This window comes from Flavobacterium sp. W21_SRS_FM3 (genome assembly GCF_052113625.1).
Classification (GTDB): domain Bacteria; phylum Bacteroidota; class Bacteroidia; order Flavobacteriales; family Flavobacteriaceae; genus Flavobacterium.
The window spans coordinates 1-57,671 of record NZ_JBGQOD010000009.1 but is presented as its reverse complement, the minus strand read 5'-3'; the positions used below and the strand labels follow the sequence as shown (position 1 = coordinate 57,671).

At 34.2% G+C, this 57,671-nt stretch carries 50 protein-coding genes and 1 riboswitch (1 of these 51 running past the window's edge); of the genes, 40 read left to right on the top strand and 10 right to left on the bottom strand.

Annotated features, from left to right (window positions below):
• The 3 genes from ACEN2K_RS12995 to ACEN2K_RS12985 all read left to right on the top strand — a co-directional run.
• A protein-coding gene (locus tag ACEN2K_RS12995) for an OsmC family protein (protein WP_441759764.1) crosses the window boundary here: on the top strand, window positions 1–108 show its end. The gene continues 327 nt to the left of window position 1, outside the view; 108 of the gene's 435 nt are visible here — the last part of the coding sequence; the start codon falls outside the window, past its left edge; its stop codon occupies window positions 106–108.
• Window positions 109–192: 84 nt separating this feature from the next.
• Window positions 193–1,365 carry a trans-sulfuration enzyme family protein gene (locus ACEN2K_RS12990; protein ID WP_441759763.1) on the top strand — a complete coding sequence of 391 codons (1,173 nt, stop codon included), beginning with the start codon at window positions 193–195 and terminating at the stop codon, window positions 1,363–1,365.
• Between the two features lie 67 nt (window positions 1,366–1,432).
• A complete protein-coding gene (locus ACEN2K_RS12985; protein WP_441759762.1) occupies window positions 1,433–1,843 on the top strand; it encodes an RrF2 family transcriptional regulator in 411 nt (136 codons plus the stop codon).
• 82 nt (window positions 1,844–1,925) lie between these two features.
• On the opposite strand, the gene ACEN2K_RS12980 is transcribed toward ACEN2K_RS12985, so the two are convergent.
• Window positions 1,926–2,714: a sulfite exporter TauE/SafE family protein gene (locus ACEN2K_RS12980; protein ID WP_441759761.1), complete on the bottom strand. Its 789-nt coding sequence runs from the start codon at window positions 2,712–2,714 to the stop codon at window positions 1,926–1,928.
• Window positions 2,715–3,043: 329 nt separating this feature from the next.
• On the opposite strand from ACEN2K_RS12980, the gene ACEN2K_RS12975 reads away from it, so the two are divergent.
• From ACEN2K_RS12975 to metF, 10 genes are all read left to right on the top strand, one after another.
• Window positions 3,044–3,745: a phosphoadenylyl-sulfate reductase gene (locus ACEN2K_RS12975; protein ID WP_441759760.1), complete on the top strand. Its 702-nt coding sequence runs from the start codon at window positions 3,044–3,046 to the stop codon at window positions 3,743–3,745.
• A 69-nt stretch (window positions 3,746–3,814) separates the two neighbouring features.
• Window positions 3,815–4,714, top strand: coding sequence for a sulfate adenylyltransferase subunit CysD (gene cysD / locus ACEN2K_RS12970; protein WP_441759759.1), 900 nt, complete (start codon window positions 3,815–3,817; stop codon window positions 4,712–4,714).
• A 96-nt stretch (window positions 4,715–4,810) separates the two neighbouring features.
• Window positions 4,811–6,055: a sulfate adenylyltransferase subunit 1 gene (locus tag ACEN2K_RS12965; RefSeq protein ID WP_441759758.1), complete on the top strand. Its 1,245-nt coding sequence runs from the start codon at window positions 4,811–4,813 to the stop codon at window positions 6,053–6,055.
• Window positions 6,056–6,221: 166 nt separating this feature from the next.
• Window positions 6,222–8,312, top strand: coding sequence for a nitrite reductase (locus tag ACEN2K_RS12960; protein ID WP_441759757.1), 2,091 nt, complete (start codon window positions 6,222–6,224; stop codon window positions 8,310–8,312).
• Window positions 8,305–9,099 (top strand): uroporphyrinogen-III C-methyltransferase, encoded by a 795-nt coding sequence (cobA, locus tag ACEN2K_RS12955; RefSeq protein ID WP_441759756.1) that lies wholly within the window; start codon window positions 8,305–8,307, stop codon window positions 9,097–9,099. Before ACEN2K_RS12960 ends, cobA begins: the two co-directional genes overlap by 8 nt.
• On the top strand, window positions 9,086–9,676 hold the full coding sequence (locus ACEN2K_RS12950) for a precorrin-2 dehydrogenase/sirohydrochlorin ferrochelatase family protein (RefSeq protein WP_441759755.1): 591 nt from the start codon (window positions 9,086–9,088) through the stop codon (window positions 9,674–9,676). Before cobA ends, ACEN2K_RS12950 begins: the two co-directional genes overlap by 14 nt.
• Before the next feature lie 183 nt (window positions 9,677–9,859).
• Window positions 9,860–10,912 (top strand): NAD(P)/FAD-dependent oxidoreductase, encoded by a 1,053-nt coding sequence (locus ACEN2K_RS12945; RefSeq protein ID WP_441759754.1) that lies wholly within the window; start codon window positions 9,860–9,862, stop codon window positions 10,910–10,912.
• Window positions 10,913–11,004: 92 nt separating this feature from the next.
• Window positions 11,005–11,124, top strand: a riboswitch (SAM riboswitch).
• Between the two features lie 245 nt (window positions 11,125–11,369).
• Window positions 11,370–12,419 (top strand): homocysteine S-methyltransferase family protein, encoded by a 1,050-nt coding sequence (locus tag ACEN2K_RS12940; RefSeq protein WP_441759753.1) that lies wholly within the window; start codon window positions 11,370–11,372, stop codon window positions 12,417–12,419.
• 425 nt (window positions 12,420–12,844) lie between these two features.
• Window positions 12,845–15,931 carry a vitamin B12 dependent-methionine synthase activation domain-containing protein gene (locus ACEN2K_RS12935; protein ID WP_441759752.1) on the top strand — a complete coding sequence of 1,029 codons (3,087 nt, stop codon included), beginning with the start codon at window positions 12,845–12,847 and terminating at the stop codon, window positions 15,929–15,931.
• A gap of 171 nt (window positions 15,932–16,102) precedes the next feature.
• The gene (metF, locus tag ACEN2K_RS12930) at window positions 16,103–17,059 is read left to right on the top strand and encodes a methylenetetrahydrofolate reductase [NAD(P)H] (protein ID WP_441759751.1); all 957 of its coding nucleotides are present in this window, start codon (window positions 16,103–16,105) and stop codon (window positions 17,057–17,059) included.
• Between the two features lie 216 nt (window positions 17,060–17,275).
• Here the strand turns inward: metF and gldA are convergent, their stop codons facing one another.
• Window positions 17,276–18,172, bottom strand: a complete 897-nt coding sequence (gene gldA / locus ACEN2K_RS12925) for a gliding motility-associated ABC transporter ATP-binding subunit GldA (RefSeq protein ID WP_441759750.1) — start codon at window positions 18,170–18,172, stop codon at window positions 17,276–17,278.
• A gap of 153 nt (window positions 18,173–18,325) precedes the next feature.
• Between gldA and ACEN2K_RS12920 the strand changes: the two genes are divergently transcribed.
• The 14 genes from ACEN2K_RS12920 (at window position 18,326) to queA (ending at window position 34,575) form a co-directional block, all read left to right on the top strand.
• Window positions 18,326–19,579 (top strand): dicarboxylate/amino acid:cation symporter, encoded by a 1,254-nt coding sequence (locus ACEN2K_RS12920; RefSeq protein ID WP_441759749.1) that lies wholly within the window; start codon window positions 18,326–18,328, stop codon window positions 19,577–19,579.
• A 337-nt stretch (window positions 19,580–19,916) separates the two neighbouring features.
• Window positions 19,917–20,744 (top strand): prephenate dehydratase, encoded by an 828-nt coding sequence (locus ACEN2K_RS12915; protein ID WP_441759748.1) that lies wholly within the window; start codon window positions 19,917–19,919, stop codon window positions 20,742–20,744.
• A gap of 51 nt (window positions 20,745–20,795) precedes the next feature.
• Window positions 20,796–21,944, top strand: coding sequence for a pyridoxal phosphate-dependent aminotransferase (locus ACEN2K_RS12910; RefSeq protein WP_441759747.1), 1,149 nt, complete (start codon window positions 20,796–20,798; stop codon window positions 21,942–21,944).
• A gap of 149 nt (window positions 21,945–22,093) precedes the next feature.
• The gene (locus tag ACEN2K_RS12905; RefSeq protein WP_441759746.1) at window positions 22,094–22,951 is read left to right on the top strand and encodes a prephenate dehydrogenase; all 858 of its coding nucleotides are present in this window, start codon (window positions 22,094–22,096) and stop codon (window positions 22,949–22,951) included.
• A gap of 74 nt (window positions 22,952–23,025) precedes the next feature.
• Entirely contained in the window at window positions 23,026–24,108 is a 1,083-nt protein-coding gene (locus tag ACEN2K_RS12900) for a chorismate mutase (RefSeq protein WP_441759745.1), read from the top strand.
• A 97-nt stretch (window positions 24,109–24,205) separates the two neighbouring features.
• Complete coding sequence (locus ACEN2K_RS12895; RefSeq protein ID WP_441759744.1) at window positions 24,206–24,850, top strand: hypothetical protein; 645 nt, start codon at window positions 24,206–24,208, stop codon at window positions 24,848–24,850.
• Between the two features lie 182 nt (window positions 24,851–25,032).
• Entirely contained in the window at window positions 25,033–26,010 is a 978-nt protein-coding gene (gene rsgA, locus ACEN2K_RS12890) for a ribosome small subunit-dependent GTPase A (protein WP_441759743.1), read from the top strand.
• 66 nt (window positions 26,011–26,076) lie between these two features.
• Window positions 26,077–26,529 carry a D-aminoacyl-tRNA deacylase gene (gene dtd / locus ACEN2K_RS12885; RefSeq protein WP_441759742.1) on the top strand — a complete coding sequence of 151 codons (453 nt, stop codon included), beginning with the start codon at window positions 26,077–26,079 and terminating at the stop codon, window positions 26,527–26,529.
• A gap of 235 nt (window positions 26,530–26,764) precedes the next feature.
• The gene (locus ACEN2K_RS12880) at window positions 26,765–29,167 is read left to right on the top strand and encodes an aminotransferase class I/II-fold pyridoxal phosphate-dependent enzyme (protein ID WP_441759741.1); all 2,403 of its coding nucleotides are present in this window, start codon (window positions 26,765–26,767) and stop codon (window positions 29,165–29,167) included.
• 13 nt (window positions 29,168–29,180) lie between these two features.
• Entirely contained in the window at window positions 29,181–29,576 is a 396-nt protein-coding gene (locus ACEN2K_RS12875; protein ID WP_441759740.1) for a DUF7793 family protein, read from the top strand.
• 390 nt (window positions 29,577–29,966) lie between these two features.
• Window positions 29,967–31,481, top strand: a complete 1,515-nt coding sequence (locus tag ACEN2K_RS12870; protein WP_441759739.1) for an ATP-binding protein — start codon at window positions 29,967–29,969, stop codon at window positions 31,479–31,481.
• 212 nt (window positions 31,482–31,693) lie between these two features.
• Complete coding sequence (locus tag ACEN2K_RS12865) at window positions 31,694–32,020, top strand: nucleotide pyrophosphohydrolase (RefSeq protein WP_441759738.1); 327 nt, start codon at window positions 31,694–31,696, stop codon at window positions 32,018–32,020.
• Window positions 32,021–32,104: 84 nt separating this feature from the next.
• Window positions 32,105–33,328: a 3-phosphoshikimate 1-carboxyvinyltransferase gene (gene aroA / locus ACEN2K_RS12860; RefSeq protein WP_441759737.1), complete on the top strand. Its 1,224-nt coding sequence runs from the start codon at window positions 32,105–32,107 to the stop codon at window positions 33,326–33,328.
• Window positions 33,329–33,525: 197 nt separating this feature from the next.
• Window positions 33,526–34,575, top strand: coding sequence for a tRNA preQ1(34) S-adenosylmethionine ribosyltransferase-isomerase QueA (queA, locus tag ACEN2K_RS12855; protein WP_441759736.1), 1,050 nt, complete (start codon window positions 33,526–33,528; stop codon window positions 34,573–34,575).
• Between the two features lie 185 nt (window positions 34,576–34,760).
• On the opposite strand, the gene ACEN2K_RS12850 is transcribed toward queA, so the two are convergent.
• Window positions 34,761–35,495 carry an SIMPL domain-containing protein gene (locus ACEN2K_RS12850; protein WP_441759735.1) on the bottom strand — a complete coding sequence of 245 codons (735 nt, stop codon included), beginning with the start codon at window positions 35,493–35,495 and terminating at the stop codon, window positions 34,761–34,763.
• Window positions 35,496–35,687: 192 nt separating this feature from the next.
• Between ACEN2K_RS12850 and kynU the strand changes: the two genes are divergently transcribed.
• Entirely contained in the window at window positions 35,688–36,959 is a 1,272-nt protein-coding gene (kynU, locus tag ACEN2K_RS12845; RefSeq protein ID WP_441759734.1) for a kynureninase, read from the top strand.
• Window positions 36,960–37,012: 53 nt separating this feature from the next.
• Here kynU and ACEN2K_RS12840 read toward each other — a convergent pair whose 3' ends face one another.
• A complete protein-coding gene (locus ACEN2K_RS12840) occupies window positions 37,013–38,575 on the bottom strand; it encodes a hypothetical protein (RefSeq protein WP_441759733.1) in 1,563 nt (520 codons plus the stop codon).
• A gap of 232 nt (window positions 38,576–38,807) precedes the next feature.
• On the opposite strand from ACEN2K_RS12840, the gene ACEN2K_RS12835 reads away from it, so the two are divergent.
• Window positions 38,808–39,236: a YMGG-like glycine zipper-containing protein gene (locus ACEN2K_RS12835; protein WP_441759732.1), complete on the top strand. Its 429-nt coding sequence runs from the start codon at window positions 38,808–38,810 to the stop codon at window positions 39,234–39,236.
• Window positions 39,237–39,312: 76 nt separating this feature from the next.
• Here the strand turns inward: ACEN2K_RS12835 and ACEN2K_RS12830 are convergent, their stop codons facing one another.
• Complete coding sequence (locus ACEN2K_RS12830) at window positions 39,313–39,957, bottom strand: flavin reductase family protein (RefSeq protein WP_441759731.1); 645 nt, start codon at window positions 39,955–39,957, stop codon at window positions 39,313–39,315.
• Window positions 39,958–40,119: 162 nt separating this feature from the next.
• Here ACEN2K_RS12830 and ACEN2K_RS12825 point away from each other — a divergent pair, with 162 nt between their 5' ends.
• Both ACEN2K_RS12825 and ACEN2K_RS12820 read left to right on the top strand, forming a co-directional pair.
• Window positions 40,120–42,504: a penicillin acylase family protein gene (locus ACEN2K_RS12825; protein WP_441759730.1), complete on the top strand. Its 2,385-nt coding sequence runs from the start codon at window positions 40,120–40,122 to the stop codon at window positions 42,502–42,504.
• A gap of 250 nt (window positions 42,505–42,754) precedes the next feature.
• Complete coding sequence (locus ACEN2K_RS12820) at window positions 42,755–44,092, top strand: FAD-dependent oxidoreductase (RefSeq protein ID WP_441759729.1); 1,338 nt, start codon at window positions 42,755–42,757, stop codon at window positions 44,090–44,092.
• Window positions 44,093–44,178: 86 nt separating this feature from the next.
• Here the strand turns inward: ACEN2K_RS12820 and ACEN2K_RS12815 are convergent, their stop codons facing one another.
• Together ACEN2K_RS12815 and ACEN2K_RS12810 are read right to left on the bottom strand one after the other, a co-directional pair.
• Window positions 44,179–44,541, bottom strand: coding sequence for a cupin domain-containing protein (locus tag ACEN2K_RS12815; protein WP_441759728.1), 363 nt, complete (start codon window positions 44,539–44,541; stop codon window positions 44,179–44,181).
• 42 nt (window positions 44,542–44,583) lie between these two features.
• Window positions 44,584–46,116 (bottom strand): helicase HerA-like domain-containing protein, encoded by a 1,533-nt coding sequence (locus tag ACEN2K_RS12810; RefSeq protein WP_441759727.1) that lies wholly within the window; start codon window positions 46,114–46,116, stop codon window positions 44,584–44,586.
• Window positions 46,117–46,493: 377 nt separating this feature from the next.
• On the opposite strand from ACEN2K_RS12810, the gene ACEN2K_RS12805 reads away from it, so the two are divergent.
• From ACEN2K_RS12805 to ACEN2K_RS12775, 7 genes are all read left to right on the top strand, one after another.
• Window positions 46,494–47,315, top strand: coding sequence for a MotA/TolQ/ExbB proton channel family protein (locus tag ACEN2K_RS12805; RefSeq protein WP_441759726.1), 822 nt, complete (start codon window positions 46,494–46,496; stop codon window positions 47,313–47,315).
• A gap of 45 nt (window positions 47,316–47,360) precedes the next feature.
• A complete protein-coding gene (locus ACEN2K_RS12800; protein WP_441759725.1) occupies window positions 47,361–47,972 on the top strand; it encodes an ExbD/TolR family protein in 612 nt (203 codons plus the stop codon).
• A gap of 19 nt (window positions 47,973–47,991) precedes the next feature.
• Window positions 47,992–48,537: an ExbD/TolR family protein gene (locus ACEN2K_RS12795; protein WP_441759724.1), complete on the top strand. Its 546-nt coding sequence runs from the start codon at window positions 47,992–47,994 to the stop codon at window positions 48,535–48,537.
• 40 nt (window positions 48,538–48,577) lie between these two features.
• Window positions 48,578–49,375, top strand: a complete 798-nt coding sequence (locus ACEN2K_RS12790) for an energy transducer TonB (protein WP_441759723.1) — start codon at window positions 48,578–48,580, stop codon at window positions 49,373–49,375.
• A 233-nt stretch (window positions 49,376–49,608) separates the two neighbouring features.
• Window positions 49,609–50,532, top strand: coding sequence for a PstS family phosphate ABC transporter substrate-binding protein (locus tag ACEN2K_RS12785; RefSeq protein ID WP_441759722.1), 924 nt, complete (start codon window positions 49,609–49,611; stop codon window positions 50,530–50,532).
• 22 nt (window positions 50,533–50,554) lie between these two features.
• Entirely contained in the window at window positions 50,555–52,222 is a 1,668-nt protein-coding gene (locus tag ACEN2K_RS12780; RefSeq protein ID WP_441759721.1) for a tetratricopeptide repeat protein, read from the top strand.
• 158 nt (window positions 52,223–52,380) lie between these two features.
• Window positions 52,381–53,013: a 7-carboxy-7-deazaguanine synthase QueE gene (locus ACEN2K_RS12775; RefSeq protein WP_441759720.1), complete on the top strand. Its 633-nt coding sequence runs from the start codon at window positions 52,381–52,383 to the stop codon at window positions 53,011–53,013.
• A gap of 76 nt (window positions 53,014–53,089) precedes the next feature.
• Here ACEN2K_RS12775 and ACEN2K_RS12770 read toward each other — a convergent pair whose 3' ends face one another.
• On the bottom strand, window positions 53,090–53,635 hold the full coding sequence (locus tag ACEN2K_RS12770; RefSeq protein WP_441759719.1) for a YfiT family bacillithiol transferase: 546 nt from the start codon (window positions 53,633–53,635) through the stop codon (window positions 53,090–53,092).
• Window positions 53,636–53,657: 22 nt separating this feature from the next.
• The gene (locus ACEN2K_RS12765; protein WP_441759718.1) at window positions 53,658–54,368 is read right to left on the bottom strand and encodes a class I SAM-dependent methyltransferase; all 711 of its coding nucleotides are present in this window, start codon (window positions 54,366–54,368) and stop codon (window positions 53,658–53,660) included.
• An 80-nt stretch (window positions 54,369–54,448) separates the two neighbouring features.
• On the opposite strand from ACEN2K_RS12765, the gene ACEN2K_RS12760 reads away from it, so the two are divergent.
• Entirely contained in the window at window positions 54,449–54,943 is a 495-nt protein-coding gene (locus ACEN2K_RS12760) for a YkgJ family cysteine cluster protein (protein WP_441759717.1), read from the top strand.
• A 32-nt stretch (window positions 54,944–54,975) separates the two neighbouring features.
• Here the strand turns inward: ACEN2K_RS12760 and ACEN2K_RS12755 are convergent, their stop codons facing one another.
• Entirely contained in the window at window positions 54,976–56,226 is a 1,251-nt protein-coding gene (locus ACEN2K_RS12755; protein WP_441759716.1) for an exo-beta-N-acetylmuramidase NamZ family protein, read from the bottom strand.
• A 132-nt stretch (window positions 56,227–56,358) separates the two neighbouring features.
• On the opposite strand from ACEN2K_RS12755, the gene ACEN2K_RS12750 reads away from it, so the two are divergent.
• Entirely contained in the window at window positions 56,359–57,594 is a 1,236-nt protein-coding gene (locus ACEN2K_RS12750) for an ABC transporter permease (RefSeq protein ID WP_441759715.1), read from the top strand.
• The last annotated feature ends 77 nt before the right edge of the window (window positions 57,595–57,671 follow it).

The window sequence follows — 57,671 nt, the reverse complement described above, 5'->3', positions numbered from 1 at the left end:
GCGCAGTTGTCTTTTGATAAATACTGTTCGGTTTCTAAAACATTAGAACCTACAGCAACAATACATTACAAAGTGGTTCTCAATGATGTTGAATTAGCTACAATTTAAAAATAAAAATTATTGGTTTAAGGGAATGAGCTTAGGATTTATAAATTGCAACAACTTGAAACCTTAAACTTTAAACAAAATAAGATGAACGAACAAGAATACGGTTTCGAAACCCAAGCCATACGCAACCAATTAGAAAGAACACAATTCTTAGAACATTCGGTTCCTTTGTACTTAACGTCAAGTTTTGTATTTGAAGATGCCGAAGATATGCGGGCTTCCTTTGCAGAAGAGAAAGATAGAAATATTTATAGCCGATATAGCAATCCAAATACCAACGAATTTATAAACAAAGTTTGTAAAATGGAAGGTGCTGAAGCTGGTTTTGCCTTCGCATCTGGTATGGCAGCAGTATACTCTACTTTTGCTGCTTTGTTGCAATCAGGAGATCATATTGTTTCTTCTAGCAGTGTTTTTGGTGCAACTCACTCTTTGTTTGTTAAATATTTTCCAAAATGGAATATTGAAACAACTTATTTTGATATTAATAAGCCAGAGACAATTGAAAGCTTCATAAAGCCAAATACCAAAATTCTATTTGCTGAATCACCTACGAATCCAGCGGTTGATATTATCGATTTGGAATTACTAGGGGATATTGCCAAAAAGCATAATTTGATTTTAATTATAGACAATTGTTTTGCTACTCCTTACATTCAACAACCTATAAAATGGGGAGCACACTTGGTAGTACATTCGGCGACAAAATTAATTGACGGACAAGGAAGAGTTTTAGGAGGAGTTACCGTAGGTAACGAAGATTTGATCAAAGAAATTTATCTTTTCTCCCGACTTACAGGTCCTTCTTTATCACCATTTAATGCTTGGGTACTATCGAAAAGTTTAGAAACTTTGGCTATTCGTGTTGATAGACACTGCGAAAATGCAATGAAAGTTGCTGAGTTTTTGGAAAGTCACCCTCAAGTTAATACTGTCAAATATCCTTTCTTGAAATCACATCCACAACATGACATCGCCAAAAAACAAATGAAGTTAGGTGGTAACATTGTGGCTTTTGAAATAAAAGGAGGAATTGAAGCAGGTAGAGCATTTTTAGACAAGATACGATTGTGTTCGTTGTCACCAAATCTAGGAGATACCAGAACTATCGTTACACATCCTGCATCTACAACGCATAGTAAATTATCGGTTGAAGAGAGGTTAGCAGTTAGTATTACAGATGGTTTAGTTCGCGTTTCAGTAGGATTAGAAACCGTAAATGATGTTATTGGCGATTTAGAGCAAGCTTTATCTTAAAAAATTACGATATTTGATGTTGGATTTTAAGTATTCATTTATCTGACTCAACTATTCAATTTAAAATATGCTTTCAAAGAAAACAAAATACGGAATAAAGGCCTTGACATTTTTGGCTCGCCAAGAAGATCAAACTCCAGTTGCTATTGCTGATATTGCAAAAAGCGAAAATATTTCGATTAAGTTTTTAGAAAGTATTTTATTGCTTTTGCGTAATTCTGGTTTTTTAGGTGCAAAAAAAGGAAAAGGCGGCGGTTATTATTTGATCAAAGACCCGAAGGAAATCAATATGGCTAAGGTATACCGAATTCTAGAAGGGCCTATTGCTCTTCTGCCTTGTGCTAGTCATAACTTTTATGAAAAATGTGACGACTGTCAAGATGAGGTTTCTTGTGCTGTACGTAAACTTATGACTGAAGTGCGTGATAATACTTTAATTATATTGGAAAACAATACACTGGCAGATATCGCTTTTTAAGTATTAATATTTCATAAAAAATACCCTTTCAATGTACAAATCAGTGAAAGGGTATTTTTTATGGAATTAATGAGAGACTAAACTATATCATAAAAACGAGTTTATATCCTACGAAAAACAACATTCCTGCGATAGCATTTCGAAGGAACAGGTCCGGAACTTTTCCGCTAAGCATACTTCCTATAAAAATACCAGGTAGAGAGCCAATAAGTAATTGGCTCAGTAAGCCTAAATCTAAATTTCCCATAGTAGCATGTCCTAGCCCAGCAACAAGTGTTAATGGAACCGCATGAGCAATTTCTGTACCTACTAATCTAGGTGTCGCTAATAATGGATATAAAAAGAATAAGGTTACCGTACCCAAAGCGCCAGCACCAATTGATGTTAAAGTGACTGTTGCGCCCAGAAGAACACCTATAGCAACCGTTAGTAAGTTTTGCGTTTTGCTCTCGCTGTGAAATTTATCCCCAGAATGTTTTTGTGACAAAATTAAAAGCTTCTTTTTGAATAGTACGGCAATTGAAGTTAACAGTAATGCCCAGCCTAAACTGTATTTAATAACGGCATTGAGTGCAGTGATGTCCGTTTTTATACTGTGTAAAATCCATAGAGTTAATAATGCTGCAGGAACACTTCCTAGAGAAAGCCATCCAGTTATAGACCAGTCAATATTCTTTTTTTTGTGATGCACATAAACGCCACCCATCTTGGTAAATGCAGCATATAATAAGTCTGTACCTACCGCAGTTGTAGGCGGGATTCCAAACCATAACAAAATAGGTGTCATTAAAGATCCACCTCCTACGCCAGTCAAGCCTACTATAAAACCTACGGTTAAACCTGCAACTATTAGTCCTATTTGAAAATCCATACAAGAAATATTTTGAGCAAAAATAACAACTATTTATTTATTAACCTATAGGATAAGTAGACTAATATAAAATATAATTTAAAATTAAAGTTTTGACAAAACGAAGGGTCATATTTTAAGAATATGAAGATAGGGGCTGAGATTTTAAGTGGATTTAATAACATTGTGCTAAAATAGCGGTATAACATGCTTTTTGTGAGCGTATAAGCAATTCATTTTTTTCAATAAAAAGTATTTTTTTATTTTGTGGTTTGTAAATTAATACTACTTTTGCGTAGTAATCTACTAAATCTATAGGGTAATAGATTTTTAACAAAGAAAAATAAGAAATGAGCATAGCGACAGTTCACACTTTAATAGAAAAAACAAAAGAATTTTCAATTGAGGAGACTTTTGCTTTTTTGGCAGATCAATACGAAGATAAAGTGGTTTTTTCAACTTCTTTCGGACAAGAAGATCAGGTGATAACGGCATTGATAGCAACTAGTAATGCTACTATCAATATTTTTACTTTAGATACTGGGCGCCTGTTTCAAGAAACATACGAAGTTTTTCATAAAACATTGAAAAAGTATAATAAACATATTGAAGTATATTTTCCTGAAGCTACGGATGTTCAAAATCTTCTAAATGCAAAAGGGCCAAATAGCTTTTACCAATCTGTGGAGAATAGAAAAGAGTGTTGTTTTATCAGGAAAGTAGTACCACTGACTAAAGCTTTAAAAGGAAATGCGGTCTGGATTACTGGTTTAAGAGCGGAACAATCCGAAAATAGAAATGATTTAGACCTTTTCGAGTACGATGCAAAATTCGAAATAATCAAATTCAATCCATTATTAAAATGGACTTTGAATGAAGTTGAAGAGTATTTGGAACTAAACAATGTCCCTCAAAATACTTTACATAAAAAAGGATTTATAAGCATCGGCTGTGCGCCTTGTACCAGAGCAATCGCCGAGGGAGAAGACATCAGAGCCGGAAGATGGTGGTGGGAATCAAGTCACAAAGAATGTGGTTTACACCAGAAATAATTTCAATTAAAAGAATACATCAATCTTTCAATATTTGAATCTTTCAATTTTTGAATTAAAATAAAAACAATGAGTACGATATTAAAAACAAACGCATTAGAAAGCGAAGCGATATACATTTTCAGAGAAGTTATTTCTCAATTTGACAAACCAGTATTGCTTTTTTCTGGTGGAAAAGATTCTATTACATTAGTGAGATTAGCGCAAAAAGCATTTTTCCCAGCTAAAATTCCTTTTCCGTTATTGCATGTAGATACAGGACATAATTTTCCTGAAACAATTGAATTTAGAGATAGATTAGTTAAAGAATTAGGTCTAGAATTAATAGTTCGTAATGTACAAGATGCTATCGACGAAGGTAAAGTAGTGGAAGAAACTGGAAAATATTCTAGTAGAAACAGCTTGCAAACTACAACACTTCTAGATGCGATTGATGAATTTAAATTTGATGCTTGTATAGGTGGTGCGCGTAGAGATGAAGAAAAAGCGAGAGCTAAAGAACGTATTTTTTCGGTTCGTGATGATTTTGGTCAGTGGGATGAAAAAAACCAACGTCCGGAATTGTTTGATTTATTAAACGGTAAAATTGAAAACGGACAAAACGTACGTGTTTTTCCTATTTCAAACTGGACAGAATTAGATGTTTGGAGTTATATCGAACAAGAACAAATCGAGATCCCTTCAATTTACTTCTCTCACAAACGTAAAGTGTTCTTGAGGGATGGAATGATTTGGTCACACTCTCCTTTTGTTTACCAAGAAGAAAACGAAGAAATCCAGGAGCGAATTGTCCGTTTTAGAACTGTTGGAGATATGAGCTGTACAGCAGCTGTTGATTCTTATGCAGCAACAATTTCTGAGGTCGTAGGCGAAATTAGGGCTTCTACAATTTCTGAACGTGGCGCTAGAATAGATGATAAACGTTCGGAGGCAGCAATGGAGAAAAGAAAACAACAAGGATACTTTTAGAATACCAATTGAAAGATTCAAGGATTTAAAAATTAAAAGATTTAAGGTAAGGAGTTTTATAACTTGAAACTTTAAACCTGAAATAAAATATATAAAATGGAAGTTTTAAAAATAGCAACAGCAGGAAGTGTAGATGACGGAAAGAGTACTTTAATCGGGAGATTATTATACGATACGCAATCTTTGACTACAGACAAACTGGAAGCAATAGAGAAAAGTAGCAGGCAAAAAGGATATGATTATTTGGATTTTTCTTTGGCTACTGACGGTTTAGTTGCCGAGAGAGAACAAGGAATTACGATTGATGTAGCTCACATTTATTTTTCTACAGCAAAGAAAAGTTACATTATTGCTGATACTCCAGGTCACGTAGAATATACACGAAACATGGTTACTGGAGCTTCAACTTCACAAGTATCGATTATTTTGATTGATGCTCGTAAAGGAGTTATAGAGCAAACGTACCGTCACTTTTTTATCAATAATTTATTGAGAGTAAAAGAGGTAATTGTTGCGGTAAACAAAATGGATTTGGTTGATTATTCTGAAGAAGTTTACAATAAAATTAAAGCCGACTTTGAAGCATTGAATGCTAAAAGTACTTTCAAAGAACAAAACGTAAGTTATATTCCTTTGAGTGCTTTGACTGGTGATAATGTGGTGGAATCTTTAGGTGGAATGCCGTGGTACGAAGGACAAACAATTTTAGAACACCTTGAAGCTTTAGAGCCTGCAGATGTATATGAAAAAGGAAAAGCTCGTTTTCCAGTGCAAACAGTTATCAGACCAAAAACAGAAGAGTATCACGATTTTAGAGGATATGCTGGAAAATTATACGGAAATAATATAAAAGTTGGAGATGCTGTAACGGTTTTGCCTTCTTTAACAGAATCGAAAGTGTCAAACATTCACTTTTTTGATAAGCAATATGATGAAGCTTCAGTAGGTTCTTCGATTACAATCGAATTAGAAAATGATATCAATGTGACTAGAGGAGATATGATTGTAAAATCATCTGAATTGCCTAAAGTGGAGAAGGATATCAATACAACAGTTTGTTGGATGGACAGTAAAAAATTAGTTCCTGGAGCAAAATATTTTGTACAACACAACACGAACCGAGTTTTGGCTAAAATTGACAGCGTCAAAAACGTAATTGCAACTGATTTTTCAGGAACTACAGAAGCGTCTCATTTAGCAATTAACGAAATTGGAGAAGTAAATATTAAGTTGAGCAAAGCCTTATATTTTGATGCTTACAATGATAACAAATCAAATGGTGCTTTTATCTTAATCGATGCAGCAAGTAATACAACTGCGGGAGTAGGATTTATTCGATAGGAATCCCCACCCCAGCCCTCCCCAAAGGGGAGGGAGAGATTGTAGAAAATGTTTGTAGATAAACTTTGTGGTTAAGTATTTTACAACCAGAATATAACACAATAAAGCTCCTCAATGGCTCCCCCTCCTTCGGAGGGGGCTGGGGGGAGGATAATAGTAAAGATGTATGGAAAGTTTTAGAACCGAAATAGAAAATCCGATTGTTCAAAAAGAGATCATCGATTTAGAAAGAAAAATTGCACTATTCAAAGACGGTAAGATTGATGATGAACGTTTTCGTAGTCTGCGTTTAGCACGTGGTGTTTACGGGCAACGTCAAGAAGGCGTGCAAATGATTCGTATCAAATTGCCATATGGTAAAGTGACTAGCGAACAATTAGTGCGTATTACTAAAGTTTCTGATGAGTATTCAACAGGACGTTTGCATATCACTACGCGTCAGGATATTCAGATTCACTACGTGAGTTTAGATAGAACACCAGAACTTTGGGCAAACCTTGCAAAAGATGATATTACATTGCGTGAAGCATGTGGTAACACGGTTAGAAATATTACAGCAAGTGAATTAGCAGGAGTTGATGTTGACGAACCTTTTGATGTGTCGCCTTATGCACACGCTATGTTTCAGTTTTTCTTGAGAAATCCTATTTGTCAAGAAATGGGACGTAAATTCAAAATGTCGTTTTCATCTTCTGATAAAGATACGGCCTTGAGTTATTTGCATGATTTAGGATTTATTCCAAAAATTGTTAATGGCGAACGCGGTTTCAAAGTAATGCTAGGTGGAGGATTAGGTTCGCAACCACATCACGCTGAATTACTATCAGAATTTATTCCAGTAAACCAAATCATTCCAACAACAGAAGGGGTTTTAAGAGTTTTTGATCGTCATGGTGAAAGAGCCAAACGTTTAAAAGCACGTATGAAATTCTTAATCAAAGATATTGGTAGAGACGAATTTTTACGTTTAGTTGACGAAGAGAAAAAAGCATTGTCTTACCAAACAGTTGAAATTGATACTACTGCTTTTGACCGTGAAATTCCAGCAACTTTGTTAGATGTACCAACAGTAACTATCGAGGATATTGCTGCTTTTGAAGCGTGGAAAAAATCAAATGTAATCGCTCAAAAACAAGCCGGTTATGTAGCTATTGGTATCAAAGTGCTTTTAGGAGATTTTTATACGGACAAAGCAAGAGCTTTGGCCGAATTAATTAAAAATTACGGAGCCAATGAATTGCGTTTTTCATTAAAGCAAAACATTGTTCTAAGAAATATAAAAGAAGAAAATTTACCTTTCTTCTACCAAGAATTAGCCAAATTAGACTTTGTAACTTTAGGGTACGATACAATTGGCGATATTACAGCTTGCCCGGGTACAGATACTTGTAATTTGGGTATTGCAAGCAGCACTGGAATTGCCGAAGAATTAGAAAGAGTATTGAAATTAGAATTCCCGCAATACAAAGAGAATCGCGAAATCACCATTAAAATAAGTGGTTGTATGAATGCTTGTGGGCAACACAACATGTCTTCAATTGGTTTTCAAGGAATGTCTATCAACTCAGGTAAATTAGTAGCTCCTGCTTTACAAGTATTACTTGGTGGTGGAATTCTAGGAGATGGAAAAGGACGTTTTTCTGATAAAGTAATTAAGATTCCAAGCCGTAGAGGACCAGATGCCTTGCGTTTTATTTTAAATGATTTTGAAGCTAATGCTAATGGATTAGCATTCTTAGATTATTATGATGCGAAAGGACAAAAGTATTTTTACGAATTCTTGAAACCGTTAGCGGATGTAACCAATCTTACAGACGAAGATTTTATCGACTGGGGAAATGCTGATAATTATGTAAAAGCAGTTGGAGTAGGGGAATGTGCTGGTGTTGTAATTGACTTGGTTGCGACTTTACTTTTAGAAGCCAAAGACAAGCTGACTTTCGCTCAAGAAGCATTCGAGGATAAAAAATGGGCTGATGCGATTTACTTGGCGTATGCAGGATTTGTAAACGGGGCAAAAGCGTTGTTATTGGCTGAAAACCAAAAAACAAATCACCATGCAGGCATCATTAATTTATTTGATACTGTTTTTGTTGAGACAAATAAAATCGGGCTGAATGGCACTTTTAAAGATTTGGTATACCAAATCAATCAAAATGAACCTTCTGAAGCTTTCGCCAAAAAATACATACAAGAAGCAATTGATTTCTTTCAAAATATAGAAACATATAGAACTAAAGATTTAGCAAATGCATAGTTTAATAGAACCAAAAGTAACTTTAGTAGGAGCAGGTCCGGGTGATCCAGATTTGTTGACGATCAAAGGTGCGAAAGCATTGGCAGAAGCTAATGTGGTTTTATATGATGCTTTAGCAAATGACGAATTACTAAGTTACGCTCCTAAAAAAGCGCTAAAACTATTTGTTGGAAAAAGAAAAGGATGTCATGCCTACACGCAGGACCAAATCAACCAACTAATTGTAGATAACGCCTTGACTTATGGTCACGTTGTACGTCTTAAGGGTGGAGATCCTTTTATTTTTGGTCGAGGAAGTGAAGAAATAGACTATGTAGAAAGCTTTGGAATTCCTACATTTGTTGTTCCTGGAATTTCATCGGCTATAGCGGTTCCAGCTTATCAAGGAATTCCGTTGACAAAAAGAGGTGTTTCGGAAAGTTTTTGGGTAATAACAGGAACAACTTCGTCTCGTCAATTATCAACAGATATTGCCTTGGCAGCTCAATCTTCAGCTACTGTAGTAGTGTTAATGGGGATGAGTAAGTTGGATCAAATTGTAGCCATTTTCCAAAAAGAATCTAAGGGAGAGACAGCCGTTGCGATCATACAAAACGGAACCACTCCTGAAGAAAAAGTTGGGATTGGAACAATAAATACCATCCAAAAGGTTGTTGCGGAGCAGCAGTTAAGTTCGCCTGCCATAATTATAATTGGAGCTGTAGTAGGCGATAGTAAGAAGAGGAAAGGGTTTTACAAAGAGTTAAAATCCAATCATAACAAACTATTAGTTTATGGAAAGGAATGAATTGTATCCTGTGTTTTTAAAACTGCACAATATGAACGTATTGATTGTGGGTGGAGGAAATGTAGGACTGGAAAAATTAAGTTTTTTATTGAAGTCCAGTCCAAATGCTAATGTCGAGGTTGTAGCACCGTGGTTTCTACCAGAACTAGTAACACTGGTCAATAAACATCAGTCCGTGAAGTTGACTATGAAGAAGTTCAAGAAAAAAATGCTCAAAAAACGGCATATGGTTATTGCGTGCACCGATGATCTTGAAGTCAATAAAAGAATTTATGATCTGTCAGGAGAAAGATACTTGATTTGCAATATTGCCGATACACCGGATTTATGTGATTATTATTTAGGAGGAATTGTAACCAAAGGAAATGTAAAAATAGCTATTTCAACCAATGGAAAATCACCTACAACGGCCAAAAGACTAAGAGAGTTTTTTGAAGAAGTAATTCCGGAGGATATTAATAAGATGGTCGAAAATCTAAACGAATATCGCAAAACCTTAAAAGGAGATTTTGAAGATAAAGTTCAGAAGATGAATGCCATTACGGAGTCGTTGAAAAATAAAGAGCATAGAGAATAGAATAAAGAGAAAAGAACAAAGAATCCGAATGATATTTATCATTTAATTAAGGAAGAATCATTCGTTCATTTGTAAAAATAATAATTAGTAAGAACAAATATAACATAAGTAACTCCGCCTAGTCTCCCCTTCCCGATAGCTATCGGGATTGGAGGGGGCGGGGGGAGGTAAAATTGAAACAATATGATTGAAACAGATATCCTTATAATAGGAGCCGGACCAACTGGTTTATTTGCCGTTTTTGAAGCAGGATTATTAAAATTAAAATGTCATATACTAGATGCTTTACCACAAGCTGGTGGGCAACTTTCAGAATTATATCCTAAAAAACCAATTTACGATATTCCAGGATTTCCTGAAGTATTAGCAGGAGATTTAGTAGATAATCTAATGGAACAAATCAAGCAGTTCGAACCTGGCTTTACCCTTGGAGAGCGTGCTGAAACAATAGAAAAACAAGAAGATGGTAGTTTTATTGTGACTTCAAATGAAGGAACGCAATTCCACGCTAAAGTCATTGCCATTGCGGGTGGTTTAGGAAGTTTTGAACCAAGAAAACCATTAATTGACGGAATCAATTTCTATGAAAATAAAGGTATCAAGTACTTCATTAAAGATCCTGAAGAGTTTAGAGACAAAAGAGTAGTAATAGCAGGTGGAGGAGACTCAGCGCTAGACTGGAGTATTTTCTTGACAGATGTCGCGTCAGAAGTGACATTAATTCACCGTCGTAATGAATTCCGTGGGGCATTAGATTCTGTAGAAAAAGTACAAGAATTAAAAGATTCAGGAAAAATACGCATGATTACACCGGCTGAGGTAGTTGGAATCAACGGAGCAGAACATATTGAATCGATTGATATCGATGAGAACGGGGCGCACCGTAAAATTGAAACTGATTATTTCATTCCGCTTTTTGGTCTGACACCAAAGTTAGGTCCGATAGGAAATTGGGGACTTGAAATCGAGAAAAACGCGATCAAAGTAAACAATGCCTTAGATTATCAAACAAATATTCCAGGTATTTTCGCCATAGGTGATGTGAATACCTATCCTGGTAAATTAAAATTAATCCTTTGTGGTTTCCACGAAGCGACATTAATGTGTCAGGCAGCTTATCAAATAATCAATCCAGGAAAACGTTATGTGTTGAAATATACTACAGTTTCAGGTGTTGACGGATTTGATGGAACTCGTAAAGAAGCTCCAAAAGCTGTTGTTAAAGCAATAGTTTAACAAAATCACACATACAAGTTAAAAAATATAGCGCTAATACTTGCGAGTATTAGCGCTATGTCTTTTCTTTGCATTGTTCCTATATTTATTGAAAGTTATCACGAAAGGCGGAGGGAAAGACCCAATGAAACCTTAGCAACCCTTTATCTTTAAAGAAGGTGCTACATTCTACTTTATGTTGAACTTGTTTCAATATCTAAGATAGATAACACAAGAATACTTCCACAGTATTTCTCAAACCTTTTCTTGACAACATATCGATATTATTTTTTTAGAGCAGATGATTGGTGCATTTCAGCCATGATCCTTCCCGCTGTACGCTATATCTATTGCGCCGAACACCGGCACAATAGGATGCCGCTACCATCAGGGCTAAAGAGAAACAATAGTGAACTTTTGGAATTAATAATCAAATGTCAGATTTAGAATATTTTCTAGATTTCAATTATCATACGTTATGTCAAAAGAGATTAAAGACAGTTTAGGAATTCCCCCTTCGGGGGTTAGGGGGAGCATTCACGAAGCCATCAAAAAAAACATACTCGTTCTGGATGGAGCCATGGGAACCATGTTGCAACGTTATAATTTCTCTGAAGAAGATTTCCGTGGGGAACGTTTCAAAGATTTCCCACATTCTTTAAAAGGAAACAACGATTTATTATCACTCACACAGCCCCAAGCAATAAAAGCAGTTCACGCCGCTTATTTTGAAGCTGGTGCTGATATTGTTGAAACCAATACTTTCTCGGGAACAACTATAGGTATGGCCGATTATCACTTGGAAGATTTTGTATATGAATTAAACTACGAATCGGCAAAATTAGCGCGTGAAGTAGCGGATGAATTTACAGCCAAAAATCCAGACAAACCTCGTTTTGTAGCGGGTTCAATAGGACCAACAAACAGAACAGCAAGTATGTCACCAGATGTAAACGATCCAGGTTATCGAGCGGTGACTTTTGATGATTTGCGCATTGCCTACAAGCAACAAGTAGAAGCGTTAATTGATGGAGGAAGTGATATTTTATTAGTAGAAACTATTTTCGACACACTAAATGCCAAAGCGGCGCTTTTTGCTATCGAAGAAGTAAAGGAAGAACGCAATATCGATATTCCAATTATGGTTTCAGGAACCATTACCGATGCGTCTGGAAGAACACTTTCTGGGCAAACAGTTGAAGCATTTTTGGTTTCTGTTTCACATATTCCATTATTGAGCGTTGGTTTCAATTGTGCTCTTGGAGCCGATTTGTTGAAACCGTATTTACAGACTTTATCCCAAAATACTTCATTTAATGTTTCGGCACATCCTAATGCAGGATTGCCAAACGCTTTTGGAGAATACGATGAAACGCCACAGGAAATGCAAGCGCAAATTAAAGCTTACCTAGACGATAATTTAGTAAACATCATAGGTGGATGTTGCGGTACAACGCCAGAACACATCAAGTTAATTGCTGATATCGCTAAAGATTATAAACCAAGAGTTTCAACGGCTACGATGTAACGTAGAGACGCGATTTATCACGTCTAACATAAAATTCATGTATTGTTTTTCTCTATGTTTCCTGCAAGGTTTTTTTGAACCTTGTAGGTATGAATTGAGAAGTTGAATTAATAAACAAACCTACAAGGTTTTGAAAACCTTGCAGGATTCCAGAATGAAGATAATAGGGGGTGAGATAGCTTCTTTACTCACAATAACAATTGGAATGTTGCGTGAGGGATTGCTTCGCCAGTTCGCTTCGCTCGTGTGTAGTGAAAAGCCCACAGCCTGAATTGTACTGAATTTATTTCAGGACGAAGGAAGATCGAGGACTTGCAGCGCATAGCCCGACCCGCAGTTTTTACGGAGGGACACTCCCAAAAAAGAAGAATATAACAAAACTTAGACTCAAAGGTTTTTAGAGACTAAGTAAATGAAAAATAAAAATGGCACAAGCAGAAACTAGAAAAAACCTTGTATTATCGGGATTAGAGCCTTTAATCATTACGCCAGATAGCGTATTTGTGAATATTGGAGAACGTACCAATGTTACAGGTTCTAGAAAATTCCTTCGGTTAATCAAGGAAGAAAAATACGAAGAAGCCTTGAGCATTGCAAAAGAGCAAGTGGAAGGTGGCGCACAAATCATCGATATTAATATGGATGAAGGAATGCTGGATGGCGAATATGCCATGACAAAATTCCTAAATTTAATTGCTGCCGAACCCGATATTTCGCGCGTGCCTATCATGATTGATAGTTCGAAATGGGATATTATCGAAGCAGGTTTAAAAGTAGTGCAAGGGAAATGTGTGGTGAACTCAATTTCGTTAAAAGAAGGAGAAGAGCAATTCATTCATCATGCTAAATTGATTAAGCGCTATGGTGCTGCGGCAATTATCATGGCTTTTGATGAAACGGGACAGGCGGATAATTACGATCGTAGAGTAGAAATTTGCCAACGATCGTATGATATATTAGTGAATAAAGTGGGTTTTCCTCCGCAGGATATTATTTTCGATTTGAATATATTCCCCGTAGCAACAGGAATGGAAGAACACCGCCTGAATGCGTTGGATTTCTTCAGAGGGACTAAATGGGTTCGCGAAAATTTACCGCATGCACACATTAGTGGAGGGGTGAGTAATGTGTCGTTTTCTTTTAGAGGGAATGATACGGTTCGTGAAGCGATGCACTCGGTTTTCTTGTATCATGCCATTCAAAACGGAATGACGATGGGAATCGTAAATCCAGAAATGCTTTCTATTTACGATGAGATTCCAAAAGATTTATTAGAACATGTTGAAGATGTAATCTTGAATAGACGGGATGATGCTACAGAACGTTTATTAGATTTTGCCGAAAATGTAAAAGGAGATGTAAAAAGTAATGAAAAGGCAGTTCAAGAATGGCGTTCAGGAACCGTTCAAGAAAGAATTACGCACTCGCTGGTAAAAGGAGTAGATCAATTTATTGAAGAAGATGTTGAGGAAGCTCGTTTAGCAGCTCCAAAACCAATCGAAGTTATCGAAATCAATTTGATGACGGGAATGAATGTGGTGGGAGATTTATTTGGTTCGGGTAAAATGTTTTTACCACAAGTGGTTAAATCAGCCCGTGTAATGAAAAAAGCAGTGGCTTATTTATTACCATTTATTGAAGCAAGTAAACGCCCCCCGGCCCCCAAAGGGGGAGTTAAGGACTCGAAACATTGGGAAACTGCTAATAGAGCAAATTATAGTTTGTTAAAAGAGCATGCTAAAAAAATGCGCAATCAACCAACAGATGCTGAAAAGAGGTTATGGCAGGAATTGAGTGGTAAACAATTAGAAAATTATAAATTTAGAAGGCAACATATTATTGGAGATTATATAGCTGATTTTGTATGCTTAAAAGAAAATGTAATTGTTGAAGTTGATGGATTAACTCATCAGTTGCCAGAAAATCAATCAAGTGATGCTCAAAGGACAGCTTGGTTGAATTCAGAAGGATATCAAGTGATTCGTTTTTCAAACGACGAAGTCTTGTTTGATATGGATAAAGTTTTAAGTAAAATAAATTCCGCTCTAACTGCTCCCCCTCCGGGGGCTAGGGGGGCGGGCAAAATTCTTATGGCAACCGTAAAGGGAGATGTGCATGATATTGGTAAAAATATTGTTTCAGTAGTACTGGCATGTAACAATTATGAGATTGTAGATCTTGGTGTTATGGTTGCACCCGAAAAAATTATTGCAGCAGCAATAGAACACGAAGTAGATATTATTGGACTAAGTGGCTTGATTACACCTTCTCTTGACGAAATGGTTTATTTGGCAAAAGAGTTAGATAAGAAAGGGATGAAAATACCAGTAATGATTGGTGGAGCAACAACTTCTCGAGCACATACTGCGGTAAAAATTGCACCTCAATATAGAGAAACGGTAATTCATGTTAATGATGCATCAAGAGCCGTGACAGTCGCTGGAAATTTATTGAATAGTGAAAAGAAAGTATATGCAAGCGACATAAGAGCAGAATATGATGCCTTTAGAGAAACATTTTTGAATCGTTCGCGTGACAAGAATTTCTTGACTATTGAACAAGCGCGTAAAAATAAATTACAACTGGATTGGGATAATTTTACTCCTGTGAAACCAAATTTAATTGGTGAACAAGTAATCGAAGTCGATTTGGAAGTATTAGTTCCTTATATCGACTGGACTCCGTTTTTTAGAACTTGGGAATTGTTTGGTAAATACCCAGCAATTTTAACTGACAATGTTGTTGGCGAACAAGCGACTTCGGTTTTTGCAGATGCTCAGGAAATGTTAGCGGTGATTTTGAAAGAAAAGAAATTGACTGCCAAAGGAATCTACGGAATTTTCCCTGCGAATCAAATTAACGATGATGACATTGAACTAACGGACGAAAACGGAAAACCATTACAAACGTTCTTAACGCTACGCCAACAATCTCAAAAAACAAAAGGAGCGCCAAATATCGCTTTAGCTGATTTTATTGCTCCAAAAGATAATGGAAAAGTGGATTACATGGGTGCGTTTTGTGTTACTACTGGTTTTGGTGTTGACGAATGGGCAGCGGAATTCGAAAAAGATTTAGACGATTACAATTCGATAATGGTTAAAGCTTTGGCAGACCGTTTTGCAGAGGCTTTTGCTGAATACTTGCACGAAAAAGTACGTAAAGAAATTTGGGGATACGCATCAGATGAGAACATGAGTACTGAGGCTATGATTGCCGAAGAGTATAAAGGAATTCGTCCGGCACCAGGTTATCCTGCTTGTCCAGACCATTTAGAAAAACCGACGATCTGGAAATTATTAAATGTTGAAAAGGAAATAGGAGTAACCTTGACGGAGAGCATGGCGATGTGGCCGGCCTCATCAGTTTCTGGATATTATTTTGGAAATCCACAAAGTAAGTATTTTGGACTCGGAAAGATAAAAGAAGACCAAGTAATAGATTATGCTAAACGTAGAAGCATTTCTACAGATATGGCTATGAAATGGCTGAACCCAAATATCGCAGATTAATGCCCCCTATCCCCCGAAGGGGGAACTCTATTCTTTGTAAATAAAAGAGGGGGGGTGGAAGACACGATTAATTTATACACGTAAGAAAATGAAAAAATATATAATTATTAACCAAGTCGAGTCGTATTTTTTAAGCTCGATTATAATTCCCCCTTCGGGGGTTAGGGGGCTATGAAAGTAACACAACATATAGAAGCAGCAAAAGAGAAAACATTATTCTCTTTCGAAATTATACCGCCTCAAAAAGGAAAAGGAATTCAGGAATTATACGATAATATTGATCCTTTAATGGAGTTTAAACCGCCATTTATAGATGTAACCACTTCTCGTGAGGAGTTTATTTATGTGGATAAAGGCAATGGGTTATTGGACAAAAAACTAACCAGAATGCGTCCTGGTACTTTGGGTATTTGTGCTTCGATTAAACATAAATACAATGTTGATACGGTTCCACACGTGCTTTGTGGTGGTTTTACCAAAGAAGAAACAGAATATTTATTAGTGGATTGTCATTATTTAGGAATTAATAATGTGATGGCACTGCGCGGAGATGCAATGAAGGATGAACAGTCATTTGTACCAAAACCGGGTGGAAATAATTTTGCAGTAGACTTGGTACAACAAATCAAGTTACTGAACGAAGGGAAATATTTACACGATGTAATGCATGTTGACAATAAAGCTGATTTTTGCATAGGAGTAGCAGGTTATCCTGAGAAGCATTTAGAATCTCCTTCATTGATTTCTGATTTAAAAAGATTGAAAGAAAAAGTAGATTCGGGTGCAGATTATGTGGTTACCCAAATGTTTTTTGACAATGCCAAGTATTTTGAGTTTGTCACTAAAGCACGTGAAATGGGAATCACGGTTCCTATAATTCCAGGAATTAAACCACTTGCAGTACAAAGGCATTTGCAAATTTTACCTCAAATTTTTCGTATTGATTTGCCAGAAGACTTAATTGATGCAGTCGATAAATGCAAAACAAATGCTGACGTGAGACAAGTAGGGATTGAGTGGGCTATTCAGCAATCCTTAGAATTAAAAGCAGCGGGAGTTCCAGTATTGCATTATTATTCGATGGGAAAATCAGAAAATATCAGGCAAATAGCGGCCAAGGTTTTTTAAAAACACATCCTAATTGTAAAGTTTATTAGGAGCCATTTCCAGCTATTTGTTGCAATCTTTTACTTTTTAAAGAAAAAAGTAAAAGGATTTCCACTGCTATCTGGGCTAAGGAATTCACGATTACAAGAATATTGTAAAAAGTCAAAAGCTCGTTTGAAATTATTCAAACGAGCTTTTGACTTTTTGATTAATGATTAGTAATTCACTTCAGCTAAGCTATTTTGTGATTTCTCTAAAGACAGCTTCAAGATTCTTATTTTTTTGATTCAGCTGTAATGTTTTCAAACCATTGGCGGTTGCAAAATCAAAAACTGCTGGACGCATGTCTTTATCCGTTTTAAAAGTTAATTCCCAGATCATATCATGGGTGTTTTTATAAGAGGTTAGATTCTCAATTTTGGCAATGGCTTGTTCTTCTATTTGATAATCAAATTCGACTTCAATAACTTGTTCTTTGTTTTCAGAAATCAGACTATCTAGTTTTTTATCGGCTACAATTTTACCATTATTGATAATGATCACACGATCGCAAATCGCTTCAACCTCTTGCATGATATGTGTAGAAAGGAAAACTGTTTTGTCTTTCCCTACGTTTTTAATAACATTTCTAATTTCGATTAACTGATTTGGGTCTAACCCTGTTGTTGGTTCATCTAGAATTAGTACATCAGGATTGTGGAGTAACGCATTTGCTAAGCCCACACGCTGGCGGTAGCCCTTAGATAATTGACTAATTTTTTTATGACTTTCAGAACTTAAACCAGTCAACTGTATAACTTCCTCAATTCGGGATGTAGAAACCTTATAAACATCAGCATTAAAAGCCAAGTATTCTCGTACGTATAAATCCAAATACAGCGGATTGTGTTCTGGTAAGTATCCAATAGATAGTTGAACAGCTTTTTCATTGCTAGAAACATCATGCCCATTAACCAATGCAGTACCTGAATCTGCAGCGAGATAAGTTGTTAATATTTTCATCAAAGTAGATTTTCCGGCGCCATTTGGCCCCAAGAAACCTACAATTTCTCCTTTTTGAATGGAGAACGAAATAGTATCGAGTGCTTTTTGTGTACCGTAACTTTTTGAAATTGCATTAACTTCTATTGACATAATATAGTATTTGTAGCAAAAGTAAACAGAAAAATCATTGCTTTATTATTTTTCAATACTCAATATATAAAACTCTTTAGGTTAAGTGCAAAGTTTGATACGTATGAATGATTTTGACAATTAGATTTATATATTTATAAAAAATAATTAAATATGAGTCAAGGAAGTATTGAATCAGGAAGTTTGTTTAAAACCTATAGCAGTATAATTTGGTTGTTGTGCGGTATCATTGCTGGAAGTGTTCTAGGTTTACTATTTGGGAAAGATGTAGAAATCATCAAGCCTTTGGGTGATATTTTTTTAAATTTACTTTTTACCGCCATAATCCCATTAATATTTTTTACAATAGCCTCTTCGATAGCCAGCTTAGAAAAGTCGGAAAAATTAGGGAAGCTGTTTGTCATAGTGATTGGTGTTTTCTTGAGTACAGTATTAATTTCGGCAGTTCTGATGATTGTTGGGGTATTCATTTTTCCAATTCATCAGGATATTATTATTTCAAAAATCCCTTTGGAAAATATGCACAGCGCTAGTGGAGGGTCACAAATCACACAATTACTTACTGCCAGTGATTTTTATGAATTACTATCTCGAAAAAGCATGCTGGCTTTAATTATATTTTCTTTCCTGATTGGTTTTGCTAGTTTGCGTTCTGGAGAAAAAGGAGAAAGTTTTAGAAGTTTCTTAAATTCGGGTAATGAAGTAATGAAGCAGCTTTTACACATGATTATGAAAACAGCTCCAGTAGGACTAGGCGCTTATTTTGCATACCAAGTGGGCATATTTGGGCCACAGTTATTTGGCGCTTATGCAAAACCACTTGGTTTGTATTATGGAGTCTGTGCTTTTTATTTTGTTGTGTTTTTTAGTTTATATGCTTTTATAGCTGGTGGAAAACTAGGATTAAAAGTGTTTTGGGGCAATAATATTACACCAGCCTTAACTGCATTGGGAACTTGCAGTAGTATTGCCACAATACCGGCTAACTTAGAAGCTGCAGAGAAGATGAAAGTGCCTGGATATATAAGAAACGTTGCCATTCCTCTAGGTGCCCCCTTACATAAAGACGGATCCAGTATGTCTTCGATTATAAAAATTGCTGTGATTTTTGCGATGTTTGGAAAAGATTTTACAGATCCAATGACCTTACTCACTGCTTTAGGTATTACCGTTATAGTTTCTGTAGTGGAAGGCGGAATTCCTAATGGCGGATATATTGGGGAAATATTAGCGATTACTATTTATGGCTTTCCAATGGAACAAGCGCTTCCTGCTGCTATGATAGTTGGAACCTTAATTGATCCTATGGCAACCTTATTAAATGCCAATGGAGATGTGGTTTCATCTATGTTAATCGCTCGAATTTCAGAGGGAAAAAAATGGCTCTCTACAGCAATGCCTTTTTAAAATAATTTGGTATATGCATAATTGTCTTATTTTAAAAAAGATTTCTGGCTATTTTTTTAACTATTATGTAATTTAAAACCAGTTTTTTAGAGAATTCTTTTTTAGTTTACTAAAATACCATATTTTTTTTGGTGGGCTAAAAATAATTTATACATTCGCAATGTAATCAATACACAAAAACAAAAATCATGTTGAATAACCGATTTTATTTTAGCAATACTTATTATTTCTTCTGGAAAGAGGATAGGGATTGTCGTATGGTTATTTAATTAGAAAATTAAATTATTATTATAAATATACAATCCCGATGCAAATCGGGATTTTTTTTTTGGAGTAAATGGAAATAAAAATCGCAATACAGGGAATTAGAGGTTCTTTTCATCATCAGGTGGCACAAGAGTACTTTGGTGAAAACATTCAGATTGATGAATGTTTGTCTTTTGATGAACTGGTAGATAGTTTGTTAACGGGGAAATCTGAACAAGCGGTGATGGCGATAGAGAATTCTATTGCGGGTCCTATTATTCCAAATTACGCTTTGATTGATAAAAATAATTTACACATTATAGGAGAACATTATTTGCGAATTCATCAAAATTTAATGGCATTACCAGGTCAGAAAATTGATGAAATTACAGAGGTACATTCCCACCCGATGGCGTTATTACAATGTATGGAATTCTTAAAAAAATATCCAAATATTAAATTAGTCGAGGATAAGGATACTGCAGAAACGGCTCGTAGAATACAAGAATACAATATCAAGGGAATTGCAGCTATTGCCAGCAAAACTGCAGCTACAATGTACGATTTAGAAATAGTAGCGCCAGAAATTCAGACTATCAATGATAACATGACACGTTTTGTTATTCTAAAAAGAGAAAATTCCTTTGTGGGAGAAAATGATATCAATAGAGCCTCATTAAAATTTGAATTGGATCATCAACGTGGGAGTTTGGCAGCAGTTTTAAATGTGATGAGTGATTGTAAAATGAATTTAACTAAGATACAATCCTTACCAAAAATTGAAACCCCATGGAAGTATTCTTTTTTTGTAGATGTGACCTTTGAAAAGTATAGCGATTATGCTAAAGCTAAGTCACTATTAAAAATAATGGCAGAATATTTCAAGGTTTTAGGCGAATATAAAAATACAAGACCATAAGTAGTCAAAAGTGATATCCTGAAAAGGGAAACGGAATTTTAAAAAACAGTAATGATTACAACAGCAAAAAGATTAGATACAATTGAAGAATACTATTTCTCCTCTAAGTTAAGAGAGGTGAGGCAGTTAGCTTCTGAAGGGAAATCCATTATCAATATGGGTATTGGTAGTCCAGATTTAAGTCCGTCACCAGCGGTTATTGCTGCTATTCAAGCAGCAGTTACTGATGAGAATGCCCATCAATATCAAAGTTATCAGGGCCTTCCAGAATTGAGACAAGGAATGGCAGACTTCTATAAGAATAATTTTGATGCGGTGGTAAATCCTTTGACAGAAATTTTGCCTTTGATGGGTTCTAAAGAAGGAATCATGCACATCTCTCTTGCTTTTTTAAATGAAGGAGACCATGTTTTAATTCCGAATCCAGGCTATCCGACATATACATCAGTGACTAATTTAGTGGGTGCAGTACCTGTTTACTATGATTTAAAAGAAAGTACAAACTGGGAACCAGATTTTGAAGCACTGGAGAAATTCGATTTAAGTAAGGTGAAAATCATGTGGCTGGGTTACCCGCATATGCCTACTGGTTCCAGAGGAAGCATTGAATTATTTGAAAAGTTAGTGGCTTTCGCCAAAAAACACCAAATACTTTTGATAAACGACAATCCCTATAGTTTTGTTTTGAACGAGCAACCAATGAGTTTGTTGCAAGTTGAAGGTGCCAAAGAGGTTGCTTTAGAATTAAATTCTTTAAGTAAGACTTTTAATATGGCAGGCTGGAGAGTAGGAATGGTGTTAGGAAATGCCGAAGCTATTGACGCCATTTTAAAAGTGAAAAGTAATATGGACAGCGGAATGTTTTACGGTATTCAAAAAGGAGCCATAGCAGCACTAAAGTGTGATAAATCTTGGTTTGATGAGCAAAACCTGATTTATAAAAAACGCAGAGCACTGACAGAAAAATTAGCCGAAAAGTTAAATTGTGAGGTGTATAAAGATGGAGTTGGATTATTTGTATGGGCAAAATTACCAGCAGGAGTAACATCTGCAGAAAAGTTTATTGATACAATTCTCTATGAAAAACACCTATTTATAACACCGGGCACCATCTTTGGTAGTAATGGAGAAGGTTATATTCGTTTTTCATTATGTGTAGATGAAGCCAAAGTACAAGAAGCGATTGACAGGTTCGATTAGGGCAATTAAGAAAACGATACCATTGTTGAAAAACGAGAAACCCTAGCCCTGATAGCAGTGGAAATCCTTTAATGCTGTGTTAAAGCATTAAAGATTGAAACGAATAGCAGGATTAGCTCCTAATAGCAATTAGGATAAATAATAAATAAATGAACATATATATAATAGGAATAGGGTTAATAGGTGGTTCCATGGGATTAGATATCAAAACGATACATCCTGAGGCAACTGTTTACGGTATTGACACTAATAAAAAACATGTTGATGAAGCCATTGCTCTTGGAGTGATAGATGCCGAAGGCAAGAAAGAAAATCTGGCCACAGCTGATTTTGTGATTGTATCGGTGCCTGTTGATGTAGCCTTAGTGGTATTGCCTGAAGTTTTAGATAGCATAGGTGAACAAACTATTGTTTTTGAAGTGGGTTCGACTAAAAGTCCGGTATGTGAAGTAGTAGCAAATCACCCTAAAAGGAGAAACTTTATTGCAACACATCCTATAGCAGGTACAGAATTTTCAGGACCTTCAGCAGCTATTAAAGGCTTGTATCAAGGCAAGACAAATATTATTTGTGAAGTAGAGCGTACTGCGTTTAAATTACAAGAAAAAGCCTTGGATTTGTTTAATGCACTAGGGATGCGTATTCGATACATGGATCCTAAGTCACACGACAAGCACATAGCTTATGTTTCTCATTTGTCTCATATAAGTGCCTTTATGCTGGGAAAAACAGTAATCAATAAGGAGAAACACGAGCAAGATATTTTTGATATGGCGGGTTCTGGTTTTGAGAGTACAGTAAGGCTGGCTAAAAGTTCACCGGCGATGTGGACGCCCATTTTTAAACAAAATAAGCTGCAAGTAATCGAGACATTAGAAGAATATATTTCTAACCTGACTCAATTTAAAGACTTATTAATAAACGATGATTACGACGCTATTTTTGAAGAAATGGAAAGCGTTAATAAAATAAAAGAAATATTGAACGGTATGAATGTGAAAAAATAAACATTCAAACCTATTTAGAAAGCAATAACAGTAGAACAACACATTAAAAATAATAAAATTAACAATTAGAAAAGATGGAAAACAAGAAGGAAATGAAAAATTGGTTGAATGATTTCAATTTAACTCACCCATTTGTGATCGCGGGACCTTGTAGTGCTGAAACAGAAGAACAAGTATTAAAAATTGCCCATGAATTGAAAGATTCTGATGTAAGTGTATTTAGAGCGGGAATTTGGAAACCAAGAACGCGTCCAGGAGGTTTTGAAGGTGTAGGAGAGATAGGGTTGAAATGGTTGAAAAAAGCAAAGGAAGAAACAGGATTGCTAATGGGAACAGAAGTTGCAAACGCAGCTCACGTAAAATTAGCTTTAGAATATGATATTGACGTATTATGGGTTGGAGCAAGAACAACAGTTAATCCTTTTGCAATGCAAGAATTAGCCGATGCTTTGCAAGGAACTAAAAAGATTGTATTAGTTAAAAACCCTGTTAACCCAGATTTATCTTTATGGTTAGGTGGAGTAGAGCGTTTATACAATGCAGGAATTGAAAAATTAGGAGTAATTCACAGAGGTTTTTCTACTTACGAAAAAACAAAATACAGAAATATTCCGGAGTGGCAAATCGCAATTGAATTGCAAAATAGATTTCCTGACTTGCCTTTAATTATTGACCCATCTCATATAACAGGTGATCGTAATATGATTCTTGAAGTAACACAAGAGGCCTTAGATTTAAATTATGATGGGATGATTATAGAAACGCATACTGACCCAGATAATGCTTGGAGTGATGCTGCACAACAAGTGACGCCAACTGCCTTGAAACAAATTTTTGTAGATCTAAAAGTTAGAAAATTAAACGACGCATCGGATGAGTTTACACAAAAAATGGCTAAATTAAGAGCTAATATTGATGTGTTAGATGCTACATTACTGGATTTACTAGGAAAAAGAATGAAAGTAGCTGATGAAATTGGTCAAGTGAAGAAGGACGCTAACGTTGCAGTACTACAAAACAAACGTTGGAATGAAATCTTAGGAAAAATGATTCTTGAAGGAGAGAAAAAAGGACTTTCTGAAGAGTTTATACTTAAAATGTTTAAGGCAATCCATCAAGAAAGTATTGGTCATCAAGATAAAGTGCTTAATGCATAATTCTTTATAGAACTCGATTATTTATTAAAACCTACAATTTATTTGTAGGTTTTTTTGTATCATTGAGAGAATTATTTTTAACCTTAAATTTCATAGTATGAAAGAAAAATTTTTACTTTTTATTTGTCTATTTACTTCAGTGATGGGATTTTCTCAATTTGACAGCGCGAAACAAGTTTTTGAGTCTCAAAATTTACAACAGGAAATTGCTACTCATAAAACAGTAGCCATATTACCTTTTAAAGCTACCATTTCATTTAAAAGATTGCCTAAAAACTTTAATGAGGCTACGAATAAAGAGGATGAAAGAAATTTAGGAGCAAACATGCAATCAGGAATGTATACTTATCTTTTAAGAAAGTCATCAGATTATTCAGTTACCGTTCAGGATATCGATAGAACGAATGCTTTGTTGAAAAAAAATGATATGTTTGAAAAATTGGATGAATTAACCTCAGATGAATTAGCCACAATTTTAGGGGTAGATGCTGTTATCAAATGTAGTTATGCTTATGAGAAAACAGGTAGTGAAGGTGCTGCTATTGTAAAATCACTTTTGATAGGTTTTGGCACCGGTAAGGTGGCTACAGGGGAATTAACGATGCAGATCAATAATGGTAAAGATGGAGAATTATTATGGAGATTTTATAAGCAAATGAATGAAGATGTAATGAGTTCTCCAAGTGCTATGATGGAAAGAATGATGAGAAAAGTAGGGAGGAATTTCCCTTATCAAATTTAATAATTGAGAATTAAAAATGAAATAAGAACGTCAGAGTTCGCGCTACTTTTTATAATTGTTAAGAAAGACAATAAATCTCCGCAGCTTATCAGTAAAGTTGTGGAGATTTTTTTATTGGTAATCAGCAGTAAAAACTTTAAACTTTAAACTTTAAACTTGAAACAAAATTTTACCTTTGCACTATGACAGGAACCGTATATAAATCTACAGGAAGTTGGTATACTGTAAAATCAGAACAAGGTGATTTTATAGAATGCCGTATGAAGGGGAAATTCCGTATTCAAGGAATTAAAAGCACTAACCCTATTGCGGTTGGTGATATCGTAGATTATGAACTGGAAGAATCCTCAGATACTGTTACAGGAACGATTCACCATATTCATGAAAGAAAGAATTATATTGTTCGAAAATCAGTAAATTTATCACACCAGATGCACATAATTGCATCCAATATTGACCGTGTCTTTTTATTGATTACCGTAAACAATCCACCAACTACATTTAACTTTATTGACCGTTTTCTAATAACTGCGGAAGCCTATGGTATTGAAACGGTATTAGTTTTTAATAAAATAGATACTTTAGATGAGGCAACCCTTGAAGAACAATTGTATATGCAACATGTTTATCAAGAAGTAGGCTACAAATGCCTTAGAGTTTCTTCTACTGAAATGAAAGGAATTGATGCCTTGAAGGAAATGATGATTGGAAAAGTGAGCATGTTTTCGGGACATTCGGGTGTGGGGAAATCAACATTAGTGAATGCAATGGAGCCTTCTTTGCATTTGAAAACCAAAACTATTTCGGATGCTAGTAAACAAGGACAACACACCACTACATTTGCAGAAATGTATGATCTGTCTTTTGGAGCCAGTATAATAGATACACCTGGAATCAAAGGTTTTGGAATGGTAGATATGGAGCCAGCAGAAATTAGCGGTTATTTTCCTGAATTTTTTAAGTTAAAAGATCAGTGCAAATTCAATAATTGCCTGCACAAAGAAGAACCGAAGTGCGCAGTAAAAGCCGCTCTAGAAAATGACGAAATTGCATGGTCTCGTTACAATAGTTATTTGAAAATATTAGAAGGGGATGAGGAGAATTACCGCACTGATATTTACAATGAGGACAGAATGGAAAGTGATAAAGGAAGAGATTAATTCTAATTGCTTTTCAATTAATTTTTAGCATCAATAATAAATTGAAAGAGAACGGATTATTAAGATATGAAAATAGTTTTACAACGTGTTGCAGAGGCTTCTGTAACAATTGATACTAATTGTGTAGCCAGCATTCAAAAAGGACTATTAATTTTGATAGGTATTGAAGAAGCCGACTCACAAGAAGACATAGACTGGTTGGTGACTAAAGTTGCTAATATTCGTATTTTTAATGATGAGAATGAAGTGATGAACTTATCACTGCAGGATATAGCAGGGGAGGTTATTGTAGTTAGCCAATTTACACTACATGCTGCTACTAAGAAAGGAAACCGTCCCTCGTACATAAAGGCTGCTAAGCCAGACATCGCCATTCCTTTGTACGAGAATTTTGTACATAAACTAGAAAAGGAGTTGGGGAGAAAAGTTCAAACAGGCATATTTGGCGCTGATATGAAAGTTCGTTTATTAAATGATGGTCCCGTTACAATAATTATAGATAGTAAAAATAAGCTGTAGTAAATTCTTACAATTATTTCATTAAGAGCACTTTATATAGGTTGCTCTTTTTTTATTTTCTAATTATTTAGGCAAATTATTGTATTTTTGTGCCATATTATATGCACACTTTAAATGAGATAAAACTTTTCTTACGATTAATAGAAAGACCTACACTTTTTGTTTATCATTACAGTATTCGTGAGTAAATAAATGCCTGAAGTTATATAAACCACCATAACTAAATCCCCAAATTTTGGCTAAAATTAAACACAACAACCCCTATGATGTAATAGATTCGGTTTTTACATCGGCAAAAAAGAAGAAGATAATGCACCTAAATTCTCAGGAAGAAGAATTCAATGGTCATTATCTAAAAATCAATGAGAATGAACTTATAAATTTTGGAACCTGTGGATACTTAGGTTTAGAAAAGCATCCTCGTCTTTTAGAAAAAAGTCATGAGTTGCTAGATAAGTATGGTTCTCATTTTTCCATTTCTAGATCTTATGTAAAAGCACCCTATTTACAGGAGCTAGACGGACTTATTAGTAAAATATTTGACAATCATCCGGTTGTGTTGTATACATCAACTTCTGTAACGCACCAGTCGGTAATTGGAACGATTATCGGTCCTAATGATTTGATTATTCTGGATCAGCAAGTTCATTACAGTGTGCAGTATCCTTGCCAGTATTCTAAGCTGCAAGGGACGATGGTGAAAATGATTCGCCATAATAACATGGAAATGCTGGAAGACTTTATCAAAAAGGGCTACAACCAATATGATAAAATATGGTACATGGCAGATGGTGTTTATTCCATGTATGGGGATCTTCCTCCTAAAAAAGAACTACTCAATTTACTAGAGAAATATCCAAAATTGCATTTGTATTTTGACGATGCACATGGTGTTGGTTGGACGGGTAAGAATGGTTCTGGAAGTCTTTTTGAAGACTTTAAACACAGCGATAGAGTTGTATTAATTAGTACGCTTGCAAAAGGATTTGGAAGTATTGGAGGAATTGCGGTATTTAACGATCTAGAAATGCATAGAAAGGTGGATGTATATGGCGGTATTCTTTCGTACACCCATCCTTTATCTCCCTCAAATGTTGGAGCGGCTATTGGTTGTGCAGAAATCCTTCTGTCAGATAAAATTCAGGAATATCAAAATGATTTAAAGGAGCTAATGGAGTATTTAAATACCAAATTAGAAGAACATAATTTGACAAATGCTTCTTCAAATGAAACTCCGATTTACTTTATAGGAACTGGATCGATAAAGGTTACACATAATTTAATTCAACGTGTATTAGCAGACGGTTTGTATGTGAATACAGCTACTTTTCCTGTGGTGCCCAATCATAAATCAGGATTGCGATTTACATTGACCAGACACAATACAAAAGAAGATATTGATAAATTAGTCGATTCTATTTCTAAAAATTTCCATCTTGCGGTAGCAGAAGAAAATGAAGATTTAGAGAAAATATACAAAACATTTAATCTGCCATTTAAAGGAGAAGTTAGCATAAAGCCAAAGGATAATGAGGGACTTATCATAGAGAACTATAAGACTATTAATGCAATTGACCCAGAAGTTTGGGATGCAATTTTTAAAAATAATGGAAACTATTCGCACAATGGTTTGCAATGCATAGAAGAAATATTTTCGAATAATAAAATACCGGAAGAAAACTGGGGTTTTCATTATTTGATCATCAAAGATGTCAATAATAAAATAATTCTAGCCACTTTTTTTACAGATGCTTTGTACAAAGATGATATGTTGTCTACCGAAAGTGTTTCTAAAAAAGTAGAACAAATAAGAATAGATGACCCTTATTATTTGTGTTCCAAAACCTTAGCAATGGGTTCCCTTTTTACAGAAGGACAACATTTATATATCAATGAAAGTCACCAACTAGTTCATGCTGCTTTAGAAAAACTAATTCAAGAAATAGATCGTTTAAAAGTGGCTACAAATGCAACTGTTGTGGTTTTGAGAGATTTTGAAGCTGATTTTTTACATAACGATGTATTTGAAAACGAGGGTTATATTAAAATGAGTATGCCTAATACTAATATTGTACAACATCCTAAGTGGAACTCTAAGGAAGAACTATTGTCCTTACTGACCTCAAAAAACGGAATTAACAATATTAAGAGGTATGTTTTTAAATATGAAGATAAATTTGATATTACCATCAAAAAAACATTGACAGATAAAGAAGCTGACCAGCATTACAAATTATTTCTCAATATTAAGAAAGCTAATTTTGCTTTTAACTTCTTCGCTTATCCAAAAAAGACTGCTAAAATATTATCCAAATATGATGAGTGGGAGTTTACTGAGTTTAGGCTTAAAGGTTCAGAGGAATTGATAGGATGTATCTGGGGATTTATTGGGGAGGATCACTGTTGTCCTTTAATTGTAGGGCTCAATTATGATTATGTTAAATCCCATCATTTGTACAAGCAAGTGATGTATCATATGGTAAAAAGAGCAAATGAATTAGATAAGTCAAAGACCTATCTTGGTATTACGTCAGATTATGAGAAACAAAAATACGGAGCTCAATTAACTCCTATATTCACCTTTATGAAAGTAGATAGTATGTATAATCTAGATCTACTATCATCTTTAAGCAATTAATACAATTCACAACATGGAAAAAAAATTAGAAAATGATTTTATTAAGTTCTGGCTTGAAAATGGAATTTTGCATTCCACTTTTGAGAAAAGTACAGACATGACACTCGATAAAATTAAGCAACTAATTGAATTAAGAACAGCGATTTCTGAACGTGAAAAACAATATTGGTACTATGATATTACAAGACTGAAAAATTTTCCAAAAGAAGCAAGAGATTATGCTGATTTACATGGACAAGAGTACCTTTATGCAACTGCCGTATTAGTCAATTCGCACATAACAAAATTTATCTTTAATACCTTTTTAAAATTGAAGTCGGCAAATTTTCCTTTTCAAGTATTTACAAGCAAAGAAAAAGCAATTGAATGGCTTTTAGAGCTCAAACAAAAAAACGAGAAGAATTTGTAAAAATGCAAAACTAAATGTAACTTGTAGGAAAGATAAAAATGATATTGTGACAATATTATTCGTAATTTGCGTGTAACTTACTAAAAATGTAGCGATTAAAATTAAAATAGGTAAATTAAATAAATTTTGTAAAACTATTTTTAATTAAGAAGCTATTGATTAATGCTTAGATATTTAAAAAATGTAGGAGTTGTTTTAAAAAAGGTAATCATTATAGGGTAAGCAGTGCGTTCTATTTTTTCCATACAGTTGTTGTTAATTTCTTCAAAATTTGCAATGTATACTTAGTAAAATTTTCATGAAAAGTAGTTAAGCTGTTTGGAAAATTTCGGCATGAATAATGCTACTTTTTTACCAAATAAAAACAGAACAAATCCCAAAATTTAGTAGATGTCTAAGTTAAAAGAAATATTAGCGCTAATTCGTTTAATGAATGCAGATGAATTTGATGGTCAGCTGACACAAGGTGATGGTCTGGATGCGATACACGAAGAGCTTTTGTTTCTTTTTAAAAAGATGGAATCTAAGAAACGCAGAACAGAAGTGATAATTGATCACATTTCGAACTGTTATGCTGGTGACTTCTTTAATTTATTGCCAATCTCAGAAGAGCAAGACGAGTTAGATGTTTTCTGTATGGGATTTAATACTTATATAGAAGAGTTAAAAGCTGTTATGGTTTCTAAAAATTTGTTAGAAACGATGAACGAGAAACTGATCGATGAGAAAGAACGTTCGGAGCGATTAGCAATTGCGAAAGATGAATTTATGGCTAGCATGAGTCATGAAATCCGCACGCCTTTAAATGGTATCTTAGGATTTACGGATTTACTTATTAAAAATCCTTCTTTAGATGCAGATACTAAAAAGCAACTGGATTATATAAAGATGTCTGGGGACATTCTTTTAGTGATAATCAACGATATTCTTGATTTAGCAAAAATTGAATCTGGTCAGATCACATTGTCTAAAAAACCGTTTAATCTCCCGTTGTTAACACAACTTATTTATGATACCTTTTCCAATAAAACGATTGAGAAAAAAATCAAATTTAAGATCTCAATTGATGAAAATGTACCTACTAACCTAATTGGTGACTCCATCCGAATTTCTCAAATTTTATTTAATTTAGTGAGTAATGCGGTTAAGTTTACCCGAGTAAAGGGTAAAATTAAGCTGAAGATTAAATTGACTAAAGAGGTAGATGGCTTTTACTATATTAAAATGTCAGTTAAAGATACAGGAATTGGGATTCCCTCTGATAAGATCGACGAAATCTTTAATCCCTTTATTCAAGTTAGCGATGATACTGCCAGAAAGTATGGTGGAACTGGACTAGGTTTAGCTATTATCAAAAAAATTATTACGCTGATGGAGGGAGAAATCGAGGTAGAGAGTAAACTGGGCATAGGAACAAAGTTTACAGTAACCATTCCTTTCCAGAAACCAGTTAATGAGTCTGCAATTATTGAAAATATTAATAATGAGCAAATGGCTAAGCCGAGATTAGCAGTAAAAGATCGCAAGATTAAAGTTCTTTTAGCCGAGGATAATCGTATTAACCAAATTTTAGCTCAAAAGGTGCTCTCAAGATTAAATTTTGTCTGTACTACTGTTGAAAACGGAAAATTAGCAGTTGAAGCAGTTAAAAATGAGGATTTTGATATAGTTTTAATGGATATCATGATGCCTGTGATGAATGGCTATGACGCTACTTTGGCAATTCGTGGTCTAGAAGATGATACCAAACGAAGTATTCCAATTATAGCATTGTCAGCAATAGTGACTGGTTCTGTTAGTGAAATATGTATTTCCACTGGAATAGATGCCTATTTATCAAAACCATTTGATATTAATGAGTTATATAATACTATTATTAGACTAGCTCAAAATTCTGAAAGTTAGTAGCTGTTTCTCTTTTAATGGCTTCAATCGTTACTCCTGAATATTATCCTATCCTAAAAGAATATTTTCAAAAAATGGTAGACAAGCAAAACGAAAAAATAGTTCTTAAGAAAATATAAAGGACTAACTTCTCAATCTAAGTTTAAACTGCAGTAAAAACTTGAAGCCACTTTCATTTCTTTATGTAACTTTGTCTGCTTAAATAAGTAAATATGGACTTGAAGAACTCACAATTAGACGTTGATAACTGGATTAAAGAACACGGTGTTCGTTATTTTAACGAATTGACTAATATGGCCCAACTTACGGAAGAAGTAGGGGAGGTGGCTAGAATAATTGCCCGTCGTTATGGAGAGCAGTCAGAGAAAGAAAGTGATAAAAACAAAGATTTAGGTGAAGAATTAGCTGATGTTGTTTTTGTGGTGCTATGTTTAGCAAATCAAACGGGTATTGATTTACAAGCTGCTTTTGACAAAAAGATGGATTTAAAGTCGATCCGTGATAAAGACCGTCATAAAAACAACGATAAACTAAAATAATGTTATAAGTAGGTACAAAACTTTGGCAACAACTTTATTTAAAATAAATTTGTCAAAGTACACTATCCAACAACACATCCAAAAATGAATTTACTGTTACAAACTACCCATTCTAATTTGCAAGCCAATATTGCGGTTACAGGATCAAAAAGTGAAACCAATAGATTGTTATTACTTCAAGCTTTGTTTCCCAATATTTCATTAGCTAATACTTCAAATTCTGATGATAGTGAGGTCATGCAAAAAGCATTAAAAGGGAATGAGGAAATAGTAGATATTCATCATGCCGGAACGGCAATGCGTTTTCTTACTGCTTTTTTTGCAGTCAGTGAAAGTAGAGAAGTAGTTTTAACGGGGTCACAACGTATGACAGAGCGCCCTATCAAAGTTTTGGTCGAAGCACTGGAACAATTAGGGGCAAAAATAACGTACGAGAAAGAAGCAGGTTATCCTCCCATTCGAATCAAAGGGCAAAAAATTACCGCCTCTAAAGTGAATATTCCTGCTAATGTAAGTAGCCAATACATTTCTGCATTACTATTAGTGGCTTCAAAATTAGAAAACGGAATCGAAATCAACTTAGTTGGTGAGGTCACGTCAGTGCCCTACATAAAAATGACTTTGGCTTTGCTAAACGATTTAGATATTCAGACTAGCTTTGAGGGAAATGTAATCAAAGTGTTTCCAGTACAGCAGGTACCATCGAAAGTGATGACTGTTGAGTCTGACTGGAGTTCAGCGTCTTACTTTTTTAGTTTAGTTGCCTTAGCAAATACAGCTTCGATAAAAATCAGCAGTTATAAGGAAAATAGCTTGCAGGGTGATTCAGCTTTGGTTGAAATTTACAAGAAAATGGGAGTGAATTCGCATTTTGAAAATAATTGTTTGACTTTGACTAAGGATGCCAACTTTAAACCTGAAACTATTAATCTGGATTTAAACAACACGCCAGATATCGCTCAAACAATTGTAGTCACTTGTCTTGGATTAGGTGTAGGCTGTCACTTAACTGGCTTACATACCTTAAAAATTAAAGAAACAGATAGACTAGAAGCGTTACGAATAGAATTGACAAAGTTGGGCGCAACTATTTCGGTGACTAATGATAGTTTGACTCTTGAGCCTTCGATTAACATTAATTCTAATGTTACAATTGCTACTTATAACGACCATAGAATGGCAATGGCATTCGCTCCCCTCGCTTTAAAAGTGCCCATTATCATAGAAAATGCTGAGGTTGTGTCAAAATCGTACCCTGATTTTTGGGAAGACATGAAGAAATTAGGGTTTACGGACTCTGAAATTTAATATTTAAAGGTAGTGTTTATAGGGCATTGCTCTGTTACTTAGTGTTTTTAGGATATTAAAACTAAATTAAACACTAAAACACTTGACAACGCCTATCTCACAGTCGTATATTTGCATCCGCTTAGTTATTTGATTTTCAATTAACTTTTTTGACACCCAGAGCATCGTCAATGGGTTAACTCTAATATATACTATAAATGAAATTATCACATTTTCAATTTGATTTACCAAAAGAACTTCTTGCTGAATTCCCTTCGGAAAACAGAGATGAAGCACGTCTTATGGTTATTGATCGTAAAGCACAAACTATCGAGCATAAAATGTTCAAAGATGTTATTGATTATTTTGATGATGGAGATGTTTTAATCTTGAATAACACTAAAGTTTTTCCAGCTCGTTTGTACGGGAATAAAGAAAAAACAGGAGCAAGAATCGAGGTTTTCTTATTAAGAGAGTTAAATGCTGAACAACGTCTTTGGGATGTTTTAGTAGATCCAGCACGTAAAATTAGAATTGGTAACAAATTATACTTTGGTGATGATGATTCATTAGTAGCTGAGGTTATTGATAATACAACATCACGTGGGAGAACATTACGTTTCCTTTACGATGGTTCTTATGAAGAATTCAGAAATAAATTGACTGAACTTGGTGAAACACCAATCCCAAAATATATTTCTAGAGATGTTACTCCTGAAGATGCAGAGCGTTACCAAACGATTTATGCAAAAGAAGAAGGTGCTGTTGCAGCTCCTACTGCAGGATTACACTTTTCTAAACATTTGTTGAAGAAATTAGAAATTAAGGGAATTAAGTTTGCTGAGGTTACTCTTCACGTAGGTTTAGGTACTTTCAATCCAGTTGAAGTAGAAGATTTATCAAAACATAAAATGGACTCTGAGGAATTGAAAATTACTCAGGAAGCTTGTGATATTGTAAATACCGCAAAAGCGCAAAAAAGACGTATTTGTACTGTAGGAACTACATCGATGCGTGCTGTAGAGAGTTCAGTTTCTTCACAAAACACCTTGAATCCCTTTGACGGATGGACAAACAAATTTGTTTTCCCTCCTCATGAATTTACGATTCCAACTTGTATGATTACAAACTTCCATACGCCAAAATCTACTTTATTAATGATGGTTTCTGCATTTTGTGGTCACGATTTAATGAAGAGAGCTTATGAAGAAGCAATCAAAGAACAATATAAATTCTACTCTTACGGTGATGCAATGTTAATCATCTAATACACCATAAAGGTTAATTCACTAAAAAATCTCGCTGTTTATTAGCGAGATTTTTTTTTTGGCATATTCGTAAAAACGAACCGGGCTTTACGTTGCAATCTTTTTTAATTTTCCGCTAGCGCTACTATTAAAAAAGGATTTTCACTGCTATCCCTTATGCGGGAAGTGTTCTAAATTTACGACTACTAATCTACTTGAAAGACTAATTTTACAGTAATAGTAGCCGTTTTGTTTTTTGAATTAGTGTTGAACGATCCGCCATAGGAATAATCCTCTGAAGAGTTTTGAGCAATAATCTGGAAAACACCCATGTCTGATTTTTTTAAATTGCCTAAACTGGCATCGGCGTTCTCAGCAATACTCTTTGCTCTAGAAGTTGCGTCTTTGGTTGCTTCGGCTATCATTTTTATTTTTAGTTCGGCTAACTTAGTATAGTAGTATTCAGGGGCATTCGAGTAAAATTCAATTCCAGAATTTATTAATTCACTCGATTGTCTAGAAACTTCTTCAATCTTATTTACTTCCTTAGATTGAATACTTACATTTTGACTTAAAGTAAAACCGCTAAATAAATTTTGTCGTACTGTCCCGTTTTCATTATATGTGGTCTCATAGTTCTTATTGAAATTCACTGCAGAGAAAACAATGTCTTTTTCAGCGATGCCGCTACTCATTAAATAGCTTTTAATTTTTGCACGATCACCATCGAGCAAAGCATAAGCCTCCTTTAAGGTGCTGCTTTTTCTAGAAAAGGATCCACTCCAGACAATTAAATCAGAGACAAAGTCCGTTTTACCTAAACCTGTAACGCTAATCGTATCGCTACTTCTATTCCTATTTTGAAATGCATTTGAAAATAAAAATGCAGATATAATTAAAGCAATTGACAAAAGGAGCGCATTTAAACTGTTCTTGTACATGAATACTTGTTTTTTAATTCATTCAAATTTAGCTAATTAATATTCGAAAAAACCATTTTATAAAGGAAAAAAGCTTAGCCTGTACTTACGAGGTTTTAATAAAATTAAAGGGCTATATTTTATGTTAAAGCTCACGCAGCTCATTTGTAGGCCAATTATTAATTACTATTTTTACAACACTAAAACCAAATTATGACTTTTGAAAATACTAGAGCTTTTGCACAAAATTTAGACGCTCAGGACAAATTACATAAATACAGATCTGAATTTCTTTTTCCGAAAGTAAATGACAAACAAGTGATTTACTTTACAGGAAATTCTCTAGGCTTACAGCCCAAACGTACTAAAGCTTATGTTGACGAAGTAATGAATGATTGGGCAAACCTAGCGGTTGAAGGTCATTTTTATGCAGACAAACCATGGTGGGATTACCACGAGCGTTTTGCAGCGCCTTTGAGTAAAATAGTTGGTGCTTTGCCTTCTGAAGTTACAGTAATGAATACGTTGACGGTTAACCTGCATTTATTGATGGTTTCTTTTTATCGTCCTACTGCAACGCGATATAAAATAATTTGTGAAGAAAAAGCTTTTCCATCAGATCAATATATGTTTCAAAGTCAAGTTCAATCTCATGGTTATGCAACTGAAGATGTCATTGTCGAGATAAAGAGAAGAGAAGGAGAGCACAATATCAGACTAGAAGATGTTTTAGCTACAATAGAAGAAGTTGGTGATGAACTTGCTTTGGTTTTAATTGGAGGCGTTAATTATTATACGGGGCAAGTTTTTGATATGAAAACCATTACTGCTGCAGGACACCAAGTGGGTGCTAAAGTAGGTTGGGACTTGGCTCATGCAGCGGGAAATATCAAATTAAATTTGCACGATTGGAATGTAGACTTTGCAGCCTGGTGTAGTTATAAATACATGAATTCAGGACCGGGTAATGCTTCTGGAGTATTTATTCATGAGAAGCATCATAACGCTGGTTTGCCTCGGTTTGCTGGATGGTGGGGACATAATAAAGAACGTCGTTTTAAGATGGAACCTACGTTTGATCCTGTGCAGGGTGCTGATGGCTGGCAAATTAGTAACCTTCCAGTACTTTCTTTAGCTCCATATTTGGCTTCCGTGGAGATGTTTGACGAAATAGGCATGGATGCTTTAATTGAAAAAAGAGATAAAATTACCTCTTATTTAGAATTTGTACTGCAGGAAATCGATAAAGAGGTCGATAGTAGTTTTGAAGTTATTACTCCTTCAAATCCTTTAGAGCGTGGTTGTCAATTATCTGTTTTTCTTCATGGAGAAGGTCGAAGTTTATTTGACTACTTAATGAAAAACGGTGTTATTACAGATTGGCGGGAACCTAATGTAATTCGATTAGCTCCAGTGCCTTTATATTGTTCTTATGAAGATATGTATGAGTTTGGGCAGATATTAAAAAAGGGGATACAGCAATAAAGTACAAAAGCACAATTTATCAATCAGATAAATTGTGCTTTTTTTATATACATTTAAATTACAATTTGTTTCAGAATTTCGGCCACGTTCAACCATAAAAAGTTAAAGAAAGATTTTTCTGGAATTCGTTCTACCTTAGCTTCGGCTGGGACTGTTTTTCCATCAGTATCATTCTTAACAATTAAATTTGCTACCCAACTCTTTAATTTACTTTTCTTTTGTGGATCATCTTTTTGATATAAAGTGACTTTCAGGTCATGATATTTTAAGGTAGCGGTTTCATAAGAATTAAAATCATTTCCTTTGATTGTAAAATCGAGTTCGTCAAAAGTCCCTTGTGTTGTGGCCCGGATATAGGGTTTGGTAAATCGAGAAAGATCAGCTGTTTTTAGATTTGTAATTTTTCCATTAAATTTAAAGCGGTCTTTTTTATCCAATACATTAAAATTCCACTGTACTTTGAAAGGGGAATTATTCATAAATTTACAATTAATAGCAATGTTTATATCAGGAAGTTTTGTTTGTTTGTAGCCACTTTGAATGTGGGTAGCGGTGAGATTAAAATTGTCAAAGGTTAGCATGCCAGGTCCTTTCTCAAAATTGATTTCTTCTTCGTACACTAAAATTGAATTGCGGATGCTTAAGGTATCTACCTTTAAAGGGAATGGCATGTCCCTTAAAAGTTTATTGTACAATGGCTTTTTACTCAAATCATCAGCAGGTAATTTATTTCTATAAATATTAGCTGACATTTGGTCAATAGTTATAGAATTTACGTCAAAGAAAAATTTGTCATCTTTTATTCCCCAATCCATTGCGTTCAGCTTAATTAAATCTGCTTGTAGAGTAAAAAGATCTTTTTCCTTTTGTAGAGAATTCACAAATTGTCTTCGGCTATATTCGGGGATTAATTCAAATTTTTTAACCGTCAACTTTTCATCAGTTGTCTCGAGATCTTGACTAGTAATGTGGTATACGTCGCTAATTTGATAATAAATACTGTCTGTTTTAATGCTGTATGCATCATAAGAAAAGGGTATTTTCTTTTGTAATAAATCATCAGTGATTACAATTCCATCGAGGTTTAAACTAAGATTGACCAAGCTTAGAATAGGTTTACTTGTTTTGGTATGTACAATTTTTAGATTTCCTTTGTTAAGCTGAATTGACGAAACCATTATAATTTCTTGAAAAGGCTCCGCCACATCAGAACCTAAACTTTTAGAGTTATTGATGGCATTGTTAGTTTCTTTATAAAGTATAATTTCGGGTGTGTTGATAATGATATTATCTGCTTTTATTCTGTTATTGAAAAGAATGTCCCATACTTTGAATTCGTTTATTTCTATAGAAGCAATTTTAGAATAAATGCCCAACTTACTAATACTATCTTTCTTTTCTCTTTTAGGAGAAATGTTAATTTTAGAAGCTTTAATGTTTTTGGCTAAAAGATCAATTTGTAAATCTCCATAAGTAATATTGTATGCTGTTTTATTTTTCTCAGAAATAATTTTAGGAAGTTGTTTGTTTACCCAAAAGTTCAAACCAAAATTGAATAACAGGATCAAAACAATCAGGCTTACTATAAAGACAGCTATTTTTTTGTAGACGTTCATTTAGAAGTTTTATAATTAAATATAAAATTACAACTTTAAGTAGTATAAAAAGTGTCTCCATTATCTTTAAGAGTTGTAAGATTACAAGATCTTTATGTGGGTGAAGGACCGAAAGGTCTTAATAACTTTAGCTTAAAAATGCTAATTCTATAATATTTGTGCTAAATAGTATAATCAATTTTATTGCTTTTGGTATTTACTTTGTCTACTAGTTAATTAAAACTTTAAAATTATGAGAGCATTATATTTTATATTAGTATCCTTACTAATTGTTTCATGTAGAAACCAAGGTTCAATGGATGTAAAAGATGAAAAACAAGCCAGTATTGATTCGATGAGAATTGAGATAGAAAAACAAAAAGTAATCGATTCTATGCAAATCCAAATGGCAAAGACCGAAGCTCAGAAAGAAGTCATTGTAGTTAATCAACCAGCTAGAAGTACAGGTACTACTAACTCAACGACAACCACTACAACGACAACTCAAAAGAAAGGTTGGAGTAGTACTGCAAAAGGTGCTGTTATTGGGGCAGGTGTAGGTGCTGCAACTGGAGCAATTATTAGTAAGAAAAAGGGTCAAGGAGCTATCATTGGAGGTTTAGCAGGTGCTGGTGTAGGTGCAGGAACCGGTGCAATTATTGATGGTAGCAAAAAAGAATAATTCGATAAATAAATACTATTTAATTTTAAAGAGTGTTTAAATTCCAAATGGATTTTAAACACTCTTTTGTTTTACCCTATTTTTTTTTAAAGAAAGATTGGGTAGGAGTGTCTTTTCTAGCGTATTGAAAACGATCAATTAATTTGGGTAAACAATAACCATCCAATCCATTCAAAGCAACTACATTAGCTTTTTCAATTTGTAACCAACCATCCTCATGTGCTAAGTCTTCATTAAAGAATATTTTTTCAATACTAGCAACTACTTGTATTGTGTCATTTTCTTTTATATGATATTCATTGATGTATTTACAGTAAAGTTGTACGGGACTTCCTTGTACAAATGGAACTGCAATATCATTTCTATACTCCTCTTCAAGCTGTGTCTTTGTAAATTCAGAAATAACTGCTTCATAATTAGCCGAAGTATGGTGAGCATCAGCAATCATAGTTTCCGTAACATGGTTGACTGTAAAGTAAGTTGTTTCTTTTATATTTTTGTAGGTGTCTCTAGGTACGGTGGTAGGTCTTACAATAAATCCAATTAAAGCAGGATCGCTACCTAAATGAGTGACGCTGCTAAATATCGCAACATTATTTACCCCTTCTCCAGAACGACTTGCAATCAAATTTGCTGATTTATAGCCTGTACACGAATTGATCAGGTTCAATCGTTCTACTCTGCTCATCTTATCAAGATCATCTACCTTTAACTCTTTCATAATTATTACTAGTTTAAACAAAGATAGTTTTTGTTTAATAAATATTTTAAAAAAGTAAACAAAAATATAGTCAGCTTTTGAAAAATACTAAGTATGTTATTTGCAAATAAGTTAAATTGAAATGCAAATAATTTATATTTGTTACAATCAATTGTGTCAATTATGAAAATAATCAAAAAAAGTCTCGTCATTTTAACCATTATACTTTGTGTTATAATAATAGCCACTGTTTCTTACATCTATTATTTAAAACCAAAATACGAAGGGCAAATACAGTTTAAAGCGCTTCATAAGGAAACGACTGTATATTTTGATGAGTTTGGAATTCCTCATATCTATGCTGATAATAGCACAGATGCCATGAAGGCTTTAGGGTATGTTCATGCTCAGGATAGATTATGGCAAATGGAATTGATGCGTAGAATTGCGCCAGGAAGATTATCTGAAATCTTTGGAAGTGTCGCATTAAAGAATGATAAGTTTTTTGCTGGCCTCGGTATTGAAGAGGCTTCTGCAAAGGCAATAGCAAATCTCGATAAAAACAGCCCTAGTTATCAACTTGCAATGGCTTATTTAGACGGAATTAATTACTACATGGATGAAGGCGTCACACCTATTGAGTTCCAATTAGTAGGAGTTAAAAAAGAGAAGTTCACGCTAAAAGATGTTTATAATATTTTTGGGTACATGTCTTTTAGTTTTGCGATGGCTCAAAAGTCAGATCCTTTGATGACCGATATACGCAATAAATACGGAGTAGAATATCTAAAAGATTTAGGTCTTGATGGCGCATTTAATACTTTGAAAATTAAAAATGCAAAGAACCATACTGAAGAATATGCTGCCATATCTAAGTCGGTAGCAGCGTTGTTAGATCGATCAGCTATCCCGCCTTTTATAGGAAGTAATAGTTGGGTTATTGGAGGTAAGAAAACAGCTAGCGGTTCTGTTATTTTTGCCAATGATCCACATATTGGATTCTCCCAACCTGGGACTTGGTATGAAGCCCATATTGTGACACCTGAATTTGAGTTGTATGGCTGTTATCTAGCAGGGACGCCATACCCTTTATTAGGTCATAACCGTGATTATGCTTATGGATTAACAATGTTTGAAAATGATGATGTTGACCTTTATCAAGAAGAAAATAATCCTGAGAATAAAAATCAATATAAAACACCAAAGGGTTTTGCGAATTATGAAACTAGAGTAAAAACAATCAAAGTCAAAGACAGTACGGATGTTGTTATGAATGTAAAAATTAGTCGTCACGGACCCATAATGAATGATCTAATTTCAGGATTGCATACTAAAGAGCCTGTGGCAATGTCTTGGATTTACACACAACAGCCCATCCAAATCTTGGATGCAGTGTATACCTTATCTCATTCTAAAACCATTGCTGATTTTCAGAGAGGAGTTTCACTAATCGCAGCACCTGGACTAAATGTAATGTATGGTGATGCTAAAGGAAATGTGGCTTGGTGGGCTACAGGAAAACTGTATAAACATAAAGACACAGTAAACCCAAATTTTATTTTAGACGGTGCGTCAGGGAATGATGAAATTAAGGAGTATTTGGATTTCTCCAAAAACCCTTCGGCTGTAAATCCACCTTGGAACTACGTTTATTCAGCAAATAACCAACCACAAGCAATCGATGGTTTTTTATATCCTGGTTATTATCTTCCGGAAGATCGTGCCAAACGAATTACAGAATTATTAGATGCAAAATCCAATTGGGACAAAGAAGCTGTCTCTAAAATGATTACTGATAACACCTCTTCTGTGGCGATTACGGTTACTGCTAATTTAATTCACAATCTAGCAATTAGTACCCTTTCTAAAAATGAAGAGCAAGCACTAGCCCACTTAAAATCCTGGAAAGGAACAAATGAACTAACGGATATTGCGCCTACGATCTATAATAAATGGATTTACTTTTATTTAAAAAACACCTTTGAAGACGAGCTAGGATCCGCAGGTTTTGAGCAGTTTATAAGCACACATGTTATGAAACAAGTAATCGCAAACCTAATCGAAAATGAAAATTCAGTGTGGTGGGATAATATCAAAACGAAAAATAAAATAGAAACGAGAAAGGATATTATCTCAATAGCTTTCAAACAAGCTTTAAGTGCTCTAGAAAAGCAATTGGGTAATTCTGTTTCATCCTGGACGTGGAATAAAGTACACAAAGTTAAATATGAACATCCACTAGGTAAAGTTAAGGCTTTAAGCCAAATTTTTAATGTAGGCCCCTTTGAAGTGGCAGGTTCAAATGAAGTTATTAATAATCAGATGTTTCATTACACTGATGCTAAAGAGTACATAGTCACTGGAGGTCCTTCAACCAGAAGGATTGTAGACTTTTCAGATGTAGAAAATAGTTGGAGCATTCTACCTACGGGACAATCTGGTAATCCATTTAGCAAGCATTATGATGACCAAGCCTTGTTATACAATCAAGGTAAATTTAGGAAAATGAAAATGAATAAAGAAGAAATTATAAAGACATCAACTAAATTATTGTTTATCGCAAAATAACGATTTGCACTTGTTTTATTATGTAAATGCTTCAGTAGTATTTTATCTGTTTTTTGCGTGAGGGGGTGTAGCGGAAATCCTTTTTTGAGGAACGAAAAAAGATTGCAGTGCAAAACCCGACCGAAGCTTTTTTGCGAAGGGCACGCCCAAAGTGTTCTTTTACATTGGGTAAATAAAAGTTTATGTTATTTTTAATACGTGCTTTGGATTATATACTTATTTTTACGGACTTATAATTAGAATTTTTTTGATGCAAACTCCACTTAAAATTGCTGTTGTAGGTTCTGGATTGGTTGGCTCGTTGCTGGCTATTTATCTAAAAAAAGCGGGACATATTGTTCACGTTTATGATAGAAGCCCAGATATACGTAAAATTACCTTTTCTGGCCGCTCGATAAACCTAGCCATGTCTAATCGTGGGTGGAAAGCTCTTGATGGAGTAGGGGTTGGAGACGCTGTTCGCGAAATAGCTATTCCCATGGACAAGCGGGCAATCCATTTAGTAGATAAATTAAATTTCCAGTCCTACGGACAAGAAGGTGAAGCAATTTACTCAATTTCTAGAGGGATTTTAAACCGAAAAATGATTGATCTTGCTGAAGATGCTGGTGCCGAATTTTTCTTTGATCAAAAAATCTGGGATGTAACACTTAAGGAAGCAACTTTACATGCTGGAGAAACAGAGAGAGGAGTCTGGGAGGAAAAGAAATACGATATGGTTTTTGGTGCAGATGGTGCTTTTTCCAGAATTAGACACCGCATGCAACGTCAAAGTATGTTTAACTACTCGCAAGAATTTTTAAATATTGGTTATAAAGAATTAAATATTCCAGCCAATGGGGATGGATCTCACAAATTAGACCCGAACTCTTTCCATATTTGGCCTCGTGGCGAATATATGTTGATTGCGCTTCCTAATCTTGATGGCAGTTTTACCTGTACTTTATTTATGCCTTTTGAAGGAGAAAACTCTTTTGGTTCTTTAAAAGAGGTAAAAGATGTGACCGCTTTTTTTGAAACAAATTTTCCCGACTCTATAGATGTGATTCCTAATTTAACCGAAGATTTCTTCAAGAACCCAACAAGTACACTTGTTACTATGAAATGCTTTCCTTGGACTTATGAGGATAAAGTAGCTTTAATAGGTGATGCCTGTCATGCTATCGTTCCTTTTTATGGTCAAGGAATGAATGCTGGTTTTGAAGATATTTCTGTTTTATATGAAATGATAGAGAAACACGGTGATGACTGGAAGACCATTTTTTCAGAATACCAAGATTCACGTAAACCTAACGCTGATGCAATAGCGGAGCTGTCTTATAGAAATTTCATGGAAATGAGTTCAAAGACTGCAGATGACAAATTTTTACTGCAAAAGAAAATCGAAAAATTATTCTCAGAGAAACATCCTGATAAATGGATTCCCTTGTATAGTAGAGTAACTTTTAGTGATAGACCATATAGTGAGGCTCTGGCAATTGGAGATAGGCAAAATGAAATAATGCAAAAAGTTCTAAAAACTGAAAACATTGAGAATATTTGGGATAGTAAAGAAGTAGAAGACAAAATCTTAAGATTGCTTAACTAGTTTATAACGCTTCCGAAAACATAAAAAAAACCAACTTAATTTTTAAATCAGGTTGGTTTTTTTCTTGTATATTAATTCTTGTGTATTTACTCCTCGCGATGAACTTTGTTGAAATCAAATGCTGGTTTACAAATTGCAATATATTCGCATTCTTGGTCAAATGGATTAGAGTATTGAACACGAGTGTTTTTTTCAATCTTAATCGATTGTCCAGCTTCTAAGACTATTGTCTCACCATCAATAATGAATTGTTTTTTACCTTTAATAATATAGGTGTATTCTTCAAATTCTGGAGTTTGAAACGGTTCACTCCATTTTGGCGGAGCGACCATATGAGCAATAGAAATTTCAGGATTTGCTGTAGTTGCTAAACCATGGTGTTCTTCAATTAATTTTCCGTCAGTAGTGGGAACCACAAAAGGAGCGTTTTGTACAAAATATTTTTTCATTATTTTAAAGTGCTTATGGGCTTTGTAAGAATTCTAATCTTTTTATTTTTTAAAAATCTTTGTCAGTACACCAAATACACCTCTTATAAAAGTGGCGCTGGTTAATACCTTAATAACTGATTTGGTTACTGCACTTGTAGTAGCAGTTGTTTTAGTAGTTCTAGTTTTTGATACTTTTTCATCTGCATCTTTTTGCGCTTCTTCAGCTTCTTCCTTTTCAATCACCGCAATTTTCTTATTAAGCATTTCATAAGCGCTTTCTCGGTCAATAAGCTCACTATATTTCTTAACGAGCTTAGAGTTTTTATTGATTTCCTGAATTTCATTTTCACTTAAAATATCCATTCTACTCATGGGTGCTCTTAGCATTGTAGCTACTAGTGGAGTTGGGATTCCTTTCTCGTTTAAAGCTGTTACTAATGCTTCCCCAATACCTAAACTGGTTAAAATTTCGCTCGTATTGTAATATTTTGAAGTGGGGTAGTTGTCTGCGGTTTGTTTGATTGATTTACGATCATTAGCAGTAAATGCTCTTAAAGCATGTTGTATTTTTAAACCTAATTGCGCCAAAACGCCGCTAGGAACATCCATAGGGTTTTGAGTAACAAAGTAAATTCCCACACCCTTAGAACGAATCAGTTTGACAATAGTTTCTATTTGCTCTAACAAAGCTTTACTGGCTTCATTGAATATCAAGTGAGCTTCATCGATAAATATAACTAGTTCAGGTTGTTCTGAGTCTCCTTTTTCTGGCATTTGCTGATAAATCTCTGCTAACATACTAAGCATGAAAGTTGAGAAGAGTTTCGGTTTATCTTGAATATCTGTTAATCTAAGAATATTTACATAGCCTTTTCCATTTTCATCAATACGCATCAAATCATCGATGTCAAATGACATTTCTCCAAAAAACAAATCGCCGCCTTGTTGTTCTAGTTCAATAATTTTTCGAAGAATAGTTCCTGTAGTAGACGTGGCTATTTTGCCGTAACTTTTTGTGATTTCCTCTTTGCCTTCCTCAGTAATATAATTAATGACTTTTTTAATGTCTTTTAAGTCTAATAAAGGCATTCTATTATCATCACAATATTTAAAAATTATAGAAACCACACCTGACTGAGTATCATTTAAGTCTAATATTCTTGAGAATAAAACGGGGCCAAATTCAGAAACTGTAGCTCTTAAACGAACTCCGTTTTGCTCAGACAAAGTCAATAATTCCACTGGGAATTTCGCTATATTATAAGGTAGGTTGATTTTAGCATGGCGTTCTGTTATAAAAGATTTCTCTTCACCTTCTTTAGCAATACCGCTAAAATCTCCCTTTATATCCATCATTAATACAGGAATACCAAAAGAGGATAACTGTTCAGAAAATACTTGAATAGTTTTTGTTTTTCCTGTACCAGTAGCACCAGCAATTAAACCGTGCCTATTTAAGGTTTTTAAAGGTATTTTTACAAAAGTATCTGCTAACGCTTCGCCATCTAGAATAGCACCACCTAATGTTATACTATCTCCTTTGGAGGTATATCCCTCAATAATGTGTTTAGTGAATTCCTCTTTATTGTTCATGATATCGCTCAAGTTTTAAATTACATGCAATATATTATTATTTTTTGAAACTTAGTAATTTTAGAGTTTAGTGCAATTTAATTCCTTTTTTAATGACAATAGTTTAAAAAACTTTTTTTTACTCCCTAAGCGATTTTATTAGATTATTGTAGTGTTTATTCATAAAATTGTAGCTTATTTTTTTAAAAAGAGTGAAAATTATTAATCATATTGATGAAAATTGAAATATTCAATTTTTTTATTTTATTTTTGATTAAAATTATTTCGAATAAAATAAAAAAAAGTTTTTTTATTTCAACTAAACATATAAATTTGCGGGACTACAAGTTTATTATAACTAAAAATAAATTATTTAAAACTATTAAAATTAAAAAAAAATGGCAAACGTTAAAAAAGAAAGCAGTTCAAACGGTGGAGGAATGGTTTCAGGTATCATTATTGTGGCATGTGTATTTGTTGGATGGTTGATATGGAATTTTATAATGGGTAATGGAGCTAACTTTGAAGGCGGTGTAAATACAGGTCACCCAATCCCAGGAAATTACTTGGCAATGGTTTACAAAGGAGGTCCAATTGTACCAGTTTTGATGGGATTATTATTAATGACAGTTGTATTCTCTATCGAAAGATATTTCGTAATTACTAAAGCTGCTGGAAAAGGTAACTTAGATACATTCATGAAAAAAGTACAAGCGGATATTAAAGAAGGAAACATTGATGCTGCAATCGCTGCTTGTGACAAACAACAAGGTTCTGTTGCAAATGCAATCAAATCTGCTTTAGTAAAATACCAAGACGTTAAAAAAGAAGGATTCAATAGTGAAGAAGCTTCAGAAACAATTCACAAAGAAATTGAAGAAGCTACATCTCTTGAGATGCCAATGTTAGAAAAAAACATGACTATTATCTCATCTTTAGTTTCTTTAGGAACATTAGCTGGTTTATTAGGAACGGTTACAGGTATGATTAAAGCGTTTGGTGCATTAGCTTCTGCTGGTACTCCTGATCAAGCTGCTCTTGCAAATGGTATTTCTGAGGCACTTATTAATACTGCTACAGGTATTTCTACTTCTGTATTGGCTATTATTTCTTACAACTTCTTTACATCTAAAATTGATGATTTAACTTACTCTATCGATGAGGCTGGTGTTACTATCGTTAACACTTACAGAAGATTCAGAGGAAGTTTAAAACAATAAATAATTTTTTGATGCGGTAGCATCAGATACAATATATAAAAGATAATGGCGAAACTAAAAATGTCAAAAAAATCGACATCCATAGACATGACGGCTATGTGTGATGTTGCATTCCTTTTGCTTACGTTCTTTATTTTGACCGCTACAGCTAAAGTACCAGAGGCATTGCCTGTTGATACTCCTGCTTCTACAGTAAAAATTAAAATGCCTGAAACGGATATAGCTACTATGACAGTAGGTAAAGGAAAGGTATTCTTTGATTTAAAGGGTAGAGAGGTTCGTAAAAGAACACTTGAGCTTATGGGTGATAAGTACGATGTTGCTTTTACAGATGAGGAGAAAGAAAAATTTGCTTTAATGGATGGTTTTGGAGTTCCAATTTTAAATCTTAAGCAAATTATTGATATGAAAGCTTCTGATAGAAATAAAGCAGGTCAAATGGGAATTCCTATGGACTCTACAGATAATCAATTGAAGGAGTGGATCTATAATGCAAGAATTGCAAATATCGAAGTTAATGATAAAGAATTGCAAATTGCTATTAAAGGTGATGCTAAAGAGCAATATAGTGAAATTCGAAAAGTTATGGATATTTGTCAAGAACAAAAAATCAATAGCTTTAGCTTGATTACTGGCTTAAGAGGAAAAGAATTTTAATTAATAAAAAGACACTAAAATGGCTGAATTAAATACCGGCGACGGTGGAGGCGGAAAAGGTGGAAAAGTAAGGAGTAAAAAACAAAATTCAAAAGTAGATTTAACTGCTATGGTGGATTTAGCCTTCTTATTGATTACGTTCTTTATGCTTACCACAACGTTGTCAAAACCTCAATCGATGAGTTTGGGATTGCCAGATAAAGATCCTGTTAAAGATAATGTTGATATGAAGGTTGATGAAAATCGTACCATGACTTTAATGTTAGGGGAAAACAATAAGCTAGTTTATTATATGGGTTTATTGAATAATCCAATTGCTGGACCTAAGGATATGGGATATGGTAAAGATGGTATTCGTAAAGAAATACTTTCTAGAAAAAAGACTGTACTTGAATATACAGGTAATAAGGAAAAAGGAATGATTGTAATTATTAAACCAAGTAAAAAATCAAGTTATAAAAACATGATTGATATTCTTGATGAAATGGTTATTTCTGATGTACCTACTTATACAATCGTTAACGATTTTTCGCCTGAGGAACAAAAATTGTTAGAAGGAAAATAAGAGCAATCTTGTTTTCTTAATAACCTAATAATTAAGAAAAATGAAATTAGATATATTAAAAAACCAATGGCTTGATATTGTTTTCGAAGGTCGTAATAAAACTTACGGAGCTTACGAATTAAGAAAGTCTAATAGAGGTACTACAATAAAAGCGCTTATTATTGGTGCTATTATTTTTAGTGTAGCCGTAAGTGCTCCTCTTATAGCTGACTTTTTTCCTAAGTCTGAAGATGATGATGTTGTTAGAGATGTAAAAATCACTGCAATAAAATTACCGCCTAAGAAAGAAAAGCCAAAATTAAACGTGCCACCACCACCTCCACCTCCACCAAAAGTGGACCAAGTGAAGTTTGTGAAGCCTGTTGTGGCTAAGGCAGAAGAGGTTACTGAAGAACCACCTAAGATCGTTGAGATCAAAGAGAAAAAAATTGGTGCTGAGACTATTAAAGGAGATCCTGATGCAGTTTTAACTGTTGCTCCTGTTGGAAATGGTCCTGCTAAAGTTGTGGAAGCTGATGATAACCAAATTTACAATACTGCAGGTATTGAAGTGAAACCTGAATTCCCAGGGGGTATGGATAAATTTTACACTTACGTTGGTAAAAATTACCGTGCACCAGAAGAAGAAGGGCTTAAAGGAAAAGTTTATGTGACTTTTGTAGTTGAAAAAGATGGTTCATTAACAGATATCAAAGTCTTAAGAGACATTGGTTACGGAACAGGAAAAGAAGCTATTAGAGTTTTACAAAAATGTCCAAGATGGAATCCTGGAGTTCAAAATGGAAAACCGGTAAGGGTACTTTACTCTCTACCTATTACTATTCAAACTGCAGATTAATGTTGGATCAATTTAATAGAAATATTCAGAAGAAATCGCCAAAAGAGCGATTTCTTCTCGTTATAGGAATTTTGTTTTTTGTACTTTATTTAGTCCTGGGATTATTTATTATATTTATGAAAAATTTTCCTTTAGATATGCCTCAAACATATAGGATAGCTTTTGGAGTACTACTTATCGTATATGCCTTGATTAGATTTATGCGTATTATTAATGATGGTAAAGATTAAATCATGAAAAATTTCGGTAGAACTATTTTAATCGTTTTCTTTGTAGGACTGGTTTTTTTTACTGCATGTAAAAAAGCTGATTCAAATAAAGAAACAATCTTAAAGGGAAGTACAACTATACTTGTTGATGAAACATTTAAGCCTATTATTGAGGATCAAGTTGCTGTTTTTGAAAGTAAATATGATGCTAAAATAGATGTAGTGAGTAAATCTGAAAAAGAAATTATTCAATCTTTTTTAAATGACACCTCAGGTATCGCTATCTTATCTCGTACCTTGAACGAAAATGAAATTAAGAATTTTCAAAATAAAAAAATTGTTCCTAAAATAACTAAAATCGGTACTGATGCTATTGCTTTTATTTCAAATAAAAGTAATAATGACACCCTGATTGCGTTACAAGATATAGTTAACTTTATGCAAGGTAAAACGAATACTAAAATTAAAGGTTTAGTGTTTGACAATCCTAATTCTAGTACAGTGCGCTATATGAATGAGTTAGCTGGGTTACAAGAATTGCCTAAAAATAACGTGTTTTCTTTTAAGGTAAATGAAGAGGTTATTAAATTTGTTGCCGAAAATGATGGGATGATTGGAGTAGTTGGGTTAAACTGGTTGTATCAACCATCACCGAGTGCGATAGATAATGTGAATAAAGTGAATGTACTTAGTGTAAAAGGGCTTAAATCTGATACATATATTACCCCTACACAAAACAATATTGCCGAAGAGACTTATCCTTTGGCACGTGATTTGTATATAATAAATTGTCAGGGATACTCTGGGCTTGGAATGGGCTTTGCTTCTTTTGTAGCTGGAGATATTGGACAACGGATAATTTTAAAATCAGGTTTGTATCCTGTAAGGACACCAGGAAGAAAAATTATTATTAGAAACGACTCACAAAAAGATAATGAAAATGAATAAGAATAAATCAAATAAAGTTAAAATGAACAAATTTAAAATTCTAGGAGTTGCCTTTTTGGCCGGAATGACGGTAAGTTATGCTCAAAACATTGATCAAGCTAAAAAAGAAATTGACGCCGAAAAATACCAAGATGCGAAGGTAACTTTGAAATCAATTGTTAAATCAGACCCGTCTGAAGGTAAAGCATTTTTCCTTTTAGGAAATGTTTACCTTTATCAAAATATTGCTGATTCAGCAAAAATGTCTTATCAAAGTGGATTAACTGCTAAAAACGATGCGCATTTCAATTACATCGGACTTGGGCAATTAGATCTTGATAATTCTAAAGTTTCTGAAGCTAAAGCAAAATTTGATTTAGCAATCAAAGAGATGAGAAGAAAAGATTTTGAAGAATATGTATATGTTGCAAGAGCATATATGAATTCTAATAAGCCTGACTTTAAAAGTGCCATTGCTACTTTAAATTTAGCTAAAGAGAAAAATGGACAAGAACCACAAGTTCTTTTAGCTTTTGGAGATGCGTATTACGGAGATAAAAATCAAAACGAAGCGTACTCTGCATATCGAAATGCTTTTCAAGCAGATAATAGTTTAATTAGAGCTAAAGTGCAATTAGGAGTTTTGTTAAAAGGAGCTAAGGCTTACACTGAAGCAGTTAATGCATACAATGAAGTGTTGGCTACTAATCCAAACTACGGACCACTTTACCGTGAGCTTGCTGAAACTTACTACTTATGGGCATTAAATGTACCTGGTAGACAAGATCAGTATCTAAAACAAGCATTAGGGTATTACGAGAAGTATATGACTTTAACAGATTATTCTTTGGCTTCACGTATGCGTCATGCTGACTTTTTAATTTTAGCTAAAGATTACAAAGCGTTAGAAGTTGAAGCTGATAAAATGAAAGAATTAGATAAGGTAAATCCACGTATTTACCGTTATTTAGGATATTCTGCATATCAAAATGATAACGTTGAATTAGCTATCAAATCTCTAGAAGATTATATTGCTAATCCATCTAATAAAGTAATCAACTTAGACTACTTATACTTAGGTTTATCAAACCTTAAAAAAGGCACTAGTGCAGATGGTTCATCAGTAGATCCAGTGCTTTTTGAAAAAGCTATTGGTTATATCAAAAAGGCAGTTGAGATGGAAGTTTCAGTTACTAATGAATTAGGTGAAGTAGGGAAGAACTTATACGAGCAAAAACTTTATAAAGAAGCTGCTGCAGTATTAGAAATTGCAACTTCAAACCCTGATACAAATGGTTTCTTGTATGATAACTATTATTTAGGTAATGCAATCTATTTTGATAATGCTAAGCCTGGAATCGTTAAAGATACAGTTGCGCTTAAAAAAGCTGATATTGCTTACGGTAATGTAATTAAAGCATCACCTGATACACAAGATGTTTATCTTTCACGAGCTAGAACAAATAGTTTGTTAGAAGATGATAAAGCAATGATCATGTACTACCAACAATATGTTGATCTTGTAACTAAGAAAGGTCCTGAAGAATTAGCTAAACCAGCTGTTCAAACGAAGTTAATAGAATGTTATAATTCTATGGCTGCAGGATATGCAAATTTTGACAAAGCTAAAGCTAAAGAGTATTTTGCTAAAACCTTAGCAATTGATCCGACTAACGCTTACGCAACACAGTCACTTAAATTACTTAAGTAATTACATTATATAATTCTAAGAACCCGATAGTTTCACACTATCGGGTTTTTTTATGCCTAGTAATATATCCTTTTTCAAGGTGTTTTTTATTTAAGCATTTACAGATTATTATTTAAGTCCTTTTCTAATTAGCTATCTTTGCACATTAAATTACAAAAATGTTATCAAAAGAAATACAATTAGAAGTAAATAAAGGAGCGATGTTGCCTTTAATGGAGGAGTTTTACACCATTCAGGGAGAAGGCTACCATACAGGAACAGCTGCCTATTTTATTAGAATTGGGGGTTGTGATGTAGGTTGCCATTGGTGTGATGTCAAGGAAAGCTGGAATGCAGAGCTACATCCGCCAACAGCAATCGATTTTATTGTTTTAAATGCAAGTAAATATGCCGAGACTGTTGTAATAACAGGAGGAGAGCCGTTAATGTGGGATATGAGTTTGTTAACTCAAAAATTGAAAGACAATAATAGAAAAGTTCATATTGAAACTTCTGGAGCTTATCCATTATCAGGAACTTGGGACTGGATTTGTCTTTCTCCAAAGAAAAATAAATTGCCTACTCAAACTGTTTATGACAATGCTCATGAATTAAAAGTAATAATCCATAATAAGCACGATTTTATTTTTGCAGAAGAGCAAGCTGACAAAGTAAATGACAATGCTATTCTTTTTCTTCAGCCAGAATGGAGTAAAAAAGAAGAGATGACACCGCTAATAGTGGATTACGTAATGAACAATCCTAAGTGGAGGGTTTCTCTACAAACACATAAATATTTAAATATTCCTTAGTACGCACATTGGAATAAAATAAAAAGCCAAACATTTTTTTGTGTTTGGCTTTTTTATTTAATGGTAGAAGTAGAGATCAACTCCAGCCGTTTCTAGCTTTTAATTCGGTAATATGAGCTATATGGTGTTGTCCATGCCAAGCATAAGTTCCAATAATCTCTTTAAGCTTAAATTCATTAGCATGTTCTGGATGAATAAAAGATTTTTCTAAATCTGTTTCTGACAAATTTTTCATGATATACGCTAATCGAAAATGCAATCCTTCCAGTAAAGAAAGAGTAGGTTCAATAGGCATCGTTAAACTGTCTTCTAAAGCCGACCATAGATCTTCGTGATAATATTTTATTACAGGCTTATCTTCGGTCAATGTCCATTTAATTCTGATGTAACAATTCATGTGACTTTCAGCACAATGATGAATGACCTGCCTAACAGTCCATCCTCCTTCGCGATAAGCTGTATCTAATTGCTCCACCGTTAAATGACTGACTACATTTTTTAGCTTTTCTGGGAAAGCTGCAATTTCAGCTATTTGTTGTTCTAAATAAATTTTACTGTACTCATTAGGTGCTATAAATTTACCTATTGGATAACGTAATCTTTCTAGCTGCAAATTTTCCATATAGTTTAGTTTAAACTGTGTTTTATTCAATTGTAAGTCTGGCTAAATAGTCAAAATGTTCTCCTTCTAGTACTAATTCTGGTTGTAATCCATTTGCGAAAGCGGCGTTTTGTAATGTATTATAGTCTAAGTACAACCAATCTAATGGAGCTTCTTTTTGTCCTTTGTATGAAATATTAAAAACGATTTCTCCATAATAATCGTTTTCTGATGGAATCCATTTTCCCCCATCCTCATCTTCATCAAACATATAAATGATATCTGAGCTGTCAATTAAAATTTGGCCACCCGGATTCAGCAGCGCCTTTAGTTGCAAAAGAAAATTTGGTAGTTTTTTTAATTTCCCACAAATACCTGTTCCATTCATTAATAATAGGATAGTGTCGTATTTCTCATTTTCTAAAGTCATGAAGTCTTGAATCCGAGCATCTTTTAATCCTCTTAATTCACAAGCTAGTATTGCTTTTGGGGAGATGTCAATGGATGTAACTGCTAATTTTTTTTCATTTTGTAAGTACAAACTATGACTTCCTGCTCCACAGCCAATATCCAAAACTCTTCCTTTGGCTAATTCTAAGGCCTTTTGTTCTATTGTAGGCATCTCTTGATAACTACGAAATAAATAAGCAACGGTCATTTCATCTTCTTCGGAAATGCTCGTTTCAGTAATTAGATCTACAGGGGAATTATCAGTTTGATAATCAAGTATGGCTTGGCCAAAAAGGTCTTTCATGATAGGTGTTTCGAAATTCAACATTTATATATCCAAGAACATTGTTTTAAAAGTGGTAATTTTGTAAAAAATTATACCATTTGAAACCTTCTTTAAACGAACTCGGAAAACTAGCCAAAGATAAGCATATAGAAAATAAAAAGTATTTCGATAAGCTTAAAAAGAAAACGCCCAAAAACTTAGATTATGTAATGCAAGATGTGCATGACGCTGAGTTTAAAAAAACTGATTGCTTAAAATGCGCCAATTGTTGTAAAACAACTGGCCCTCTTTTTACATTGGCAGATATCGAGCGTGTTTCAAAATACCTAAAGCAAAAACCACAGCAGTTTATCTCGCAGTATTTACGTGTTGATGAAGATCAAGATTATGTGCTGCAATCAGTACCGTGTACCTTTTTAGATAATGAAAATGAGTGTATGATATATGATGTACGACCTAAAGCATGTAGAGAATTCCCTCATACAGATAGAAAGAAGTTTCAGCAAATTACTGACTTGACTTTAAAAAATGTGGCAATTTGTCCTGCAGCATTTAATATTGTCGAAGAAATGAAAAAGAAATTACCATTATAAAGTCCAGTATAATTGTCTTTAGTACCATGATTTTAGTAGATCAGGTATTTTTCACTCATTGTTCTAAAATGCGTTATTCCTTTCTGCCAAGTTAATTTGATTGCTGCTTCTGTCATCCCGGCTTCTATTTGTAATTGTAGTTTCTGGGTTCCAGCTAATTTGGTGAAAAAAGGATTAAAGAAATTTGTTTTGTCCGTAGTGTTCTGATAGGCCTTTATTAGCCATTTCAATTCTAGCTGTTTTAATTTATCAGTATTTGATAAATCTTCACCATAACAACTAATGCCATTATAAACCGGATTTTGCGCGCCAACATTTGGTCGGGGCATAAAAATGAATTCAGCATTAGTTAAGTAAGGGGAACCATAGATTTGAAATTGTTTTTCAGTGCCTCGACCTACACTTACATTTGTGCCTTCAAATAGGCATAGGCTAGCATATAAATTGATGGCTTTGTCGTTTAGTAAATTAGGAGACGGCTTTTGAGGTAAATTATAATTCATGTTTCGATTGTAATCGCTGCATGGAATTACTGTTAGTTTGCACTGTATTTCATTTTTCAACCATTTTTCACCGTTAATCATTTTTGCATATTCCCCAATAGTCATTCCGTGCAATATCGGTACTGGATGCATTCCTACAAAACTGCTAAATTCTTTTTCGAGGATCGGCCCATCAATGATTCCGCCATTAGGATTGGGTCGATCTAAAATCATTAACGGAATATTGTTCTCTGCACAGGCTTCCATGAGGTAATGTAAAGAAGAGATATAAGTGTAAAAGCGAGCGCCTACATCTTGCAAATCAAAAACCATTATATCAATGCCATCTAATTGTGCTGTTTTTGGTTTTTTGTTATCACCATAAAGAGAAATAATAGGAAGTCCCGTCTTTGAATCTTTACCATCAACAATATGTTCGCCAGCGTCAGCGGTTCCTCGAAAGCCATGTTCGGGTGCAAATATTTTTTGAATTTTAATTTGTTGGTCTATTAAAAAGTCCACTAAATGAATCTGCTTCTTTTTATTTGCCCTATCCATAGTTGACTCTTCAACTAAAACAATTCCTGTTTGATTGGTTACGACACCAATTTTTTTATCTTTTAAAAGCGGAATATAGCTTTCAAAGTTGTCTGCACCTGTTTTAATTGAGCGGGTCAAGTTAGCTTTTGACTTAAGTAAGTGCTCATTTGAATAGATAGATGAAGCGGTAGTGTCTTTTTTATAATTTGTGCTGGGTTCGGTTTGTCGAGTTACTGTATTTGAGCATGCAAGTAGTAGCATAAGTAAGCAGAGAAAACAGGCTGTTTTTGTTATAAATTGTATCATGAAGTCTAGTGTAGAATAATTAGTTGTCGATTAGTGTAATTCGTGTTTTAGCTGTATTTTTGAATCCAAATCAGAAACGCAATCAAATTGAATTTAGAATACTTTATCGCTAAAAGGCTAATTACTGCTAAACATTATAAAAGTAGTATTTCTGCACCGATTATAAAAATTGCCATTTCGGCTATTGCTATAGGAATGATTATGATGATTGTTTCTGTTGCAACGGGCATTGGACTGCAGCAGAAAATACGTGAAAAAATTTCAGCGTTTAATGGGCATATTATTATTTCAAATTTTGATAGTAATCAATCGGAAGTAACTTTGGTGCCTATCTCTAAAAAACAGGATTTTTACCCGAAATTCAATTCAGTCGAAGGTATAAATCACATTCAAGCGATAGCTAGCAAAGCGGGCATTATTAGAACTGAGGCTGCTTTTGAAGGGATTATATTCAAAGGTGTGGGGAATGATTACAAATGGGATAATATTAAAGAATATATAGTTGATGGAGCACTGCCTGATTTTTCGAAAGGGATAAATGAAGATGTTGTTATCTCTCAGTTCTTAGCAAATAGACTGCATTTAAAAGTGGGCGATAAGTTCAATACTTTCTTCATGAAGGAAGGACAAAATAAATTGCCTAATATCCGTAGATTTAACATTACCGGAATTTTTAATTCGGGTTTTCAAGAATTTGATGCCACCTATATAATAGGGGATATCCGACACATGCAACGTATTAATAAGTGGAGTCCTGATGAAGTTGGCGCTTTTGAGGTCTTTGTAGATGATTTTGACAATATCAAATCGGTGGGGGATGAAGTATACCAACATACAGGTTCAACATTGGATACAAAGACAATAATTGAAAAATACAGTTACATATTTGAATGGCTACAGCTTTTTGATTTTAATATTATCGTAATATTAGTCGTTATGATATTAGTTGCGACTATTAATATGGTAGTGGCATTATTGGTTCTGATTCTTGAGCGCACTCAAATGATAGGAGTTTTAAAAGCGTTGGGGGCTAACAATTGGAGCATAAGGAAAATATTTCTTTACAATGCGTCGTACTTAATACTACGAGGATTATTTTGGGGAAATTTAATTGGAGTAGGGATTTTATTAGTTCAGCAACAGTTTGGTGTCGTAAAACTCAATCCAGAAAATTATTATGTAGATCAAGCACCTGTCTATCTTAATTGGGGGTATATTGGATTGTTAAATCTGCTTACTGTAGGCGTTTGTATTATAGTATTGCTAATACCATCCTATATTATCACTAAAATTTCTCCAGTCAAAGCAATCCGCTTCGACTAATTTTGTTTTCAAATCTCTTTTATTTAGGAGCTTTAACCTGCTATTCGCTACAATCTACTTCGCCAAACCATGGCTCA

Excerpts from the sequence above, each read along its gene's own strand:
- ACEN2K_RS12840 (WP_441759733.1), bottom strand. The coding sequence starts at position 38,575 with ATGAACGTCTACAAAAAAATAGCTGTCTTTATAGTAAGCCTGATTGTT.
- ACEN2K_RS12865 (WP_441759738.1), top strand. The coding sequence starts at position 31,694 with ATGGACTTGAAGAACTCACAATTAGACGTTGATAACTGGATTAAAGAA.
- cysD (WP_441759759.1), top strand. The coding sequence starts at position 3,815 with ATGAGTACGATATTAAAAACAAACGCATTAGAAAGCGAAGCGATATAC.
- ACEN2K_RS12905 (WP_441759746.1), top strand. The coding sequence starts at position 22,094 with ATGAACATATATATAATAGGAATAGGGTTAATAGGTGGTTCCATGGGA.
- ACEN2K_RS12985 (WP_441759762.1), top strand. The coding sequence starts at position 1,433 with ATGCTTTCAAAGAAAACAAAATACGGAATAAAGGCCTTGACATTTTTG.
- ACEN2K_RS12825 (WP_441759730.1), top strand. The coding sequence starts at position 40,120 with ATGAAAATAATCAAAAAAAGTCTCGTCATTTTAACCATTATACTTTGT.
- ACEN2K_RS12800 (WP_441759725.1), top strand. The coding sequence starts at position 47,361 with ATGGCGAAACTAAAAATGTCAAAAAAATCGACATCCATAGACATGACG.
- ACEN2K_RS12835 (WP_441759732.1), top strand. The coding sequence starts at position 38,808 with ATGAGAGCATTATATTTTATATTAGTATCCTTACTAATTGTTTCATGT.
- ACEN2K_RS12980 (WP_441759761.1), bottom strand. The coding sequence starts at position 2,714 with ATGGATTTTCAAATAGGACTAATAGTTGCAGGTTTAACCGTAGGTTTT.
- ACEN2K_RS12785 (WP_441759722.1), top strand. The coding sequence starts at position 49,609 with ATGAAAAATTTCGGTAGAACTATTTTAATCGTTTTCTTTGTAGGACTG.
- ACEN2K_RS12795 (WP_441759724.1), top strand. The coding sequence starts at position 47,992 with ATGGCTGAATTAAATACCGGCGACGGTGGAGGCGGAAAAGGTGGAAAA.
- gldA (WP_441759750.1), bottom strand. The coding sequence starts at position 18,172 with ATGTCAATAGAAGTTAATGCAATTTCAAAAAGTTACGGTACACAAAAA.
- rsgA (WP_441759743.1), top strand. The coding sequence starts at position 25,033 with ATGACAGGAACCGTATATAAATCTACAGGAAGTTGGTATACTGTAAAA.
- ACEN2K_RS12770 (WP_441759719.1), bottom strand. The coding sequence starts at position 53,635 with ATGGAAAATTTGCAGCTAGAAAGATTACGTTATCCAATAGGTAAATTT.
- ACEN2K_RS12820 (WP_441759729.1), top strand. The coding sequence starts at position 42,755 with ATGCAAACTCCACTTAAAATTGCTGTTGTAGGTTCTGGATTGGTTGGC.
- aroA (WP_441759737.1), top strand. The coding sequence starts at position 32,105 with ATGAATTTACTGTTACAAACTACCCATTCTAATTTGCAAGCCAATATT.
- ACEN2K_RS12935 (WP_441759752.1), top strand. The coding sequence starts at position 12,845 with ATGGCACAAGCAGAAACTAGAAAAAACCTTGTATTATCGGGATTAGAG.
- ACEN2K_RS12815 (WP_441759728.1), bottom strand. The coding sequence starts at position 44,541 with ATGAAAAAATATTTTGTACAAAACGCTCCTTTTGTGGTTCCCACTACT.
- ACEN2K_RS12755 (WP_441759716.1), bottom strand. The coding sequence starts at position 56,226 with ATGCTACTACTTGCATGCTCAAATACAGTAACTCGACAAACCGAACCC.
- ACEN2K_RS12780 (WP_441759721.1), top strand. The coding sequence starts at position 50,555 with ATGAACAAATTTAAAATTCTAGGAGTTGCCTTTTTGGCCGGAATGACG.
- ACEN2K_RS12965 (WP_441759758.1), top strand. The coding sequence starts at position 4,811 with ATGGAAGTTTTAAAAATAGCAACAGCAGGAAGTGTAGATGACGGAAAG.
- ACEN2K_RS12990 (WP_441759763.1), top strand. The coding sequence starts at position 193 with ATGAACGAACAAGAATACGGTTTCGAAACCCAAGCCATACGCAACCAA.
- ACEN2K_RS12900 (WP_441759745.1), top strand. The coding sequence starts at position 23,026 with ATGGAAAACAAGAAGGAAATGAAAAATTGGTTGAATGATTTCAATTTA.
- cobA (WP_441759756.1), top strand. The coding sequence starts at position 8,305 with ATGCATAGTTTAATAGAACCAAAAGTAACTTTAGTAGGAGCAGGTCCG.
- ACEN2K_RS12775 (WP_441759720.1), top strand. The coding sequence starts at position 52,381 with ATGTTATCAAAAGAAATACAATTAGAAGTAAATAAAGGAGCGATGTTG.
- ACEN2K_RS12810 (WP_441759727.1), bottom strand. The coding sequence starts at position 46,116 with ATGAACAATAAAGAGGAATTCACTAAACACATTATTGAGGGATATACC.
- queA (WP_441759736.1), top strand. The coding sequence starts at position 33,526 with ATGAAATTATCACATTTTCAATTTGATTTACCAAAAGAACTTCTTGCT.
- ACEN2K_RS12830 (WP_441759731.1), bottom strand. The coding sequence starts at position 39,957 with ATGAAAGAGTTAAAGGTAGATGATCTTGATAAGATGAGCAGAGTAGAA.
- ACEN2K_RS12790 (WP_441759723.1), top strand. The coding sequence starts at position 48,578 with ATGAAATTAGATATATTAAAAAACCAATGGCTTGATATTGTTTTCGAA.
- ACEN2K_RS12950 (WP_441759755.1), top strand. The coding sequence starts at position 9,086 with ATGGAAAGGAATGAATTGTATCCTGTGTTTTTAAAACTGCACAATATG.
- kynU (WP_441759734.1), top strand. The coding sequence starts at position 35,688 with ATGACTTTTGAAAATACTAGAGCTTTTGCACAAAATTTAGACGCTCAG.
- ACEN2K_RS12870 (WP_441759739.1), top strand. The coding sequence starts at position 29,967 with ATGTCTAAGTTAAAAGAAATATTAGCGCTAATTCGTTTAATGAATGCA.
- ACEN2K_RS12940 (WP_441759753.1), top strand. The coding sequence starts at position 11,370 with ATGTCAAAAGAGATTAAAGACAGTTTAGGAATTCCCCCTTCGGGGGTT.
- ACEN2K_RS12945 (WP_441759754.1), top strand. The coding sequence starts at position 9,860 with ATGATTGAAACAGATATCCTTATAATAGGAGCCGGACCAACTGGTTTA.
- ACEN2K_RS12875 (WP_441759740.1), top strand. The coding sequence starts at position 29,181 with ATGGAAAAAAAATTAGAAAATGATTTTATTAAGTTCTGGCTTGAAAAT.
- ACEN2K_RS12850 (WP_441759735.1), bottom strand. The coding sequence starts at position 35,495 with ATGTACAAGAACAGTTTAAATGCGCTCCTTTTGTCAATTGCTTTAATT.
- dtd (WP_441759742.1), top strand. The coding sequence starts at position 26,077 with ATGAAAATAGTTTTACAACGTGTTGCAGAGGCTTCTGTAACAATTGAT.
- ACEN2K_RS12895 (WP_441759744.1), top strand. The coding sequence starts at position 24,206 with ATGAAAGAAAAATTTTTACTTTTTATTTGTCTATTTACTTCAGTGATG.
- ACEN2K_RS12920 (WP_441759749.1), top strand. The coding sequence starts at position 18,326 with ATGAGTCAAGGAAGTATTGAATCAGGAAGTTTGTTTAAAACCTATAGC.
- metF (WP_441759751.1), top strand. The coding sequence starts at position 16,103 with ATGAAAGTAACACAACATATAGAAGCAGCAAAAGAGAAAACATTATTC.
- ACEN2K_RS12910 (WP_441759747.1), top strand. The coding sequence starts at position 20,796 with ATGATTACAACAGCAAAAAGATTAGATACAATTGAAGAATACTATTTC.
- ACEN2K_RS12765 (WP_441759718.1), bottom strand. The coding sequence starts at position 54,368 with ATGAAAGACCTTTTTGGCCAAGCCATACTTGATTATCAAACTGATAAT.
- ACEN2K_RS12805 (WP_441759726.1), top strand. The coding sequence starts at position 46,494 with ATGGCAAACGTTAAAAAAGAAAGCAGTTCAAACGGTGGAGGAATGGTT.
- ACEN2K_RS12915 (WP_441759748.1), top strand. The coding sequence starts at position 19,917 with ATGGAAATAAAAATCGCAATACAGGGAATTAGAGGTTCTTTTCATCAT.
- ACEN2K_RS12960 (WP_441759757.1), top strand. The coding sequence starts at position 6,222 with ATGGAAAGTTTTAGAACCGAAATAGAAAATCCGATTGTTCAAAAAGAG.
- ACEN2K_RS12975 (WP_441759760.1), top strand. The coding sequence starts at position 3,044 with ATGAGCATAGCGACAGTTCACACTTTAATAGAAAAAACAAAAGAATTT.